Below are 57,671 nucleotides of genomic sequence, written 5' to 3' on the forward strand. Positions count from 1 at the left end.
AGAAGCGCAGCCATCCTTAAAGATGCTCTTGAAAAATACAGAGTGGAATTCAGTCTTTAATCATTTAAAAACAATATATGTCAGCAATAAAATATCCCGGTTTGAAAATATTCTCAATCCTTATTTTATTGCTGATTTTTATTTCCTGCAACCGAAAGGAATCCGGATCCGCCAATAAAGATCCCAATGAAATCATCCTGATCAGCTATTCGGAAATAGGAGGCCCCTTAGGTAACTACAGTATCATAAAAGTAACTGAAGATTCCATTCATGCAGAGCAGGGTGTTACCAAAAGCAAAACCCATAAAGAATGGAAGTCAGCCCTCAGTCCGCAAACTTGGAGAAGACTGATCTCCAATATCGACGTAAAAGCACTGGACAGGATCAAAAGTTCACCCAGCCAGCAGTCGGTCGACGGGTTTGATGAAACATTTCAGATCAGGACGTCGAAAAAATACCACGCTTATGTGAACGCTTTTGTAGACACTGCCCATTACGGACAATTGAAAAAACTGAAAGACCAGATGCGGGCCCTTCTTCCAACAGAATACAACTAAATCATGCAAGAAAATTTTTCACTAAAACCCTATAATACTTTCGGGGTAGATGCAAAAGCAAAATATTTTACCGAAATAAACACCGTTGAGGCATTAAAAGAAGCGCTGAGCTTTTCAAAAGACAACGGCCTTTCCCTGCTTTTCCTCGGAGGCGGAAGCAACATCCTGTTTACCCGCGATTTTGATGGTTTAGTGATTCAATTGAACCTGAAAGGAATTTCTTTACAGCCTTTGGATGAAAATGAGATGCTGGTCACTGCAAAATCAGGAGAAAACTGGCATGAATTGGTGATGTTCTGTCTGGATAAAAACCTGGGCGGGCTGGAAAATCTCTCGCTGATTCCAGGAAACGTAGGAACTTCCCCGATGCAGAACATCGGTGCCTACGGAACCGAAATCAAAGATATCTTCGTACGCTGTACCGTGCTTAATCTGGAAACACTCGAAACGGAAGTTTTTGATCTCGAAAAATGCAGATTCGGCTACAGGGATTCTATCTTCAAACAGGAAGGAAAGGGAAAATATGTGATTCTGGACGTTACTTTTAAACTGACCACCAGGAACCACCGGATCAAAACGGAATACGGCGCCATAAAAACCGAACTGGAAAAATCGGGGATTGAAAACCCGACTATTCAGGAAGTATCCCAGGCCGTCATCAGTATCAGGCAGAGCAAACTTCCCGATCCGAAAGAAACCGGAAATGCAGGAAGCTTTTTTAAAAATCCGACTATTTCTTTAACACAGTTTGAAGCTCTTCACGAACAATTCCAAATGATGCCGGGCTACCCGAACAATGATACCGTAAAGGTTCCGGCCGGATGGCTGATCGAGCAATGCGGATGGAAAGGAAAACAGATCGGCAATGTTGCTGCCCATAAATTGCAGGCACTGGTTATCGTCAATGCCACAGGAAACGCTTCCGGAAAAGAAATTTTTGATTTCTCAACAGAGATTATTAATTCCGTAAAAGAAAAATTCGGGATCGAGCTTGAAAGGGAGGTGAATATTATGTAATAAATCCTCGTAAATATTTTAATTTAAGCATTTTATATTTGCTTTGCATAGACATATACCGCTGGAACGTATTTATTCCCTACTGTAAAATACAAGTTGGTAAAACTGCCTGAATATAAACTTTAGCTTTTGTATTTACTTCTGAAATGATCAGGTATTTGAATGTTGATCTAACATTTATATAATCCACCTTTCCCATACAGATTCATATACTGCCAGATATGAAAATTCTACAATTAATTTTGATTCAGGCATACTTTTCCAATTAATCACCCTTTTCTGAATTCATCGTTGACAATCAGATATTCCTCCGTTCTCGCTGTAATAACCGCAGTTGAAAAACTATATTTTTTTGTTTTTAACAGCTGACATTTATCATTTTATTTTTATTTATTCTAAATAAAGTATATTTTCGCAGCTGGATTTAGAACAAAAAAAATGATAAGGTATTTATCCGTTGCTGTATTATTGGGAGGGACAACATGGCTGCATGCTCAGGAAAACAACCCGCAACTCAACATTAATGTTCAGGATGAAAATCACAGAGCGCTTAAAGGAGCAACTGTAATTATAGAGAACTCTACTGCAATAACTGACAATAACGGAAATGCAACTTTTTCCCTTCAGGAACGATCCGGGAAGTATTATGTAAAGATTATTCATCCGGATTATCAGGAGAAGGAAACCGATATTTCCTCATCATTGCAGAAAAATATAAGTTTTCATCTTCAACCTGCGGATAAACTTGAAGAAGTGGTGGTATTTTCCAGAGAAAGTAAAGGCCTTACTACAAAATCTGTTATCGACAGGCAGGCCATGCAGCATTTGCAGCCTTCAAGCTTTTCAGACCTGATGGAACTGATTCCCGGAGGATTGGCTAAAACCCCTGATTTAAGCTCGGTGAACAGGCCTTTTATCCGCGAAAATCCTAATAATTTTTCAGATTCCAAATATAAGACGTCATCGCTGGGCGTTCAGTTCATGATTGATGACAATATTATCAACTCAAATGCAGATATGCAGCTTTCCGTTGACAACTCACAGTTCAACTATGCCTTAAGGTCCAGGGAAACCGCTTTTTCGGGGATTGATATGAGAACAATATCTACGAATGATATTGAAAAAGTAGAGGTCATCCGCGGAATTCCTTCTGCTTCCTACGGAGACCTTACTTCAGGATTGATAAAAATCGAACGGAAAATCGGGCAGACTCCCCTTCAGGCAAGGTTTAAGACTGACGGCTTCAGCAAGCAGTATTATGTAGGCAAAGGTTTTAAAATAAATGAAAAGTGGCAGATCAGTGCCAGTGCCGATTTCTTAGACTCCAAAGCAACGCCTACCGACGATTTTGAAAATTACCAGAGAATAACTGCATCACTCCGATCAAAAAAAATATTTCGCCTCTGGTTAAAAACGCTGGATTGGAGATCAAATATTGATTTTTCCACCAATATCGACAGGAAAAAATATGACCCCGACAATGGAAATGCCGATACCGACCAATATGAAGCGAATAACAGGAAAATAAGTTTTGCCAATAACTTTACTTATTATCTGGACAAAAATTCATTTTTCAGCAAGGTTACCCTTAACACTTCCATCCGGGCAGGATTTGAGACGATCCGGCAGACAAAGCTGATCCAGTTATCCGGACCTAGGTCTTTTTCATTGGCTTATGAACAAGGTGAAAATGTTGGATTTTTCCCGGTTCTGCGGTATGTGACCGATTTTTCTACCGAGGGGAAACCTTTGGATATCACAGCACTTTTCCGTCTGAACGGTACAAAGAAAACGGCAGGAATTGTTAATAATTACGAGGCCGGACTGGACTGGCGGTATTCTAAAAATAACGGAGCCGGGCTTATCTATGATATGACAACCCCGCCATCCGCATCATCAGGAATTGTAAGACCGAGATCTTTCAATGATATTCCCGCTTCAAATTTACTGGCAGCGTTTGCAGGAAATCAGATGAGCTACGCTATCCGCCAGCATACATTTACTTTATATGCAGGGGTAAGGCTTTCACAAAATATGGGAATTGACCCTTTATATACCATCAGTAAAAAAGTTTTCACGGAACCCCGGGTAAATTTCCAGTATAGCCTGCCGCATCTGATGATCAATAATTACCCCGTGAAAACAGAGGTAACGTTAGGCTACGGGATGTTTTATAAACAGCCGACTTTACTGATGCTTTATCCTAATAAACAATACTGGGATTATACACAGCTGAATTACTATCATAACGATGCACAATACCGCTATGTAAACTTCATGACTTATGTACAGTCCAGAGAAAACAAAGAGATCGAAGCGGCAAAAAGCATAAAAAGGGAGATCCGTCTGGATGTAGGCTACCGGAATCACAACCTTTTCATTACCTACTTTAAGGAGGACATGACAAATGGCTTCCGTGAAATGCTTCATTCCGTAGTCCATACCTATAAACAGTACGATGCTTCACAGGTTGACCTTACCCAGTGGACGGCGGAAGGTCCGGACCTTACAAACGTTCCATATACTGTAAAAAATAATTTTACAGCTTATCCAGTTACCGAGAACGGGAGCGCGACGTTAAAACAGGGGATCGAATTCGGTTATTCATCTCCGAGGATCAAAGCCATCAACACAAGGTTTACCCTTACGGGAGCCTATTTTAAAACCCAGTACAGAAATTCTGTCCCTGTCATTGAAAAGCCTACAGCCTCCATTGGCACGGAACCTTATCCTTATTACGGAATTTACAGCAACGATCTCGGTTATGTGTATTCTAATATAAATTATAATTTACTGATCGACACTTATCTACCCAGCCTCGACCTTATTGTTTCTGCCTCCCTGCAGGGCAGCCTGTTTGATCATAGAAGGAATGACCTGAGGATTGCCGAGCCAATCTCCTATTATGGAACAGACGGAATAGTACATCCTTTTACGAACGCAGACCGGACCGATCTTTACAAACAATGGTTGGTGAGGAATGTCTCCACATCAGACAATCTTGCTACATTATACACTTTTACCCTGACTGGAAATATCAAAGTTACCAAGAGTATTTATAAGACACTAAGAGCTTCAATGTTTGTCAACAGGCTTTTTAATTACAGTGCGCCTTACACCTTCAATAACGTCACGGTATACAGAAAACGGATGAATACCCCGTATTTCGGAATGGAACTGAATTATAATTTTTAAATATAAAAGAAGAAAATAATATGAAAAAAAGAGTTTTAATGATAGGCCTTGCAGCCATGATGGCAACAACGTTCACCGTAACATCATGCTCGGATGATGATTTTGGGGTGCAGGCTTCACAAAACGGGGTTTTAACTTTATCCTTTTCCGGGGAGAATATTTCTTCCTACGATAGTCTGAATATAGAACTTAAAGAAGTAAATACAGGAGCGGCTATTACCAGAACCTCGCAGAAATTAAATTCCATATCCATTGAAGTCCCTTTCGGATCATACAAAATAACGGTAAACGGCCAGGTGATAACAACACAGATGGAAACCGTTTCTGCTGCAGGCCTGGGATCAACAGACATTACCACACTGGCTACTAACCTGAATATCCCTTTATACCTCAAGACGTTCCGTGAAGATTTTATTATTGAAGAAGTTTTCTTTACAGGAGTAAAGACTACAGATAACAAAAATTACAATTCGAGCCGTTACTTTAAGATTACCAACAATACTTCGAAAACCTTATATGCCGACGGATTGATCATCGGCCAGTCCGAATTTCTTACCACCGATGATAAGAATCCTACGCCGTATAATATCAATCAGAACTTTCCTGTAAAAGGGGTAATGGTGCTGCCAGGATCCGGACAGCAATATCCTGTACAGCCGGGAGATTTTATCGTGATTGCCGATAATGCCATCAATCATAAAGAAAATACAAGCACGGCTTACGACCTGCACAATGCTGATTTTGAATTCCCTTCTATCAACCCGTCCCTGGGACAGGTAGACAACCCTTCTGTTCCCAATGCAAAAATCATTTATACCCAAATGGCTTACAATATGTTCTTTCTGCACAACAGAGGTTTTGAAAGCTATGTTATCGCACGCTTTCCGACTGGGGAAAATGAAACTACCTTTCTCCAGAACAACAAGTACAATTATACTTATCAGAACAGCGCAGGAACGATAACATCCAAAAGCGCTTATGCAATCCCCAATTTCTGGATTATCGACGGCCAGAACAACAGCATTCCAACTAAATTTGTCCATACCCTCACCGCTCCGGGGATTGATGCAGGATGGGCGTCGGCAGGAACCGTGGATAACGATGCTACCCGGTATGGAAAGTCCGTAAGACGTAAAGTCTCAGGGAAAATGGCCGAAAACAAGAATCTTTATACTGATACAAACAATTCTTCGAACGATTTCGTGAAAGATGCCGAACCAAGTTTAAAAAACGGCATTTCACATTAAGGGATTACTACTGATCTTATAAATAATTATGCTGAATATAAAAACATCTGCCCTTCTACTGCTGATCATCCTGGGTTCATTCTCTGTGAGAGCCCAGGACAGCCTCAGCCTCTTCAAGACGATAGCCAATCAATATGATACAGAAAGGAACTTTAAAGGCACTTTATATAACAACCCCGCTTCTATGGCAAATCATAGTGATTATTCGTTTTCAGAGTTCGGAATCGGATATCGTCATGATCACAAAAAAGTATATCGCCAACAGCTGGGAAACGGAGACAGAGGCTTAACGGTAGAAGCAGGATCTTTTCAGAAACTAAAGCCCAACCGCTATGTCTGGGGCAAAGCAGGCTATCAGAATCTCAAAACAGATCAGGTAAAATGGAACGAAACACTGGATTATGAACGCATTTCCCCCTATATCGCAGCAGATTCTGTAGGAGGTCATTTAAAAACCGAACGTTACCATTTTGCAGGAGGATATCTTCAAAAAATAAACCATTGGTCGGTTGCAGGAGAAATCAGTTACCTGGCCCAGATGGGTTATAGAACAAGAGATCCCCGATTGAAAAGTACAACTTCGGATTTACGCATCAGAGCCGGTATCAATTATAATATTTTCAAAAAATACGAAGTGGGAATTTTTGGAGAATTCAGTAAATACACCCAAAACAGTTCCATCACCTTTCAAAGTGCATTAGGACGGGCGTATACATATCAGATGACAGGCCTTGGGGCATCCAATTACCTCTTTAACGGCGGCACTTATCCCAATTCAACTTATGAGGAATTTGCTTACAAAGGAGGCCTGCAGATTTTAGGTAACGGCGGAAAAGATTTTTATGTCTCTGCTGCTGCAGGAACCTCAAACAATATTAAAGCTTACATCAACAGTGCCTCATCCAATGTATTCAATGATCTTTCCGAATTAAAAAACGAAACGCTCGAATTGGAAGGGGCTAAATTTTTCAATCTGAGAGAAAAACACAGGGCGGGTATTTCAGCTAACTTTTTTTCGTCTGTAAAAATGGGTTCAGAATACGGATATTCGCTGAATACCGCCAGCCTAACGCAGATTTTTAAAAGAACAAGTTACCGGAAAGAAAATTATACTGCCGGCGTAAAAGGTTTTTATCAGTACACCGGTGGCGATTTTTCCGTTTCAGCTATTCCTTTTTTCGGATACGAAGAGATCAAGGAAAGAAGACTGTATCCTGATGCAGGGCAGAAATTCACCTATTCTTATATCGGGGTAACTATAGATTACAAACAACAGGTTAAAGAAAATCAGACCCTTACCCTTCAGCCCTGTTTTTCTAAGAGAAGTGTAAATAAATCGGTTAATGCATTGGTTGCTACGGGAAATGGTGCAGTGGACGATTGGGTATTGCAGGATTATACTTTTCAGACCAGCGATATGATCTTATTGGGAACTTCGCTCCGGTATGATTTTGCATTAAAGAAATTACCCTCATTTTTTGTAAGCACACAGTATCAGCTTCAGAAAATACAGAAAAAAAACAACAATTTCATCAGCGCAAGCATAGGGATAACATTTTAAAAAGATGAAAAAAGGAATATATTGGCTGAGTGGTGTTTTTCTATGTATCATGCTGAGCTTTGTGCCGAAAGTGAACCAGGATTTAATAGAAATTCCGGATCCCAGCCTTGAAGATATTGTAAAAAGCTATAAGAAAGCTCTTGCAGAATGGCCGAAACCTCAGATCGACTATGGCGTAAAATGGAAAGAGTTCGCCCCTATCAGGAGAGACTCCGCTTACTTCAGAGAACAGGAAAAGCCGACTGTCATTCTGGGCAAAATGCTGTTCTTCGACCCTAAGCTTTCAAAATCCAACCAGATTTCGTGCAGCTCCTGCCATGATCCTGAGATGGGATGGTCGGATTCGAGACGCGTGGCACTAGGAAATAATCACCTTTTGGGTGCCAGAAATACCATGTCATTATTCAATATCGAAACAAGAAAATCATTTTTCTGGGACGGGAGGGCAAAAACACTTGAAGAGCAGGCAGCCGGTCCGCTCGGTACCCATCACGAAATGGCAATGGATGTAACAGCTCTGCCTTCAAAGATTCAGGCAGTGAAGGGTTATCGGCAGCTTTTTAAAAATGCGTATGGTAACGAGACCGTAAGTTATGAAAAAATTGTAAAGGCACTCGCCGATTTCCAGAAAACAGTGAGAAGCCAGCCCAGCCGTTTCGACAGATTTTTGGAAGGCCGATACGATGCACTTTCAGACGAAGAAATTTACGGCATGCATATCTTCAGGACCAAGGCCCGCTGTATGAACTGCCATAGCGGGCAATACCTTACCGATGAGTCTTTTCATAATATTGGATTAACCTATTACAAAAGGAAATACGAGGATCTGGGCCTATACCAGGTTACGGGAAATAAAGAAGATGTGGGAAAATTCAAAACGCCTCAGTTAAGAGACCTTCTGCTTACCCGGCCATGGATGCATAACGGACTGTTCAATGATCTGGAAGGTGTTGTAAATATTTATAACAGCGGCATGCATATGAACGATCCTTCCGACGAAAAGAAAAAGCAGGATCCGCTCTATCCTTCCACTGACCCTCTGCTGAAACCTTTACAATTAACAAAAGAAGAAAAAAAAGCATTGGTTTCTTTTCTGGAAGCTCTTTCCGGGACAAAATATAAAATGAGAAGGCCTGAATTTCCGGTGGAATAAAATAAAAAATTCAATATTCATTGTAAAATTATTCAGCAAAAAGGCCAGCATGAAACAGCAATTTAAGATGCCGGAAATATAGGCCTTCTTTTTAAATCGTTTTAAAATATGAGCTGATCAAACCGCAAAACATTAGGAATCTTTTTGCAAATGAGACCGAAGTTTTGATGAAGTCAAAAGGCTCGACGGACCATTCATAAGTACACACATCTTCTCCTGAATGAATTCGTGTCCATAATAATTATATCAGGATCTGTGTCACTCACAAAAGTTTCAGCATGATCATCCGTGAAAATGTGTATAATCTGCAAAAGATTTCATTCAAAAATTCCGGCATTCTATCATTTCACAAAACGTTCAAACTTCTTTTCAATATTTTTTTTAATTAAAAATCCTAAAAAGACCCCAAAGGTATTCAGGATAATATCATCCACTTCAAAAATTCCCATCCTAGAAAAATATTGAAGCGCTTCCACGATAGTAATAGCGGAAACGAAAGCAGACAGCAGGCTTTTAAAGTGACTAAGTCCTGGAAACAGCCACCCTAAGAAACCGAAAGGCATGAACATGACAATATTTCCTACAACAATCCTGAAAGCATCCTTCCAGGAAACACAACCTTCTATAAAGTTGATCGTCGATACGATAGGTGCCATGGTCAGAAGATTATCATCCATCTGCTTCCGGCCCATTCCGAAGAACATCAGATACAGCAGGAACAAAGTATAAGGGAAAATAATAATTTTATACAATTTCTTTAACATCGTTTACAAATGTATTCATTTCAAAAACATTAAATTTGTATACTAAAACAAATTCATGAAATACGTTTTGCTTACGCTCATTTCGGCGATGCTGCTATCCATTTCCTGGCCTACCTACGGGGTCCCGTTTTTTATATTTTTTGCTCTGGTTCCTCTCCTGATGATGGAACACGGCGTGTCCAAATTTTCTGATTACAGCAGAAAAAGCTGGGTGGTTTTCGGACTATCCTATTTATGCTTTGTGATATGGAATGCCGTAACGACAGGCTGGCTGTACGGTTCCAAAAATCCTGACGGAAGCCACTCGATGATGGCAGTTTTATTTCCGGTGCTCGTCAATTCATTTTTGTATGCCCTGGTTTTCCAATGCTACCACTGGTATAAAAATGCACAGGGAACCTATTGGGGATTAGCCTTCCTGATTGCCATCTGGATGAGTTTTGAAAAATTCCACCTGGGCTGGGAACTTACCTGGCCATGGCTTAACCTGGGGAACGTTTTTTCGGATTATCCTAAGCTGATTCAATGGTACGATACCCTGGGCGCTACCGGCGGAAGTTTCTGGATCCTGCTGACGAATGTCCTGATCTTCTATACGGTAAGAATCTGGCAGGCGGGAAGAAAGAGAAAAGATTTAATTAAAAACATCTCCATCGTAGCCGTGTTAATTATCTTTCCGATGATCATTTCGGCAGTAAAATACAACAGCTTTGATGAAAAACCCATCGGCAGCGTAAATATTTTAATGCTTCAGCCGGACCTCGATCCTTATGCTGAAAAATATTCGCAGGACAGCCTGACGATCGAGAACGATCTGCTTAGCCTTGCCGAAAAAAATTCGAAAGGTAAAATAGATTATTACATTGCTCCTGAAACCGCACTTCCGGGGAACGGGTCCATTTCGGAAACCGCTTTTGAAAAAAGTATAATCATCAACAATGTGAAAGGATTTCTTTCAAAACATCCGGGTTCGGTCTTCACAACGGGAATCTCTTCCCATCATTTCTATACTTCGGAAAACAACCTGCCGAAGGAAGCTTATCAGATCAATCCGGGGCTTTGGGTAGAACGTTTTAATTCGGCCATTCAAGTGATCCCGAATCAGAAAGTGGAAGTTTACCATAAGGGAAAGCTGGTTCCGGGAGTTGAAATATTCCCGTATATGAGTTATCTGAAACCGCTTTTGGGTAATGCAATGATCAACTTAGGGGGTACCGTAGCTTCTTTGGGAACCGATGAAGAAAGGACTGCATTTTCAAATCCGTTCAATAAAGGAAAAATCGCTCCTATTATCTGCTATGAGAGTATTTACGGTGAATTTACAGGGGAGTATGTAAATAAAGGAGCCAATTTCCTGGCGATTATGACCAATGATTCATGGTGGGGGGTTACGGAAGGTCATAAACAGCTTTTATCCTACGCCAGGCTGAGAGCCATAGAAACAAGAAGGGAAATTGCCCGTGCTGCCAACAGTGGAATTTCTGCCCATATTGACGCAAAGGGAGAAATTATAGAAGATACTTTTTACGGCGATAAAACTGCATTGTATGCCAAAGTAAACCTCTATGAAGGGATGACTTTTTACACAAAAGCCGGTGATCTTCTTTCCAGGTTTTCCATTTTCGCCTTCGGATTTCTGCTGTTTTATTTTTTAATTAAATGGTTCCAGGAAAAAACAAAGAAATCTTAATCTTAAATCTTAAAGTATTGCAAAGAAGGAATCTGCACCTGAGGACTTTATCATTCTTAAACTCAGCATCTCCAACAGCCGGGAGGATATTAAAATCAGAGTGATGAACGGTAAGTTATTTATAAATAATTTTGTAAAAGATTTGCCTATCTGAAAAATTCTTCGTTATTTTGCACTCTCAAATATTATAGTACAAATAAGAACATCGAGATATGTCAAGAATTTGCCAAATAACAGGAAAGCGTGCAATGGTTGGTAACAACGTTTCTCACGCTAATAACAAAACGAAGCGTCGTTTTGAAATTAACTTATTAGAGAAGAAATTTTACCTTCCGGAGCAGGATAAGCACGTAACACTGAAAGTATCAGCTCATGGATTGAGAGTGATTAACAAGATTGGAATCGAGGAAGCTATTGAAAGAGCGACTAGAAACGGATTGATTAAAAAGAACTAAATCATGGCAAAAAAAGGAAACAGAGTTCAAGTAATCCTTGAATGTACAGAGCACAAAGAAAGTGGTATGCCAGGAATGTCAAGATACATTTCTACAAAAAATAAAAAGAACACGACAGAAAGATTGGAATTGAAAAAGTACAATCCTGTTCTTAAAAAGGTAACCGTACACAAAGAAATCAAGTAATTTATAAAATATAATTTACCATGGCAAAGAAAGTAGTAGCAACCCTACAGAGCGGACAGTCTAAAAAAATGACTAAAGTGGTGAAAATGGTGAAGTCTTCTAAATCAGGAGCTTACGTTTTCGAAGAAAAAGTAATGAATGCAGACGAAGTAGACGGTTATTTGAAAAAATAATCTCCGCTTTATTTACAATATAAAAAAACTACTCAGCTTTTGGGTAGTTTTTTTGTTATCTTTGCTTTAATCTAGCTGGAAGCCCAAGGCCAGGGGTTCAAGTCTCTATTATTTAGCTTCCATTATTAATTAAATTCCGTAATTCATAAGATGAGTTGGTTTAAAAATATTTTTAAAAAAGAAGAAAAAGAAACGTTAGATAAAGGATTGGAAAAGTCCAGCCAGGGTTTCTTTGAAAAAATGACGAAAGCCGTAGTCGGTAAAAGCAAAGTAGACGATGAAGTACTGGATAATCTGGAAGAAATACTTATTGCCTCCGACGTCGGTGCCTCTACCACCATCAAAATCATCGAACGAATTGAAGAACGTGTTGCCCGTGACAAATACGTGGGTGTAAACGAACTGGATAAAATCCTCCGGGAGGAAATTTCGGGATTGCTGCTTGAAAACCCGCACGCCGGAACAGGAAATATCGATGCTTCCAAAAAACCTTACGTCATCATGGTCGTTGGGGTAAATGGTGTGGGAAAAACCACCACCATCGGAAAGCTGGCCCATCAGTTTACCACGGAAGGAAAAAAGGTGGTCCTTGGAGCCGCCGACACTTTCAGAGCGGCAGCCGTTGACCAGTTGGTTATCTGGAGCGAGAGAGTGGGCGTACCGATCGTAAAACAGGAAATGGGCTCTGATCCGGCTTCCGTTGCTTTTGACACGGTACAGAGTGCTGTAGCACAAAATGCCGATATTGTCATTATTGATACTGCCGGAAGGCTTCATAATAAAATCAACCTGATGAATGAGCTTTCAAAAATCAAAAGGGTTATGCAGAAGGTGATTCCTGATGCCCCTCATGAAATCCTGCTGGTTCTTGACGGTTCTACCGGCCAGAATGCATTTGAGCAGGCCAAACAGTTTACAGCCGCTACGGAAGTGAATGCCTTAGCCGTAACAAAACTTGACGGAACAGCAAAAGGAGGTGTGGTTATCGGCATCTCAGACCAATTCCAAATCCCGGTGAAGTATATCGGCGTCGGAGAAAAGATGCAGGACCTGCAATTATTTAATGGTACAGAGTTTGTAGATTCATTTTTCAAGAAGAGATGATGTCTATCATGTTTTCCCAACATCAATAATAAACCAAATTAAATATTAACATTAAAAAATGCAGCTATGGGATTTATAACATGGATTATTTTCGGACTACTGGCCGGAGCAATTGCTAAAGCGATCATGCCTGGAAAACAGGGCGGTGGAATGCTTATCACAATGATTCTAGGAATTATAGGAGCCTTTATCGGAGGATCGATAGGGGTTTACTTACTACACTGGGGAGACGTAGATTCTTTCTGGAACTTCAGAAGCTGGATCCTGGCAATCGGGGGCGCTTTGATTGTTCTGTGGATTTACGGGATGCTTACTACCAGAAGAGCTTAACCTGTAGAATAAAAAATTAAAACGGCGGATTTGAAATTCAAATCCGCCGTTTTTATATAATATAATATAATTTAGTTTAGTTAATTTTAATCTGGTAAGGCATTTCCATTTTCACTTCAGACTGTAGCTTTCTTTCTTCCACAATTTGCTGCAAAAGTTCATAGTTGGCTTTTCCGATTTTGTTTTGTACAACCCTTGCAGAAATATCATCTTCGTTAAGATCTTTGAATATTTGCTCAAATGGGGTCATTCTTTTCGGATAAGAAGCCACATTGTACGATTTAAGTCCGGCTTTTTGAGCAGCAAATTTTATGGCATCATTCAAAGTTCCCAGTTCATCCACCAGGCCGATCTGCTTTGCTCTGGTTCCGCTCCAAACTCTTCCGCCACCCACATTGTCGATCTGCTCAAAGCTCTTCTTCCTGTTCTGTGTTACGAAGTGTACGAATCTTTTGTAGGTTCCTTCTACACTTCTGGTGATCATATTCACTCCGTAAGGTGTCACCCCGTTTAATGAAGAATAATACTGTGAATTGGCATTCGTTGAAACAATGTCTGAGCGAATCCCGTTTTTATTCGCGATATCCTTAAAGTAAGGAATCACTCCGAAAACGCCTATTGATCCCGTAAGGGTATTCGGCTCCGAATAAATTTTATCAGCGGCCATCGCAATATAATAGCCTCCGGAAGCGGCATAATCTCCGAAAGAAACAACGAGCGGCTTTTTCTTCTTAAGCTGCTGCAGCTCAAACAAAATCTCATCGGAAGCGTTGGCACTTCCCCCCGGGGAATTGATCCTGAAAACAACAGCTTTCACTTTATCATTTTCCTGAAGGTCTTTGATGTATTTAATATATTTTTCCGAATGAATATCATTATAATCATCGCCGCCGTTAATGGACCCGGAAGCATATAAAACCGCGACCCGGTCACCGGATTTCTCATCATCGGAATATGAAGCAACATATTTTCCTAAAGAAATCTTATTTAATTTATCATCTTCTTTCAAATTTAATTTTGAACGGATGATCCGATCATATTCTGTTTTCTGAATTAATTTATCGGCCAGCTTATATTTAAGTCCAAGATCCGGAATCATCCCATACAGACTGTCCACCACCGTTCTGAACTGTGCCGTATCGATTTTTCTGGAAGCAGCTATTCTTAAAGAAGTATTTTTCCAGATATCGTTCAGCAGCGTACTCAGCTGTTCCTTATTTTCAGGAGAAATATCATTTCTTAAAAAAGGTTCTACTGCAGATTTGAATTTCCCATGGCGGATCACTTCAATCCCGATTCCGTATTTGTCTGCAAAATCTTTGTAAAAGGCCACTTCGGTAGCCAGCCCTTTCAGCTCGATCATTCCTGCCGGATTCAGATAATACTGGTCTGCTACAGAACCTAAATAATAGGCAGCCTGAGAAACGGCATTGCCGTAAGCATAAACAAACTTCCCGCTTTTTTTAAAATCCTGGATTGCGTTCCTGAGATCATCAATCTGGGTAATTCCTGCATTCAGAAAATCAGCCTCGATGCTGATCCCTTTGATGTTATCGTCAGTCTTCGCTTTGGTGATTGCCTCAATCGCATCATAAATCAGGACATTTTTATTCTGGTCGCTGATCTCAAATATGCCTTTCTTTTCTTCTGTTGGGCTGTCCAGAATATTGGTTTTTAAATTAATGGTCAGAACAGAATTCTTCTTTACCATTACGGATTTCTCACTTCCCATCGCACTGAACACAAGCATTATGATAAAAAAGAAGAAAAACACGACACATAAGATGACTATAGCCACTATATTTGCCAGTACATTTTTAAAAAAACTTTTCATATAACAATCATTTTTCAATATGTCGCAGCATAGAGTCGTTTTGTTACTGGGCAGTAACCTCGGAGACCGAAAAAAAAATCTGGAAACCGCAATAAGAAAACTGGAGGAAGGCGGAAATCAAATATTAAAAATTAGTGAATTTTTAACATCTGAGCCCGTAGAATTTGCCAGTTCCAATATTTTTTGTAATATTGCATTGATAATATTTACAGGTCTTTCGCCCGTTCGGCTCCTTGAACACATCAAGAGCATTGAAACGGAGATGGGAAGGGTAAACGATTCTAAGGTATCAGGCGGATATACAGATAGATTAATCGACATAGATATCGTTACCTTCAACGGTTTAAAATTTAGCTCGGAAAGATTGGAAATCCCTCATGAGAAGCATATTTCTGAAAGAGAATTTTCCAGAATATTATTAAAAGATTTTATCTGACATAAAACATAAAACATATTGTATGAAATTAGGTTTATTATTATTGGCCACATTGCCTATTGCTACGTATGCACAGGATAGTATAGCTGTTACTTCAAATGACAAGTATCCAAATACATTCTCATCAGGTTCTGCCAATGTTCAACCTTTTAACAACAAAGCCAAAAGATTCAACGACTGGTCTGTATCAGTGGGGGGTGGTGCTGCCTTTATGGTGCATTCCGACCTTAAATCCATCTATGATAAAAAGATCAATTGGGGGTACAATTCGTATGTAAGTTTAGACAAACAGATTACGCACGTTTTTGGATTAAGCCTTATCTATCAGAGAGGTGAAACCAATCAGAAGGCTCAGTTGGAAGGTGCTGCCGGTGTCGCAGCCGGAGTTGCAACAGCAAATACCAAGTATAATCAGATTGCCTTAATGGGGGACATCAACTTCTCGAATCTTTTAAGAAGAGTCGACAACCATTCTCCATACAGATGGGCATTACACGGTTATGCAGGTGCTGGATTTATGGACTTCAAGACGTCTCTGCATGACAACAATGAATTCAGATGGAGCAACGATCCTAAAAGAATTCCGTTGTTTATCGAACAGAAACTGGCAATCAACTCTTTTTATTACCAATTTGGTGCGGGAGTGAAGTACAATGTTTCCAAACTGATCGACATCGAAGCCAGAACCATGTACATCATGAGTGGTGATGACGAGTTTGATGGTGGAGGATACGCAGGTCCCGCAGATTATGATCCTTCTTCAAAAGTATCAAAGTATAATATGATCAGCAAAGGAAGATCTGATAATGCCTGGACAGTGAACCTGGGAATTTCTTTCAAGCTGGGGAAACACGAAACCCATCTGGCTTGGCATGATCCGCTTCAGGAAGCTTACTACAAAACCAATGTTCTGGAGAACCAAAGTATGGAGCTTGTCGTGTGTGAAAAAGGTGACTTAGACAACGACGGAGTATGTGACGATTGGGACAGACAGCTCGATACTCCTGCAGGTGCAAGAGTAGATGGCGCGGGAGTTGCATTGGATATGGACCTGGATGGTGTGATCGACTTATACGATAAGTGTGTAACCGTTCCGGGACCGGTAGAAAACCAAGGTTGCCCTACCAGCACAACAAAATAACTAAATCATTTAATTAACTAAATAAAAAATACACTATGAAATTAAGTTTAGCAATTGTTGCATTGGCTTTAACTGTTCCTACAGTTGCTTTTGCACAAGACTCAACTGCAGTGTCATCATCAGGACAATATCCGAATACCTTTTCTTCGGGTTCTGCGAACGTTTCCCCGTTTACGAATAAATCAAAAAGATTTAACGATTGGGCAATTTCGATTGGTGCCGGTGTACCATTGATGCAATCTGCCGATTTAACATCGATAAAAAACGGTAACGGTAACAATCTTTTCGGATATTCTGCTTATGTAAGTATCGATAAAGCAATTACCCACGCTTTCGGTCTTAATTTACAGTATGACAGAGGTGAAACCAGACAAGGTTTTTTCAATACGAAAGACGCTGCCCCTGCAAATGCATCAGTAACACAACAGGTAGGAGCAAGAACACAGTATGATGCGATTTCTTTATTGGGAGACATCAACTTTTCAAACCTTTTAAGAAGAGTGGATAACCATTCACCTTTCAGATGGGCACTTCACGGATATGCGGGTGTGGGAGTTTTATCTTACAGAGCGTACCAGAAAGATGAAATGGGACAGAGAATGGTAACTGAAGTAAAGCCATTTGAATTGGGATCTATGTTTGCTCAGGCAGGTGCCGGTCTTAAATTCAAAGTAAACAGAAGACTTGATATCGAGGGTAGAGTAATGTATGTAGTAACCGGTGATGATGAATTCGACGGCGGAGGTGCTAAATACAGTGCCATCAACCAACGTGAAGAGCAGGTTTCCGATAACTTTGTAAACGCAACCTTAGGTATTTCCTTGAAACTTGGAAAGCACGAATCTCACTTAATGTGGCATGACCCACTTCAGGAAATCTATTACAAACTTGATGTATTGGCTAACAAAAACCAGGATATCGAAGTTTGTAAGAAAGGAGATCTTGATAACGACGGAGTTTGCGACGATTGGGACAGACAGCTTGATACTCCTGCAGGTGCAAGAGTTGACGGTGCTGGTGTAGCTTTAGATACTGACCTTGACGGTGTAATCGACCTTTACGACAAATGTGTAACGGTTCCGGGACCTGTTGAAAATCAGGGATGTCCTACTACTCCTGTAGGATTGGTAGATGAAAAAGAAACAAAACTGGAAGGAATTGAGTTTGATTTGAATTCAGACAGAATTTTACCATCTAACACTCCGATCCTTAACAACGCTGTTAACTATATCAACTCTTCAAACGGTACTTATACTGTAATCGGTGCGACCGATACAAGAGCTTCTGAAGCTTACAACCAAAGATTATCTGAAAGAAGAGCAAACAACGTTAAAGATTATTTAATTAAAAACGGAGTTCAGTCCGGTAAACTTGACGCAATCGGTAGAGGTAAAAAAGACCTTAAATACCCTGAATGTGACCCTGCTACTAAATGTCCTGAATGGAAAAACAGAGCAAACAGAAGAGTTTACTTTGAAGCTAAATAATAATTTTATTATTAAATTATAAAAAGCCATGCAATGCGTGGCTTTTTTTATTATATTACTTTTACTATTTTTATCAATGATTTCCCATCAAGATTTTCAGGAGTTAAAATTTAAGACGTTAAGGCATTTTTGGGGCTACGATCATTTCCGTGATGCCCAGGAAGCCATCATTGATTCGGTAATCAATGAAAAAGATACACTTGTCCTGCTGCCGACAGGTGCCGGAAAATCTTTGTGTTATCAACTGCCCGCCCTGCTCAGGGAAGGGACCTGTCTTGTTATTTCACCATTGCTGGCCCTGATGAAAGACCAGGTTGGCCAGTTAAAATCCCGGGGAATTGAAGCCGAGTATCTATCGTCAGAATTAGATGAATATGATGCAGAAGCCATTTATGACCGCTGTAAGGAAGGGTTAACAAAAATACTGTACGTTTCTCCGGAACGGATTACCAATAAACAGTTTCTCCAGCATATCGAGGAAATTACCTTATCATTTATTGCCGTAGATGAAGCGCACTGTATTTCGGAATGGGGACAGGATTTCCGTCCCAGCTATCAGAACATAAAAGAATTCAGGAAGAATAATCCTGAAATCCACTGTCTGGCGTTGACGGCCACGGCTACCCCGAAAGTACTTGACGAAATAAAACTGAAGCTGGGATTAAAAGATCCAAAGGTTTTTCAGAAAAGCTTCAAAAGAGATAATATTAAAATTTTCACAGAAGAAATTTCAGATAAATTCCAGAAGGTTTATGATATTTTAAAATTCATCCATGAATCCGGAATTGTTTACGTGAGAACCAGAAGAGAAGCTGAGCAGCTGAGTGAATTCCTGCGTAAAAATCAGTTAACCCATGTTGATTTTTTTCACGCAGGCTTATCCACAAAAGAAAAAAATGCCCGGCAGCATATCTGGAACACCAGCGATAATCATGTCCTGATTTCTACCAATGCTTTTGGAATGGGAATCGATAAAGACAATGTACGTTTCGTTATCCACTACTCTCCTGCTCCCTCGATTGAAAACTATTATCAGGAAATCGGGAGATCAGGAAGAGACGGCAAAGAGAGTTTTGCCTTCCTGTTGTGGAATAAACAGGAAATTGTCAATTTCGACCAGATCCTGAAAAACCAGATTCCCAATAAAGCGGAATTCCTGAAAATTGTTACTTACCTCTACTCTGTTTTCCAGGTGGCTGAATTTGAACTACCGGAAAAAGTTTTCCCGCTAAACCTCAACGGGATCCAGAATTTTACCCGGCTGTCAAATGCAAAAATCAGGAACGTCCTGGGCTTTCTGCACAATCAGGAAATTATTTATTTTAATGATCATAAAAGCCTCTCCTCTTTGCAGCTCCTGATGGAAGCGGATGAAATCGACCAGATTCCGAAAAAAGATGCCTACTTCCTGGAATTGATGCTCCGCACTATTTCAGGAGTAACCACTCATAAAGTAATGTTCAGTGAACAGCAGGTTAGCGGCAAAATCGGAGTAAGTGTGGAACTCATTAAAGAGAGGCTGAAAGAACTTCAGCAGAAAGGTTATGTGGAATATATCGATGGGGCATTATCCAGCATCAAATTTTTAAAACCGAGGGACGAGCGGTTAAACAATTCCATTTACTGGAAACTTTTCGAACATATCCAGAAAAACAAGATCCAAAAGTGGGAAGAAATGAAGTTTTTCCTGGAAGACAGCCAATACTGCAAAATGAAACTGATCCTGAGTTATTTTGGTGAGAAAAATGCAAAGAACTGTGGCCAGTGTTCAGTATGCGAAAAAAACAAGCAGTCGATTTTCGGAAAAAATATTTCTAATCAGATTCTCAATCTGTTGGTTAAAAGACCGGCGACCATTGAAGAACTTTCCATCCAGCTGAGCTATCATTCAAAAGAAAATATTCTCGAAAACCTGATTTTCCTTCTGGATACCGGGAAAATAAAGATGCTTAATTTCAGGACTTACGCTATTACATAAGTAATGAATAATCGTTAATAATAAATTTTTAATCTTTTTCTAAAGGGTTTATCTTTGCAGCATGAAATCATTGAAAGTCGTATTTTTAGGGACACCGGAGTTTGCGAAAACTTCTCTGGAAGCCATTCACCAGTCTCACCACGAAGTCGTAGGCGTTGTAACGGTTGCAGACAAAGCGAGCGGACGCGGACAGAAAATCAACCAGTCGCCGGTAAAAATTTTTGCCGCAGAAAACAACCTTCCGGTTTTTCAGCCTGAAAAACTGAGAAATTCCGAATTTCTGGAAGAACTGAGAAAGCTGGATGCTGATGTTTTCGTAGTGGTTGCTTTCCGGATGATGCCGAAAGTATTGTTTGAAATGCCTAAAATGGGAACCTTCAACCTTCACGCATCCCTCCTTCCCGACTATAGAGGGGCAGCCCCAATCAATTATGCAATTATCAACGGTGAAGAAAAATCAGGCGCTACGACTTTCTTTATCAATGAAAAAATTGATGAAGGAAATATTCTGTTGCAGGAGGAATTAAAGATTTTGCCTGATGAAAATGCGGGAAGCCTTCATGACCGATTAATGGAAATGGGTGCTAAACTGGTGGTGAAAACCCTTGACGGACTTGCAGAAAACGCAATCGTCGAAAAACCACAGCCACATGTGGAACATCCGAAAAATGCCTTTAAAATCTTTAAGGAAGATACCAGAATCAACTGGAGCAAAAGTTCAAAGGAAATCCATCAGTTTATTCTGGGAATGTCGCCCTATCCGGCTGCTTTTACCACCTTAAAAATCGGAGAGGACGAAAAAGGACTGAAAATTTTCGGCGGCAGATTTGAAATTTCAGTACATGAAAAACCAGCCGGAAGCCTGGACATTTCAAAAAATGAATTTAAAATCTATACCGCAGACGGGATTTATTTTCCTGAAGAATTGCAATTGGAAGGAAAAAAAAGAATGAATACCAGAGATTTCCTGAACGGATTCAGGAGCTTTGAACAAATAAAAATGGCTTGATGAAAATCAAGCCATTTTTATTTATAAGTCAATTGTGAATTTTACTTTGCAAATGATGGGTCAATTTTTAAACTAATGGAAAATTGACAGGCAATGCGGATTCACCATTCACCTTAAAGCTGTACCATTTCCGTCACCTCAACATCATATCCTCCAACCTGAGGCTTGATGCTCGGATTCTGGGTGATGACTTTAAATTTATTGATTCCTAAATTTTTCAGGATCTGCGTTCCTATTCCGTAATCCCTGTAATTGAACGCCAGGGTTGGATGCTGCTGCTGTCCGTCCTGATAGTTTATGAACTGTTGTAATTTTTTCAGCGTATTTTCAGAATTTGAAACATTATTGATAAAAATAATGGCTCCTTTCCCTGCTTCATTTACCATACCGGTTACTTTTTCCAGCAAGGGTTTTTCACCGTTGTTCAATCTCGTCAGTACATCAAAATACGAATCGGACGACTGTACCCTTACCAACACGGGTTCATTTACCGTCCAGCTTCCTTTTGTCAAAGCAAAATGGATCTGATCATTGGAAGTTTCCCGAAAAGCGTAGAAATCGAAATCACCGTAAGCGGTTTTCACTTTTCTTTCTTCAAGTCTGTCAATCAGGTTTCCTTTCTTAAGCTGATAATGAATCAGGTCTTCGATGGAAACGATTTTCATATCATGTTTCTGCGCAAAAGCATACAGTTCCGGCAAACGTGACATGGATCCGTCTTCATTCATGATTTCACAGATCACCCCTCCTTCTTTAAGACCTGCCAGACAGGTTAAATCGATGGCTGCCTCTGTATGGCCTGCTCTTTTCAGAACCCCTCCTTTTCTTGCTCGGAGCGGAAAGATATGTCCAGGTCTCATAAAATCGGTCGGCTTGGAATTTTCATCCATCAAAGCAAGAATGGTTTTCGCCCGGTCGGCTGCTGAAATTCCGGTAGAGGTTCCGTTGCCCAGTAAATCAACTGAAACGGTAAAAGCCGTTTCCTTCGGATCGCTGCTTCGGCTTACCATCACTTCAAGGCCCAGCTCGTCACATCTTTTTTCAGGAAGCGGCATACAGATCAGCCCTCTTCCGTGAAGCGCCATGAAATTGATAATTTCCGGAGTCGTCAGTTCGGCAGCACAAAGAAAATCACCTTCGTTTTCTCTGTCCTCATCATCTACTACTATGATTATTTTACCATTTTTAAGGTCTTCGATGGCCTCGGGAATAGTATTTAACTTAATATCAGACATTTTTACTTTTTAAATTTTCACAAAGATACTTATAAAAACAGGCATCTTCCAATTAATATAAACTCTTTATTATTCGCCAAATACGGCGTTTTTTGCTTTTCTGAAAATATGATAAGATGACAGCCTTTTCTGATGATCGTAGATATGGGAATTGATCATCAGCTCATCCACCTGAAACCTTTCCTGAAACTTTTTCAGCTGGTCCTCGATTTCAGACTGATCCCCGATAAAAGTATACTTAAGCTTCTGCAACACCATCGACCTCTCCATCGGCGACCAGATGTCATCCATATTGTCTACCGGCGGGGCAAACGGCTTTCTGTCATTACGGATGATATTGATAAACGCCTGGAATAAAGTCGTGGAAATTTTGTGCGCTTCTCCGGATGTTTCTGCGGCTACCCCGTTTACACAGGCAATAATGTAAGGCTGATTCAGATAATTTGACGGTTCAAAATGTTCCCTGTAAATATTAAATGCCATTTCCATCTGCTCAGGTGCAAAATGCCCGGCAAAAGCATATGGAAGACCTAATTCGGCAGCCAAAAAAGCACTGTCGGTACTCGACCCGAGAATGTACAAAGGAATATCCAGTCCTTCTCCGGGAATGGCCCGGACCAGTGCCGTTGAATTTTCTTTGGAGAAATATTTCTGCAGCTCCAGGATCTGTCTTGGAAACTGTTCATTGATAATCGCCGGATTTCTACCTAATGCCTGAGCCGTAAGACCATCCGTTCCGGGCGCCCTTCCCAAACCAAGATCAATTCTTCCCGGGAAAAGGGATTCCAAGGTTCCGAACTGTTCTGCAATAACCAGTGAGCTGTGATTCGGAAGCATAATCCCTCCCGATCCGACTCTTATTTTCTTTGTTCCGTTGGCAATGAAACCGATCAGAACCGAAGTTGCCGAACTGGCAATGCTTTCCATATTGTGATGTTCGGCAAGCCAGAACCTTTTATAATCTAAACTTTCAGCATGGTTGGCCAGAGACAGGCTGTCCTGAAATGTATCATGAACCGTTTTCCCCTGTTTTACCGGCGCAAGATCCAATACTGATATTTCGAAATTTTTCATAAATTTTATTTTAGTTCCAAAAACTGAACAAAGATAAGGCTAATAAAATTCATTAGTTACTTTTTGTAATTGATAGGATTGATGATTATGGAAAGGGAAAAGCTATTGGGAAATAGACTTAAGATTAACTTAAACTAGAAATGAAGTTAAAAGGCTGGAAGAGAGAGGCTGGATACCAGAAATTTATTCTGTAGAAATACCTGATGACAGTCTTTAAAATTCATATCTTCTTTTATTTAAACTAACCGGAAACAAATAGTGTAGAATTTACCTATTTGATTTAATCTATACATTTGCTCCGTATATTTACTTAAATAAAACAAACTGTGAAAAATAGTATTTCCGCCCTATCTCTTTTTGTGATTTTTAGTTGTGGACAAAAAGAAAATCATCAGATAAATTCTGAAAGAGATTCCACAATTGAGGGAAATGTTTTTGCACAAATTGCTGAAATTGAAAAAGTTCAGGCTTCAGATACTATACATTTAAAATATTATACCAATTCAAATACTGTGATTATAAAAACAGGAAACGGTATCGAAAGAAAATTCGATAAAAAAGAATTCAATAAAATAATTGATGCTCATCCTGAATTTTTCGATGAAGTAATCCAAAGTCCTGACATTCTATATCCTATGTACGGAAAAGGTTTTGGAAGTGAAGCTGGCCAGGATACTTACTGTCTTTTGTATACGCACTTTTTAAAACAAAGAAATACAGGAGCAGAAAAGTCGGAGCAGAGAAGAATACTTACGGACGTTTACCTAAATATAAATTCCATATTCAGCTATCTTTCTCAGGGAGGAACCTATTTTGGGCATCAGGAATCCCGCCTTCCGGCAGAGGCCGAGTATTCTATTTATATTAATTCAGATCAAGATAATTTTACAGATCAGTATGATATTTTAAAACAAAAAAAGCTTTATATCCAATCTTTAAGACAAAGAATTGAAGATGAAGTGAAAACTGACAAAGCTTTAACCGCTCAAGAGAAAATTGAGAGAATAAGGAAGCTTAATGAATTTGTTGATAAAATCAATCATTTAATCATTAATACCTTTTACCTCAGATGTACCCAGCATTTTCAATTTAAATATTATTAACCAGAAAATATGAAACCAAAAGTAATGTACATTGAAAACAAATTCCGTAATCACAGCGGTCCGGCCTGGATCGGGTCTGTGGAGTTTTCAAGATCCGGACAAACGGTGTATTTTAACAATAAAGCGTTGAAAAAACTTAAAGTTCCGGGCACTTCGGGAAATCATTTCGATATTGAAACCGGTGAAGAATATTGGGTTTCGGGCGTAAAGAAAAACGGACAGGACCGGCACTGGGCTGGCAGCGGAAAAATTATGCTTGATAAAAAATCCGTTTCTGAATATTTAAAACTTGTTGATTTTACCGTGCTGGATGAAAACCATTTTGAATTCGTTGATTTTGATAAAACCGACAAAGCAAGGTTTAATGAATTGGAAAATGAAGAAACTTTTTTAAGAAATGAAGCACGAGCTGTTACGTTTTACGACAACAACCGAAGAAAATTAATTTCAGACCTAAAACATCCCGGTTGAAAATCGCCACCTTAAACATCGACTGGGCCAGGAAAAAGAAACCCCAGAAATCCGCAGAAATCCTAAACCGGTTTGATTTCGATTTCCTTATTCTAACCGAAGTCGTTGATCTGGATCTTGACTGGTTTCCCTATAAATATCCCTGCTCGCCTATCCCGGAAAACACGGTGTATGAAAACCTCAACTACACAGAATATCTGAATGGGGAAAAAGCTTACCGGACGATTCTGTATTCTAAAACGCCCTGCTCAAAAAAATATCCGGTGACGGATGATAAAACCAACCTGGGCCTCGAGTTTGAAACGGCCTTAGGAAATATTGTTTTTTACTGCACCATCATCGGAACCTGGTTCAAGCGCCAGCCTTTTGCGGATAACGAATTGCGGAATACCATCTCGGATTGCAGACGAATTCATGCTCAAAATCCCAATCTTTTTATAATCGGTGATTTTAATACTTCCTTTAAAACAGGTGAAGAAAGATTATCGATCAGTTCCGAAATAACGGAATCTCTGAAAGATCTTTTCCGGGATTTAAGCTTGACGAATATCAGTTCGGAAATCGAGCAGAATATTGATCACATTGTGATTCCTGAAAATTTCGCCAATCTTACGATTGAAACAGGAGTTTTTGCAGAGAAAAACATGATCAGCGATCATCAGGGAATTTTTATATCATTTAAATAAATATCGAAATTAGTGGGACGAAATACTGAAATTTATACTTTTAACAAGGAAAAAGCAAAGCAAAATTTACTTCCTTTCATCAGTGATCAGGTTTTAACTAACCGATCCTTTATTCAGTTTTTAAATAAAAGAGAAAGAGAGTACGGATCAGTCCTTGGTACTTCAGCAGATCAGCTTGCCCATGTCATTTCTGAAAATATCAATTTCATCAGGCCTGACAATTTCCTGCAACTTATGTTCTTTCTCAATAACGAAATTATTTACCCCACTCCTGTTCCGGAAAAGAATATTGATGATTACGGAATAATGCTGCTGTACGAGCTTCCTACGACCACCGTATGTACGGGCTACATGTTCCAGTATGGAAATTATACCCATCATTATCCGGTTGAAGACCTCGGTGGGTCAGATTGCGGAGTCAATATCTCTGCAGAAGATTTTTCAGGGTTTAATGCTTATATGATCCTGCTTACCCGAAAGATATTAGACAGCAGAATTGACAGTAATGCATATACCGTGAATGATTTTACGGAACCCGAAAGAAAAATATATGAAAAGATCCGCCTGAAATTTTCAGAAAATGAAAAATTTCAAAATATTGTCCAAGAAGAGTTCCTGCATCTTAAAAAAAGTTTCATAAACGATAACAGCGGACAGGATGCACAGACAATTTATTATGCCTCAACCTTTTTTTCAACATCCATTATGATGCATCAAAAAATCACCCAGCAGAACAGGGTGGTAATCCTGGATTATTAACCTTTACGAATCCGGAAATAATCATTTAAAATTCAATGAGTCAATAAAGAAGCAGAGATGCTTTATTGATCCTTTTCCTTCAAATACGTAAAATGATTAATCAAGATCCTGATTTCGTTGAATTCAAAGTGGTTTGGGAGCGCATTTTTCCATTCCGTTAAGGTTTCCTTTGCATCTTTATAGAAAAGCTCTTCAAAAGCTTCGATCTTATCAGAGGTAATCACTCTGGAAATATCCAGCACCCCCTGTTCGGCAAATTTCGCCAGGTGCCCGATCACCGTTTCTTTAACCAGGCCTCTTTCCAAAGCAATCTCGGCGATGGTTTTTCCCTGCTCAAACAACTGGAATGTGAGAACCTGGGACGGAACTTTGGCAATCTTCATGCTTACTTCCTGGTTGTTCTTTTCATCCAGCAATCTGGTTTCCAGCAAATGAATATCTTTCAGGCTGTTCAGGTACTCTTCAATATCTTCCAGCCATATCCGGAATTCTTCATTATACTGCTTCAGCCCTTTGGTTCCTTTGATCTCCGCGTAAAAATCCTTCAGCGGATTAAAGACTTTATCCCGGATCCCGGTAAAGAAGAAATTAACCGCTCCTTTGGTTTTGCTTTCAATCTCCGACCATTCCTCTTTCTGTTCAATAAAATTATTGACCTTCTGCGAAATGACCCGTTGGAGTTTTTCGTAAATTTTTCCAAGGTTTACAATTTCATGCTTCAGCTGAAGATACAGCTGGTTGGTTTTTACATGGTCGATGCTTTTGGTAGCCACCGACAGCCTGTTCCACTCCTCCACTTCATTTAAAAACCATAAGCAATCCAACGTACGAAGGACTTTTTTGATGCTGTAATCGTATTTTTCGTTATTGAGGATGGCTTCCACTTTATCATTGGCCACTGTATCGCTATGGAATGACAGGATCCGGTTATCTTTGAAAATAACTTCCGGCGTGATTCTGGATTTTAAGACAATTCCTTCCAGGGTCCGGCAACGTGACAATGCCACGTACACCTGACCGGCCGTAAAACTTTTTCCGGCATCAATAATAACCCGGTCAAACGTAAGCCCCTGGCTTTTATGGATGGTTACCGCCCAGGCCAGCTTGATCGGAAACTGCTCGAAACTTCCCAGGACTTCTTCCTTAATATTCTTATCGGTATCCAGGAAATATTTTTTCTGTTCCCAGACCTCCCGTTTTACGGTAATTTCCCGTTCGCTTCCGTCGAGGATCACTTTAATTTCGTTTTCATCCAATGCGGAAATTTCCCCCAGCTTGCCGTTGAAATACCTTTTTTCCCCGGAAATATCGTTCCGGATGAACATGATCTGGGCGCCGATCTTCAGATCTAGGAACTGCTCGTTCGGAAACTGGTTTTCCCTGAATTCCCCGAACAGCTTGGCTTCATAGGTCTTGGCCGTTACTTTGATTTCTTCCAGTTTTTCCTGGTTGATGTCATCCGCCATTTTATTGTGCGAACACAGGTAAACATAAGGCTCATCTTCCGAACTGAAACCCGGATCGTATCTTTCATTCAGCTTTTCAAAATCGATATTGGCTACGTCGCCGTCACGGATGGCATTTAAGATCGCCAGGAAATCCTCATCGGACTGCCGGTAGACTTTGGTAAGCTCAATGGTGATCAACGGAATTTCCTTGATTGCGTGGCTGTCGAAAAAGAATGGGGAATGATAATACATTTTTAAGATATGCTCATCCCGAACCACCGGCGGAAGCTGATAAAGATCCCCGATAAACAGCATCTGTACGCCTCCGAAACGCTGGTTGTTTCTTCGGATAAACCTCAGGGAGAAATCCATCATATCCAATACATCGGCCCTCAGCATCGAAACCTCATCAATAATGATGATCTCCACTTCGCGGAGAAGCTTCAGTTTATCTTTCCGGTATTTAAAATGCGGCATCAGGTCAGCAATATTGTTGGCCATACTGGTGTCGATCCGCTCCGTGGTCGGCAAAAAGGTCCTTAAGGGAAGCCCGAACATCGAATGAATGGTAACGCCGCCTGCATTGATCGCTGCAATCCCGGTGGGAGCAACGACAATGTGTTTTTTTCTGGTGCGTTTTACAAAATCATTAAGGAAAGTCGTCTTTCCCGTTCCTGCTTTTCCCGTTAAAAATACGCTTCGGTTGGTATGTTCTATTAATTCAAAAAAATGATTGTTCATCGTCGTCAAAATTACGGAAATGAATCTTAAAAACCTTACCTTGGCATAAGTTTTGAGAATTTTGAAACAGATTAATTTATTATGTTAAAAACGATTCCGCACGTTTCCGCTGTCCTGTTGGGTTTTACTTTATTGTTGGCTTCCTGCGGCTCTACGAAAGAGGTGGATGCCAACCTGCCGAAAGATATATCGGAAAGACCTGTTGATGAAAGCAGCCAGAAATATGAGCAGGCCCAGCTGGACCAACTGAGGGCTTCCATCGAATCTGAAGTAACCAAAGAAAAATGTACCAACGCCGGCGAATGGGCTTTTGCACCAATGGGAGCGAAGGCATGCGGCGGTCCCCAAATGTATATTGCCTATCCGAAAAAGATCGAAACGGCTATTCTGGAAAGGATTAGCGACTACACGGCTAAAGTAAAAGCATTTAACCAAAAGTACGGCGTTATGTCTGACTGCATGATGGTAACTGAACCTAACGGAATCAGATGCAGTAACGGAAAAGCAGAACTGATCAACCCGTAACACATTAATTTATATAAAATTCCTACAGGATTTTTCACTAAGGAAAAAAAGCATTGCTCGAATAGCAATGCTTTTTTGTGAATAGTCAATTCCATTGAGTAATGGTGAATATTAATCTTAAGTAAAATTCACTTGTGAAGCAAAATTCACCATTCACTATTGTTCACCATTCACCTTAACGTTTTCCTTATACCAGGAAGAATATTTTACATAATTGTCTGCAATCCGGTTTACCTCTCCTTCAAGAAGCTGGGAATTGATATCTTTTATTTTCCGCGCCGGGACACCGCCCCACACTTCCCCTGATTTGATATGGGTTCCCTGGGTTACTACAGAACCGGCACCGACAATTGAATTTTCCTCCACCAGGCAGTCGTCCATGACAATGGAACCCATCCCGATCAGAACATTGTCCTTGATGGTACACCCGTGAACAATCGCATTATGGCCGATGGAAACATTATTCCCGATATTCAGCGGGTGCTTCTGATAGGTACAGTGCAGCATGGCGTTATCCTGAACATTCACTTTGTTTCCCATTTTGATGTAGTGAACATCGCCGCGGATGACCGCATTGTACCAGATGCTGCAGTCTCTTCCCATGGTCACGTCGCCGATAATGGTCGCCGTTTCTGCTAAAAATGTATTATCCCCTATCTGTGGCGATTTTCCTAAAAGTTCTTTGATCAGAGCCATATTTTTATTTGATATTTTGATAATTTATTAATTTGAAATCGGTTTGCAGGGCTTGCCTTAGTTTTCGACCTTTAAATGATGCCGATAGCAAAAATCTAACTTACGATGCCTGTCTTCTAATTTCTAATTGCGTATTTTTGTATCTCAAATTTAAAGAAAAAATGCGTACTATACTTATAGAGCCTACCGAAAACCCGAAAGTGATGAAATTTGTGGCGGATTATAACCTGATCCCGGGATCTCTGGAGCTCGACAGAAATTCAGATATTGCAGAAATTCCCCTGGCACAGGAACTTTTTAATTACCCTTTTGTTGAAAAGATATTTATTACCGCCAATTTTGTGGCTGTGGCCAAACAGGATACGGTAGAATGGGAACATGTAGCAGAAAGCCTGAAAAACGTTATTGAAGACGAATTGCTGGCCAACCCGAGAATCTATCTTCAGAAGAAAAAAGAGCTGTATCAGATCTATGCGGAAATGACGCCCAACCCGAATGTGATGAAGTTCGTTTCCAATAAATTACTGCTTGAAGGTTTTGTAGAGGTAAAATCAAGGGAAGGGGCGGATGGCGTACCTTTGGCGCAGGCTATCTTTAAGGAATTTGATTTTGCCAAAGAAGTTTTTATCTCTGATAATTTCGTGGCCGTAACCAGAGACAATTCTGTGGAATGGCATGAAGTAATGATGGCTGTTCGCGCACTGATCGCAGAATATCTGCAGAACGGTGGCGAAATTTCCAATGTCGAAGCCCAGAAGCATGAAAATCCGGTGGAGAAGATCATCAACAGGGATTATACCGATGATGAGCAGAAAATTTCAGATATCTTAAATGAATACGTAGCTCCTGCGGTAGAAAACGACGGTGGAAAAATTTCCTTAATGGAATATGATCAGGAAAGCAAAACTGCAAGGATGCTGTTACAGGGTGCGTGCTCAGGATGCCCAAGTTCTACAGCTACGCTGAAAAACGGAATTGAAAACATCTTAAAACAATTCGTGCCGGATCTTGTGGAAAGAGTGGAAGCCGTAAACGGATAAAAACACAGGCAACCGGATAGTAAGTAATTATTCATAATTACTTACTATCCGGTTGCTTACTACTTATATGTTATGAAAGGAATTTTATTAGTAAACCTGGGATCACCAAGGTCAACGGCAGTAGAGGATGTAAAGGAATATCTGGATGAATTCCTGATGGATGAGCGGGTAATCGATTACCGCTGGTTCTTCCGTGCGCTGCTGGTACAGGGAATTATTCTGAAAACGAGACCAAAAAAATCAGCCGAAGCCTATAAAACAGTGTGGACGGATGAAGGTTCGCCTTTGATCGTTATCACCCAGAAAATCCAAAAGAAGCTGCAGAAGGTGGTGGATGTTCCGGTGGAAATCGGGATGAGATACGCCCAGCCGAGCATTGAAGCAGGAATTCAGAAACTGGTGGATCAGGGTGTTTCGGAAATTGTCCTTTTTCCGCTGTATCCGCAGTACGCAATGAGTACGACAGAAACCGTTATTGAAAAAGCGGAGGAAGTAAGAAAAGAGAAATTTCCGAAAGTAAAGATCATTTACATTCAGCCTTTCTACGACAGGGATATTTATATCAATTGCCTTGCAGAAAGCATTAAAGAAAAGCTTCCCGAAAATTTCGACGCCTTACAGTTTTCTTATCATGGAGTTCCGGAAAGGCATATCTATAAAACCGATCCTACAAAAACCTGTAATCTTAACGACTGCTGTTCAAGAGAAAGTAATCCGAGCCATAAGTTCTGTTACCGTCACCAGTGTTTTACCACAACCAATAAAGTGATTGAAAAGCTCGGTATTCCTAAAGAAAAAACCATTGTATCATTTCAGTCGAGGTTAGGAAAAGACAAATGGATAGAACCGTACACCGACGAGACCCTGGAAACCATTCCGGGAAAAGGAGTGAAGAATTTAGCCATCGTCTGTCCGGCTTTCGTATCGGACTGCCTGGAAACACTGGAAGAGATTTCCGTGGAAGGAAAACATCAGTTTACCCATGCCGGAGGAGAAACCTTCCATTACATTCCTTGTCTGAATGATGAGGACCGATGGATCGGAGTGGTGAAAACGCTGTGTGAAGAAAAGCTTAGTGAATTTTATTTAGTATAAGAGCAGCCTCCGGAAACGGAGGCTTTTTTATTCTACCCCCACTTCAATCAACACTCTTTAGCTGAAAAATCGTTTTTTTTCAAACAAACCCCTTCTGTTTTAAAATAATTTTATAAAATTTAAATATTTTCATTATTTTTACCCCATCAAACAAGATCATCAACCTTAAAATCAGAAATGATGAATGCAACTGTCGAAATCCTGAAAAGTAAAATTGAAAATTTCAATCCTGAAATGCTGGAAGCTTTTGCACAAATGATGGAAAAATTTGAATCAAAAACACCTATCGCAATCTCTCCGTTTCATCTGGATGAAATTTTATACCGGATTCAGTTTCACAATGAAAATCCTGCCACCAAGCTGGATTTCTATGAGAACATAACAGAGCTTAAAAAATATTGTGCTTAGCATGAAGGTACTGCTCTCTTCCATTGCCAAGAACGATATCAGGCTTTTAATGCGGGTTTTTAATGCGGAGAAAGAAAAAAAGGGAAATGATTTCCCGGAAAGCCTGAAAGAATCCATTGACGGAATTCTGAAAAATCATCAGGCAAAAGGCAGCGAAATTTCAGTAATGCCTATGCAGGATTTTCCGGTAAACATCCACTACATTTTCGAGGATGAAGAAAACCTGCTGATCACTGCTGTTTTTAAAACCTAATCGGTTCTGACTATTATTATATTGAACCTCACAGGAAAATTCCTGTGAGGTTTTTAGTGTATGATATTAAAATAAGCTTCATAGATTTTAAAACCTATGAGGTTTGTATGAGTTTGGATTATAAGATTAGTATTACCTGACCGGCGTCCTGAATTCCCCGTAGCCCATCAGCCCGTCATAATTCCTGCCGAATGGCGCATAATATAAAAAGGCCTGATAAAGGTTCTCCGTTTGCCAGAAATTCCCGTTGACTTCACCGAAGTTCAAAGTTCCGTCCGGGTTTTTAGTTGCTAAAATATAGTTGTAAAACCCCTGTTTCAGATAAATCCTGGCAACATATTTTTTAGTGGCCTCATCATACTGCATCTGGTTTTCTCTGGCCGGCAAAAAATTATTAAATCCTCCCAGCACATAAATTTCTTTATCCACCGGCTCGGAATCCAGTGAGAAATGCACCCATGAATAATCGGCTTCCCGGGCAGCATCCCTTTCGCGGCCCAGATCGTTTCTCCGGTAATACCAGGCTCCGTTTACATCCGGCTGATACTGGTAATTCAGAGGGAAAGCCCAAACCGGATGAAGGTAGGTCTGGTTTACTCCGTCGATCTGCTCGGCTGCACGGACCATATCCGCAGCCATGTTCATGTTTTTATTGTCGAAATAGTAGAATTCGTTATTTCCCGGGAAAACCAGCGACATCTGCTGGAAAAGCAGCTGATTTCCCAAAGTAGCGCTCGGCCTTAAATTTCTTACCGTTATATTGGGATTGTTGTTCTGCATAACGTTCAGCGTCATGGAATTCACATTGGATGATAAATCCCCGCCTGCCGGGACGGCCTTTACTTCCACCCGTTGCTGCGCTTCGGGATTCCGTGCATCAGCAAACCGGGAAACCCCTACGGCCAGAGTAGCTCCGCTTTCCACCAGGTAAAACCTTTTTGTAAACAGGGGTTTCTCTGCAGAATCCTTATAGACAATCAGCTCAAAATTCCCGGAGATCTTCGGCTGGATCTTGTCATTCGGGAACGTCAGCGTATAATGGGTATAAGCCTGCAGCGTATTAAAGGAATACTGGAATTTATCCAGCAGTCCGTTCATGCTTCCGTTGGCAATTTCCGTAAAAAACAGATTATCGTCTTCCCAGTTGCGGTTGTAATGCTTAATGGTATAGCGGTAGATTTCACTTGCATTAGTAAGGTCGTCAAAACTCAAAACCAGCTGCTGCCCGAAATTAATGACAGGCGTTTCATCATTCGTCTGAGGATTAAAAAGCTGAATACTCTGGATGTTCTGCCCAAAGACCAGGCCGCTTACCGAAAGTAAAAGGATTCGCAATGTTTTCATTATGACGAAGATAAAGAAAAATCATTTAAACCGTGAAAAGAAGCCGTTTTTATTCATTAAAAGTTCATTAAAATTTTCAATCTGGACATTTGTACTTACCTTTGTTTCTAATAAAATATTCAGCGTATGCTTCAGATCCAAGGTTTCGTATTCAATTTTGCGAGCGAAAATACCTATGTCCTTTATAACGAAAATAAGAAAGCGTGGCTCTTCGATCCGGGAAACCGAAATGAAGAAGAAACAAAAGCCCTTGAAAATTTCATCCGGGAAAAAGAATTAACCATCGAGAAAATCCTTCTGACCCACGCCCATATTGATCATGTTCTGGGTCTGCAGTGGGCGTTTGACACGTATCAGGTTCCTGTAACCATGCATGAGGAAGATAAAGAAGTCCTGGATATGTTTCAGGTAAGCGGGATGAGGTTCGGGCTGCAGCTTGAGCATATTGATGTTGAAATCAGTTATGTAGCTGAAGGGGACGAACTGGATTTTAACGGGGAGATATTTAAAATCTATCACGTTCCGGGACATTCTCCGGGAAGCATAGTATATCATAACAAAAACCAGAAATTCATGATCTCGGGCGATGTTCTGTTTGAAGGCAGCATCGGCAGAACCGATCTTTACAAAGGAAACTACGAACAGCTGATCGACGGTATTAAAACCAAACTGCTTATTCTTGATGATGACACGAAGGTTTTTTCCGGACATGGAAATCCTACAACCATCGGCTTTGAAAAGGAACATAATCCGTTTTTAAAGTAAGAGGGAATTCGGCAGGATGAAACATCTGCTTTCATCAACAGGACATAGCCTATTCGATAACCAGCTGTATTAATCGATTGGATGGGGGAAGCTGGAGGTCGGAAGTTTTTCCGATCAATATTATAATCAACCGCCCTAATTTCCGAATCGTATTACCTATTAGCGATGATTTTTGTTTGAAATCTTTAGCCTTAGCGCTTATTATTTTATTAAACAATTGAAATTAATTAAATACCATTGCATTCATGTTATAAACAAGACCGCCGGATTTTTCTGGCGGTCTTTCAATGATATAAAATTTGTCTTAGAAATCCGAGGTAATAGAAGCCCTCACGGCAGCTCCCATAACCGGTCTTGCCATGCGGATATCTGCTCGGGTTAACAGAGGAGAACTCGGGTCGCCTTCTCTTAGCCCGGTCATGTTAAAAATAGTTATTCCGAGTTTATGAAAACTCTTTTGAACAATAAGGTAAATGCCGATCTGAGCCCTGAAAAGGAATAAAACCGAAGGTGAGTTTCTGATAATTCTTTTATAAACTATTGTGGATAAGTCTGAAGAAGTAATATAAAAAATCTAATATACAACAATTACTTATAAATTATTAATATCTGATTATCAATTAATTAAATCAATTTACCAACCTGATATTCTATCAATACTTACCCACAATACAGTGTGGATAAGTTTGTGGATAAGTTTTCAACATTCGGTAATTGTTAATAAAAAAAGCTGCTCCGAAGAACAGCTTTCTATATTTTAATTAGAAGATTAGAATTATTTCCATTTGATATTGCAGCCCATGCTCGGTTTCTGGATTTCTTCCTGCGGCTCACCCAATAAAAGATTTTCAAAAGCGATGATCAGGTCCTCACCGGTTACTTCCTTGTGGTTTCCGGGTCTCGAATCATCCATCTGCCCTCGGTAGATCAGGTCCAGTTTCTCATCGAAGAAGAAGAAATCCGGCGTACAGGCCGCGTCATAAGCTTTGGCGATCGCCTGGCTTTCATCGTACAGATAAGGAAAATCGAAATTTCTTTCAATCTGGAATTCGATCATTTTTTCCGGAGCATCGGCAGGATACTTTTCTACATCATTGGCGTTGATCGCAATAAACTCAATCCCTCTTTCATTATAATCTTCATACAGTTCGTTCAGCTTATCGATCACATGCAGAACAAACGGGCAATGGTTGCACATAAAGATCACCAAAGTTCCTTTTTCTCCTTTCAGATCATCCAATGACTGAATTTCATTGCTTTTAGACGGGTTCGGCAGCTCGAAAAAAGGAGCCTTGGTTCCCAGTTCAATCATATTTGAAGGCGTATTCATAACTTTTTTATTTAAGCACAAAGATAAAAATTTCTTTGATTATATGGTTAAGGAAGATGGATGCGGGAAGTTTCTCCTTATTATTATGATCAGGTATTAACTATCTGATGAAATCTATTTAAAATTCTGACTTATCAACCTGCAGTTAGCCTTATTCAATAATCAACTAAACAAATTGGATACGGTCAAAATTTCCAGCATCCATTCTTCCAGCGTCCACTCTATTTAAAAAGTTAAACTTTAAATTTTATTTGGAACTTATATTCAAAAGTTTGTAGTTTTGCTAACACTGTTAGACAAATAAAAAATCATGGGTTTACATGAACGCCGCCAGAGAGAGAAAGAAAATATCCGTACCAGTATTCTGGACGCGGCATTTTCCCTGGCTAAAACCGAAGGGTGGGCTTCACTTTCCATGAGGAAGATTGCCGATGCCATTGAATACAGCGCGCCGGTAGTCTATGATCATTTTGAAAACAAGGAAGCCATCCTTTATGAGATTTCGTTGAATGGGTTTCACTGCCTGCACATCGAACTTTTGAAGGCCCAGCAGGCTCACGACACACCTGAAGACAAACTGAAGGCGATTGTAGATGCTTACTGGCAGTTTGCTTTCAAAAACAAAGAATATTATCAGCTGATGTTCGGGCTGGGGATGCAGTGCAGCGGAAAAGGAATGATGAAACAGGAGTTTTCTTCATTTCAGGATATGCTATATGAAGGGACACTGGAAATCATTAAGAAGAAAGGATCAAACCCGGATAATGCCTGTCACTCTTCCCATGCGCTTTTTTCAGCAGTACACGGACTGATTTCCATTATGATGATGCGTAACGATGATATTCCTTCTACAATGAACAAAACCACTTTAGACGAAACGGTTTCGGCTTTTATTAAATCTTTGTAAATTTTTTTTAAATTAAAAATTAACACCGTTAGGAATATTAACGCCCAGTGATTAACAAGAGCTTTGATTATTTAAGAAAGCAAAATTTAATTTTTTTATCTTTATAATTAACACTGTTAGAAAATATAACACATTATAATTCATCTCTATCATAATTAAACTTATTAAAAATTTTTCATCATGAAACCAGTTATCTGAATCAGCATTTATTCTGTATATTTTTTAACTTATATATTAACACTGTTAGGAAATATAACATAAGTCAAATTAAAAACAATTGCATTAAATCTAACACAACATTAAAATTTAAACTCAACATGAAAATATTTGGAAAAACGAGGATGATCGTGCTCATCTCCAGCCTTATCCTTCTTCAGAACTGTACCCAGGCGGCAGAAAGTTCCAACGCTGCCTTACCTGCGCCGGAATTGCCTGTCTACTCCGTAATCACCTCCCCTGCCACGGTTTATCAGGAATTCCCGACGGCACTCGAAGGAAAAAACAATGTGGAAATCCGTTCGCAGGTTGACGGCTACCTGGATAAAATCTACGTGGAAGAAGGTGCTTATGTAAGAGCCGGACAACCTCTCTTTAAAATCGATTCCCGAAGCTATGGCGAACAGATGAATATGGCAAGCGCAAATCTGCAGGCTGCGAATGCAAATATCCAGAAAGCCAAAGTGGAAGTTGACCGGCTGGAGCCGCTGGTTGCTGCAAAAGTAGTTTCAGACGTACAACTGAGAACGGCAAAAGCCAATTACACAGCTGCTGTAGCGGCTGCATCACAGGCAAGGGCATCGGTGGGAAGCGCAAGGATCAATGTCGGATTCACCACCATTACCGCTCCGGTAAGCGGTTATATCGGAAGGATTCCCTATAAGAAAGGAAGCCTGATTTCAAGAACCGACCCTAGCCCATTGACTTTATTATCAGACACCAGTGAGATCTACGCTTATTTTTCTTTAAGCGAACTGGATTTTATTGCTTTTCAGAAGAAATATCCCGGAGCTACTTTAAATGAAAAGCTGAAAAATATGCCGATGGTGGAACTGGTAATCGCCGACAACAGCATTTATCCTGAAAAAGGAAAGATGAGTATCGTTGACGGACAATTCGACAAAACCACCGGAGCCATCAGTGTCCGGGCCGTATTCCCGAATACCGGGGGAATTTTAAGAACCGGAAATACCGGGAGGGTCCGTATGCCTCAGCTATTCGGTAAAACGCTGGTTATTCCACAGGAATCTACCTATGAGATTCAAGATAAGACCTATGTTTATGTACTTGGAAAAGGGAATAAAGTCACCGGAAAGCCTGTGAAAATTTCAGGGAAGACCGACAGCTATTACTTTATTTCCGAAGGGCTTGCTGCCGGAGATAAAATCGTATTCACCGGATTGGGCGTCCTGAAAGACGGGGTTTCCATAAAACCGAAAGCCATTTCATCCGACAGTCTTCTGAGAGCAAGACCTTTATAACCGTTTAAATATCCCTGTCATAAAAGTTTCCAATCCATCACTTGCTTTAAAGCTTTGTGCCTTTGGTGGCAGGAACAGGATTTAAACCACATTAAAAAATAAACTTCTTATGTTAAAACAATTTATAGAAAGGCCGGTACTTTCAACGGTCATTTCCATTATTCTTTTATTATTGGGTGCCCTGTCGCTCTTTAATTTACCGATTGCCCTCTTTCCGGATATTGCACCGCCAAGCGTCCAAGTAACCGCTTTTTACCCAGGGGCGAATGCGGAAGTGGTTGCCCGTTCGGTAGCTACCCCGATTGAGGAAGCCGTAAACGGTGTGGAAAACATGACGTATATGACCTCCAACTCCAGCAACGACGGTACAATGACCTTAAGTGTGTTCTTCAAGCAGGGTTCCGATCCGGACAATGCAGCCGTGAATGTCCAGAACCGGGTGTCCAAAGCGATGAGCCAGCTTCCCCAGGAAGTGGTGCAGGCCGGAATATCTACCCAGAAAGTCCAGAACAGCATGATCATGTTTATGGGATTAACGAGTAATAATCCTAAGGAATATGATGAGCTTTTCCTTCAGAATTATTTAAAAATAAACATCATTCCTCAGATCCAGCGTATTCCGGGTGTAGCTCAGGCACAGGTTTTCGGAACCCGGGATTATTCCATGCGGCTGTGGCTGAAACCGGACCGGCTGGCAGCCAACAATCTCTCTCCACAGGAAGTCCTGAATGCGGTAAAAGACCATAACCTGGAAGCGGCACCGGGACGTCTCGGACAGGGAAGCAAGGAAACTTATGAATATATCCTTAAATACAAAGGAAAACTGAACAAGAATGAAGATTACGAAAACATTGCCATCAAAGCCAACAGCGACGGTTCTTTCCTGAGACTGAAGGATGTGGCGCGGGTAGAATTCGGATCGTATACCTATACTGCCGCTAACCGGGTAGATGGAAAACCAGTAGCCGGATTTGCCATTATGCAGACTGCCGGTTCCAATGCCAACGAGATCTTAACGGAAATTGAGAAACAGATTGATCAGTTAAAAACTACCCTTCCCCAAGGTGTTGAACCGATCGTGATGTACAATTCCAAGGACTTCCTGGATGCTTCCATCCATCAGGTAGTGGAGACGCTTGTGATTGCCTTTATCCTGGTATTTATCGTGGTGTATATTTTCCTTCAGGATTTCAGGTCGACTTTGATTCCGGCGATTGCGGTTCCGGTGGCCATCATCGGTACTTTCTTTTTCCTGAATCTATTCGGATTCAGCATCAATATGCTTACGCTGTTTGCCCTGGTTCTTGCCATCGGTATTGTGGTGGATGATGCAATCGTGGTGGTAGAAGCCGTCCACTCCAAAATGGAACATACGGGAATGCCGGTGGAACAGGCTACAATGAATTCAATGAGTGAAATTTCCGGAGCCATTATTTCCATTACTTTAGTCATGTGTGCCGTATTCATTCCGGTAGGCTTTATGCAGGGTCCGGCAGGGGTATTTTACAGACAGTTTGCTTTTACGCTGGCAATTGCCATCCTGATTTCAGCAGTCAATGCTCTGACGTTGAGTCCGGCTTTATGTGCGCTGCTTTTAAATGACCCGCAGGGAGAACATGGCGAGCATGGTAAAAAGACCGGATTCGGGGCAAGGTTCTTTAATGCTTTTAATACAAGCTTTAATAACCTGACTAAAAAATACATTTACAGCCTGAAGTTTTTAATTAAAAATAAATGGGTAGCCGTCGGAGGCCTGGCCCTTCTGGTTGCCGCCAGTATTTTCTTAATTAAAAAAGCACCGTCAGGATTTATTCCTACCGAGGACCAGGGTTTCATTCTATATGCCGTGAACACGCCTCCGGGAAGCTCACTGGACAGGACCCAACGGGCCACCGAGCAGATCGATAAGATCATCAATGGTGAAAAAGCAAAAAACCACCTTTGGGTTTCCGACGGTTTGAACTTCATCAGCAATGCCAATGCCTCTCCGTATTCTGCCGGGTTTATCAAGCTGAAAGACCACGATCAGCGCGGTGCCGTTACCGATCCGGATGAGATCGCAGCGGGACTGACGGGTAAAGTATCCCAGGTGAAAGATGCCAGTGCCTTCTTCTTCAATTTCCCTACCGTTCAGGGATTCGGGAATGTTTCCGGTTTTGAATTTATGCTTCAGGATAAAACCAACGGTTCTCTGGAACAGCTGGGAACGACAACGCAGGCTTTCATCGGGGAACTGATGAAACGTCCCGAAATTGCGTTCGCCTTCACTACCTATGCCGCCGGAAATCCCCAGTTCACGATTGAGGTGGATAACGATAAAGCCAATCAGTTAGGCATCTCCATTACCGAACTGATGCAGACGATGCAGATCTATTACGGAAGCAGCTTCGTTTCGGATTTCAACCGGTTCGGAAAATATTACCGGGTAATGGCGCAGGCTGATATCCCTTACCGTACCGATGCCAATTCGCTGGAAGGTATTTATGTGAAAAACAAATCGGGCGAAATGGTTCCTGTTAAAACATTAGTGACCTTAAAAAGAGCTTTCGGACCTGAAACGGTGACCAGAAACAACCTGTTCAATGCCGTTACCATTAACGGAACACCGAAGCCGGGTTACAGCACCGGAGACGCCATCAAAGCGGTGGAAGAAGTTGCACAGAAGTCGCTGCCGAGAGGCTATGGCTACGAATGGACCGGAATTACGCGTGAAGAAATTAAAACCAGCGGACAGACCGCCTTCATCTTTATGCTGAGCATCCTCTTTGTGTACTTTTTGCTGGCAGCACAGTATGAAAGCTACATTCTTCCGTTTGCGGTGATCCTGACGATTCCGACAGGGATTTTTGGAGTGTTTGCTTTTACAGGGCTGGCCGGAATCGATAACAACATCTACGTTCAGGTCGGCCTCATCATGCTGGTCGGATTGCTTGCTAAGAATGCGATCCTGATTGTGGAATTTGCTGTACAGCGAAGGAATGCAGGAAGAACCCTGCTGGAATCTGCACTTCAGGCATCTAGATTGCGTCTGCGCCCTATCTTAATGACCTCTTTTGCCTTTATTGTCGGGATGCTGCCGCTTGTCTTCACCCAGGGTGCTTCCGCAAAAGGAAATCATTCCATCGGTTTCAGTACCGTGGGAGGCATGCTGACGGGGGTTGTATTCGGAATCTTCATTATCCCGGTAATGTTTGTGATCTTCCAGTATCTGCATGAAAAAATGCCGAGCCGGAAAAAGAAAAGACTCCAGAGGCAAAAACTGGAAACGGAACTTTTAGCTTCGGCACATTAATTAAAAAATAGAACTTTGACCCATATGATTTTAACCATTTAAGATTTTAATTTGGAAATTAAGAATAGTAAGTCAGACTGCGCTTTCAGCGCCATACTTCACAAAATCTGTCTTATTTTTCTTAACTAAAACTTAATCATTCATCTTCTCAACGGTTCAGATTAATGGCAAAACAGATTTCTCACAAAAGGATCCTTCAAAGTTTTGTTATCAATAAAATTTTAAAACTATGAAAAGAATAAAAAATATCATCATCACTTTTGCAGTAGCCTTAGGTTCGGTTTCCTGTGTGTCGAAACTGGCTTACCAGGAACCGAAACCTGAGCTGCCTGAAAAATTCACCTATACTGCCACTGCCGATACCGCCAGCGTAGCTGACCTGGAATGGAAACAGTTTTTCAGCGATCCTATTTTACAGGGTTTAATTGAAAAAGGGATCAAAAACAACTACGACCTTCAGATTGCCCTGAAACAGGTGGCTGCCTCACAGGAAAGACTGAAGCAGGCAAAATACCTGCAATACCCGGATATCGGATTCGGTGTTTCCGCACAGATTTCAAAGCCGTCGAAAAACAGCATGAACGGGCAGAGCTTAAATTTATTTTTAGGCCAGAGCCATGTGGAAGATTATAACGCCGCATTCAATTTATCCTGGGAAGCAGATATCTGGGGGAAAATAAAAAACCAACAGGAAGTTTCGAGAATGCAGTACCTGCAGACCTATGAAGCCACAAAAGCCATTCAGACCCAGGTAGTGGCTGCCATCGCACAGGGTTATTACAATCTGTTGATGCTGGACAGACAGTTGCAGATTGCGCAATCAAACCTGGAACTAAGTACCAATACCCTTTCCATTACAGAAAAGATGTGGCAGAGCGGCGATACGACTTCTTTAGGCGTACAGCAGGCCACTGCCCAAAAGCAATCCACCGAACTTCTGATTACCCAACTCGAGCAGAATATGGCTATCCAGGAGAATGCTTTAAGTATTCTGGTGGGCGAAAATCCGGGTAAGATCAGCAGGACAATTGAAATGTCAGAAACCTCTTTGCCTCAGGATATTTCGGCAGGGCTTCCTGCAGCGATGGTGAGCCGGCGTCCGGATGTCCGCCAACAGGAACTGGTCTTGCTGGAATCGAATGCATTGGTGGGCATTGCTCAGGCCAATATGTATCCTGCCTTGCGGATTACAGCTAATGGCGGAGTCAATTCATTTAAAATCGACAACTGGTTCCAGATTCCGGCCTCGCTGTTCGGTTCCGTTTTAGGCGGTCTGACCCAGCCTGTTTTTCAGAAAAGACAATTGAAAACGGATCTGAATGTTGCTAAAATCCAGCGGGAGAAAAACGTACTGGCTTTCCGGCAGGCTGTTTTGAATGCCGTCGGTGAAGTTTCTGATGCCCTGGTTTCCAATGAAAGCCTAAAAGTCCAGGAACAAAAAGCATCCGAGCAGGTAAACACGTTAAAAAACGGAATTAAAAGCGCCGAAATGCTGTACAAAGGCGGAATGGCGAATTACTTAGAAGTCATAACAGCCCAGGGAAATTCCTTACAGGCTGAGCTGAATCTGGCGTCCGTCAAAAGACAAAGGCTAAGCAGTATTGTAGACTTATACCGCGCTTTGGGCGGCGGCTGGAAGTAGTAAATTAAATTATATTTGTTTTAAATGCGGCCTTTCGGGGCTGCATTTTTTGTTTAACAATTAAGATTTATTAAGTAGTTAAGTTTCATTAAGAAAAATCTGATAAATTTTAATCATTATGCTTAAAGCAAAGCTCAACTTAATATTTTTTCATGTCTTGACCTATATCTTAATGGTTCAAATCAATCTGCTCATTAATATATTCAATCAAACTATTGAAATCCTCCTGCGAATACCCCAACGGCAGATAATGAATATCATCCGCTTTCCGGTACCAGGTCAGCTGGCGCTTGGCGTACCGGCGGCTGTTTTTCTTGATCTCGGAAACGGCAAAATCCAGATCCCATTCTCCTTCAAAATATTTGAATAATTCGGAGTAACCTACAGTATTTAAAGCGGTCAGATGTTTGAACGGTTCAAGGCTTCTGGCTTCCTCCAGCAATCCGTTTTCCATCATCAGGTCTACCCTTCTGTTGATCCGGCCGTACAGTTCTTCCCTCGGTGCTTCGATCCCGATGCGGATGGTTTTAAAATCCCGGGAATCCTGTGAAACGGCAATCTGCTCGGAATACTTTTTACCAGTCTGCCAGATGACATCAATGGCACGCAGCAGCCTTCGGTGGTTATGAAAATCAACAACGGCAAAATATTCCGGGTCGAGTTCCTTCAATAGTTCCTGAAGCTTTGCGATGCCTTGATTTTCAAAAATAGCCTGTAATTTTTTCTGGTTGTCTTCATCAGCTTCCGGCAGGTCGTTTAATCCTTCGATCACTGCTTTTTCATACATCATGCTTCCACCTACAAGAATCACCGTTTCATAATTTTCGAAAAGTCCGTTGAGCTTTTTCAGGGCATCTTCTTCATACTGCCCGATGGAATAATAGTCCTCCACGGAAAGGCTGCCGATAAAATGATGCGGAGCTTCTGCCAGTTCTCCAGATGAGGGGGAAGCCGTTCCGATTTTCATTTCCCTGAAAAACTGTCTTGAATCGCAGGAAACAATTTCGGTACTGAAATGTTTGGCCAGATCAATGGCCAGTCTTGTTTTCCCGATTCCGGTAGGCCCTACAACAGAAATTAAATTTTTCTTTTTCACAGGGCAAATTTACGAAAATGCTGTTTATTCCAATTTCCGCAAAAGAAACGAAAGATTTCTTTATTTTTCAGATATTTAAAAGTTTACAAAATAATCCTTGAACCTTTGGCCATTAATGAACTATTAAGAAAGTGAAATGGTCAAGTTTTATTAAGAAAAATCAATTAGACTTTATAAGCATTACGCTCAAGGCAATGCTCAACTTAATATTTCTTAGCGCCTTCATCAGAATCTTAAAGGTTTAAATATTCACAACTGTTTATCTCCGGTCTCAAGCTTCCGGCGCATGGACTTTAGCAAACTATAGACTTAAATGTTTATCTTTGTACAACAATAAAAAACTATGATTTTATCAATGACCGGCTTTGGTAGAGCCGAAGGTGTTTTTGAAGGAAAAAAGATCACGATCGATATTAAATCGCTGAACAGTAAAAGCTTTGATTTGAATATCAAAATTCCGCTCCGGTACAAAGAGAAGGAATTCGAGATCCGAAAGATTCTTAACGACCGGATCATCCGTGGAAAGGTAGACTGCTACCTCAACCTGGAGAATCTGGAAGAATCTACCGATGTAAAAATCAACAAAAGCCTTATTGATTCCTATATCAGCGAACTTAAAAGTGTAGCCTCCGACGGTCCCGATTTTGAATACCTGAAAATGGCGGTCCGGTTTCCGGATGCGATTACATCGAGACCCGACGAACTTTCTGAAGGCGAATGGGAAGCGCTGGCCAAAATCGTACAGGCAGCAGTTGACCGTTTTGAAGAATTCAGAAAGACCGAAGGCAATATTCTTCATGAAGAATTGGAGAGAAACCTTCTCAATATTGAAAAAAATCTTGCCGAGGTGGTTCCTTTTGAGGAAGAACGGATCATTGCCGTAAAGGAGCGTTACCAGAAATCACTGAAAGAATTTGAAAATGTGGACGAAACCCGTTTTTATCAGGAAATGGCTTATTTCACGGAGAAACTGGATATTTCGGAAGAGAAGGTAAGGCTTTCGCAACATCTGAAATATTATAAGGAAGTAATGGACAATGAAGATTTCAACGGGAAAAAGCTTGGGTTTATCTCCCAGGAAATCGGCCGCGAGATCAACACTTTGGGTTCAAAAGCCAACCATGCCGCCATCCAGAAGCTGGTGGTAATGATGAAGGATGATCTGGAAAAGATCAAAGAACAAACGTTAAACGTTCTTTAGATTCAGAGTTCAATGTTTAAAATTCAAGGCTGCAGGCTTTGAAAAACAAATGATCTTTAAATGACGAACTTAACTTTAAACCAAAAACTTTGAACAATAAAGTAATCATCTTTTCCGCACCGTCGGGAAGCGGAAAGACAACATTGGTAAAACACGCTCTGGAAGTATTCGGTGAACTGCAGTTCTCGATTTCCTGTACGACCAGGCAACCGAGAGGCAGTGAAGTGCATGCAGTGGATTATCATTTTTTAACCCCTGATGAATTCAGGCAGAAAATTTCGGAAGATGCCTTTGTGGAATTTGAAGAAGTATATACCGATAAATATTACGGGACGCTGAAATCTGAAGTGGAAAAAATCTGGAGTCAGGGCAAAGTGGTCATCTTTGACGTCGACGTAAAAGGCGGAATCTCTTTAAAAAAATATTTTGGAGAACAGGCTTTATCCATTTTTATCGAACCTCCTTCAATTGAAGAACTGGAACGGCGACTGATTTCCAGAGCAACCGATGATGCAGAAACCATCAAAATCCGTGTTGCCAAGGCAGAAGAAGAAATGTCTTATGCCGGAGCATTTGATAAAATCGTGATCAATTCCGATCTGAACAAAGCAAAAAAAGAAATAGAAAGTTTAATACAATATTTTATCGGAAGCTGAAGTTTAATTTTTGACTTTTGATTTTCCGATAAACCAAAACATTAAGGTGGATATGAGTACCGAAACATTAGAAAAAGCTAAATCTGCAATTCCGGTAAGGGGATTCTTAGATATCAAAGACCTGATTATTCCTGAAGGCGAGGAACTCGTAAAAGCGATTCTTAAGCTGAAAGAAGAAAAAAATGCGGTGATTTTAGCCCATTATTATCAGCCCGGAGAAATCCAGGATATTGCCGATTTCCTTGGAGATTCCCTTCAGCTGGCAAGACAGGCAAAGGATACCGATGCCGATATGATTGTATTCTGCGGAGTGCATTTCATGGCCGAAGCGGCAAAAATTTTAAATCCGACCAAAAAAGTAGTCCTTCCTGACACGATGGCAGGATGCTCGTTAGCAGACGGCTGCTCAGGAGAAGGCCTGCGGAAAATGCGCGAGCAGCATCCGAATGCTTTGGTTGCCACTTACATCAACTGTAATGCGGAAACAAAGGCGGAGAGTGACATCATTGTGACGAGCTCAAATGCTGAAACCGTAATCGAAGCACTACCGAAAGACCGCCCGATTATTTTCGCCCCGGATAAAAACCTGGGAAGGTACCTTTCTCAGAAAACAGGCCGTGACATGATCCTCTGGGATGGCAGCTGCATCGTTCACGAAGCTTTTTCCATGGAGAGAATCGCCAAACAGCTGGCTGATAATCCTGATGCGAAGTTAATTGCCCACCCGGAAAGTGAAGAAGCAGTTCTGAAGCTGGCCCATTTCATTGGTTCCACTTCTGCCCTGCTGAATTTTGTGGAACAGGACGATTGCCAGAAATTCATCATTGCCACGGAAGAAGGCATCCTGCATGAGATGAAGAAGCGTGCCCCTCATAAGGAATTGGTTCCGGCTTTGGTTTTCGATGAAACCTGCAACTGTTCCGAATGTTTCTATATGAAACGGAATACGATGGAAAAGCTGTATCTGTGCATGAAATACGAACTTCCCGAGATCCTGATGGATGAAGAGTTAAGATTAAAAGCTTTAAAGCCGATTGAAGCGATGCTGGATCTTTCGAAAAGCATTAAGTAATTTTTCACTTTTGTGTTGAATATTTTCTATTGAAAGGACTAAAATATTCAATATGAAAAATCTCAAAAAAATTAGACCGGAAAAGTCTTAAAAGAGTAAACGGAGGAAATGAAACCTGTCACCTCAATGGTGAAATTCACGAAACCTGCGGGTTGGGTTGCAACGGAGACCTGATTCGTATTCCGAGAGGACATTATATTCCGGATAATTGCTAATAAACAAAGGCTGCTTGTCATCAAGCAGCCTTTCTCTTATCTATTATTCATAACAATCCGTGCTCACATCTATACATCTTTGGCAGTTCTAAGAAGGTAAGAATATTGAGTGTAGGTGTTGAAATTTTATAGCATCTGTGATAAATCAATCATTAATCAAGAGCACATTCGTAGCTTAGCAATACCTTAGATTTGCAGCATGCGGGAAGCGCATCATAATCTGCACATGATTTAGGAAAGCCAGGTCCGTATGGTCCTGGAGGGCAGACATAATTACAGGTAGCACCTCCATTGATTGATTTTAAATTTTCTCTGCCAATTCTTTTTAAGTTTTTCATAATAGGTTAAATTAAAATTTCATAGATATACAAACTATTGTGGAGTGGAATTAAAACACTCAGAACTTACCAATACACATGGTTTACACCGGCTTGGCAATACATTATAATCTTCACAGGAATAGGTATAACCGTTGGATGCTCCGCCCGGGCCATATCCGCCTTTAGGACATCCGGTGCAGTTAGCCGCCCCACTGATTTTATAAAGATCTTTTCTTGTTAATTTTTTTAAATTTTTCATAGTCCAATTTTTGATTTGATGATTTTTCAATTAAGGATTCGGATCCAAACATAAAGGATAATCATATGAATACAGGCACACTTTACGACCTCTAAGTTCTGTACACCACGCACAGCCTTTTGGTCCGCAATCCAAGTCTACACTGCATTCATCTCCTGCCCCGCCGGCAATTGTCTTTAGGTTCTCTCTGTTCAGTTTTTTTAGATTTTTCATAATAATTTAATTTTTTTGTTTGACATTTAAATATATTACTTTTGCTACAGATAACAAAGCTATGAGTAAAATATTTCTCGAAAACGTGAAAATATATGCCTGCCACGGGGTTTTGCCGGAAGAAAATATTATCGGAACGTATTATATTCTAAATGTGGAACTTCACACCGACTTATGGAAAGCGGCAGCGTCTGACGCCCTGAATGATACGATAAGCTATGCGGATATCAATGACATCATCCATAATGAAATGGAAATCAAGTCTAAACTGCTGGAACATGTCGCAGGAAGAATTATTTCCAGAATCCATGAGGAGTTTCCGCAGGTTGATTACATTAAACTAAAAATTACCAAAACGGCCCCGCCGATGAAGGGAGAAATGCAGGGAGCCAGTATTGAATTGGAACGAAGTTTTAAACCCGGAAATTAAAGCAAGCTTTAATTCCTTTAAAAATTACACTATTGAAAATTTTCAAACTGCTATTTTTAATTTTATCTGTTGTCACTTTCGGGCAGACTATAGTCGATAATCAGCCCGCCAACTATAATTTTCCTAAACTGAAATCCAGCATCACTATGCCGGTAACGATTCCCTTAGCGGAAATCAGCAATATGATCAATGCCTCGGTAAAGGATCTTATTTATCAGGATGACTCCTATACCGATAACAACAATGACCAGTTCAAGGTAAAAGTCTGGAAAACACGTCCGATCCGTCTGGTCGGCGGGACCGATCAGAATATACTGATTGAGGTACCTTTGAAAATCTGGGCGGAAAAAGGCATTGGAACATTAGGCATTTACACCTATCAGAATACGACCTTTGAAACGGTAATGTCTTTCAGTACCACTCTTAATTTTCAGAACAACTGGACCATAAAGACTACTACCGAACCCAATGGCTTCCGGTGGGTGGTAAAACCCGTTCTCGATTTTGGCAGGCTCCAGATTCCGATTACCGGCCTGGTGGAAAAGAGCCTGATCGAGCAACAGCAGAAGTTCAGCAAAACAATCGACCAGCAGCTGGCCACGCAACTTAATTTCCAGCAATATGTGGTAACCGCCTGGAATGTTTTCTCAAATCCATTCAATATTTCGGAGGAATACAAGACGTGGCTGAAAGTAACCCCGATCAGCGTCAATGTTACGCCGCTGAAATTTTACGGCAATCAGATCAATACCAATCTGGGAATCGACATATATTCGGAAACTTTTACCGGAAACAAACCGGCTTCTTCTCCACCTGTAAAAACCGCTGCAGATTTCAGCTTTACATCGGCTTTGAATGGTAAGTTCCTGATTCAGACCACAGCAAATATTCCTTTTACCCAAGCAACGGAAATTGCCCGGAACCTGTTTTTAAATAAAGAATACGATGTCGGAGGATCTTCCGTAAAAATTAAAGACATTAAGGTATATGGTGTAAAAGACAAAGTAATGATTGAAGCGGATACGGAAGGCTATGTAAATGGGAAAGCTTTCATTTCCGGAATTCCCGTTTATGATGAAGCCAAGAAGAAAATCGTACTGTCGGATACAAAATTTAATCTAAGGACGGCCAATATTCTCCAAAAGACGGCGACCCTGCTTTTCCGGGGCAGGATTGTAAAGATGATCGAAGAAGAATACGGAATTCCAACGCAGGACATTGAAAGCAGTTCAAAAAAAAGTATAGAAGAAGCTTTTAACAAAGAATATTACAAAGGTCTGAAAATGAACGGAAAAGTCTTTAATCTGAAGCCCGGCCGGATCCTGATGAATCCGTACGGTATCACCGCGGTTATTGATACGAACGCTTCTTTGAAACTGGTGTTAAACGGAATGTAAAATAATTAAAAATTATGAGGCTGAAAGACAGGCAAAAAGCAATATATAAAGCACCAACACAAAAGAATTTGCTTAAAAACTTTTGTTGAAAACTAAATTTTAGTATATTTGCACACCTCAAAATGGTAAATGGTACTTTGGCCGAGCGGCTAGGCAGTGGTCTGCAACACCATCTACAGCGGTTCGAATCCGCTAGGTACCTCCATATAAACCCTAATTTACTTTAAAATAGTATTTTAGGGTTTTTTTATTTGTGGGAAATTCCAACCATATTCCAACGAAATAAAATGGTGCATGCACAAAATGGATCAAACAGAGAAGTTGAGGATTATTGAAAAAGTTTTATTAATTTGAATGGTAAAAGTGATTTGCCTTTTACTCCACTAAGCTATAGTGTCATTTCTAAATATTTTTAAGTTGAAATTATCCGAAATAAAATATGCAGAATATATAATTTCTGAAATATGATAATATTCAAAATTATCAATTGCTGAATGTAATGTGTCATGCTAAACTAGTCCAAGTACCTTTGCGAACGAAAAATCTATAGCTGTAATGTAATCTATTCTATTTTTAACCTCGATAGCGTTTGAAATTTTCTCCCTAACTTTTATAGCTGATCCAGTAAAAACCAGGTTGGCCCAATTCTTCTTGTTTCTAAAATAAAATTAGATATTATGCAACATACGAATCCAAAAAATCAGGAAGAACCTTTAACGATTATAATGAACTGGCTAAAAGCAAAGATGAAAGAACGTTTTGAGAGAGACTTCAATTTGGATCATGAAGTAGTAATAGCTTCCGGCAATGCGTTTAAAGCGGCCCTTACTCCTGAGACCTCGAAATTATCTCAGCAGGAGTCTCTAGGGCTTTCATTTTACGTCAAACATATCAACAGCGGAGATCTTACTATAGATCAGATGATGGAAGAAATTAACGCACTAAAATAAAATTCCCCGGCCGGAACCAGGGAGTAATTTGAAAGATATAGTGGTGATTAAATGTATTTTTAAATTCAAAGAACGTACCAACGCTTTAAATTTTTTATTTAACTAGTTAAAATAATTATTTTTTTAACCTGACGATTTCTGATTAAATCTGATCTTAATTTTAATAATCATTCTTATTTTATAAATTAAATATTCTTTCCTTTAATGTCTTGTATTCTGCTTTAGAAATTGCAATGCTATTTCTGAGTCTGGCCATGTTCTCAAGCTCATCGACGTTATTATAGGAATTAAATGATATCTGTTTTACATATCCTTTATTGCATTTTACATTGAAAACAGTTTCGTCCATTGCTAAATAAACAATTCCTTCAATAAAAGCAATAAAGCGCCGGAATAAATATCCAGAAAAGCAGAAGATAAATAACTTCCTGAACCGGTCTGTTCAGATAAAATTTATGAATTCCGAATCCTTCTAGAAATAAAGCAAAAGTGCTGCCGGCATTTTTTCTTTCACTGTTGATTATTTTTCATAAAGAAAGTGACTTTTTAAATTTGCCAGGTTCTGCAGCTATTCAAAAAAAACTTCTCACAATTATGAGAAGCTTAGGACTGTTTAAAAACGAATGGAAATTATTTCTATAAAACTATCATAAAATAAGCTATGATATCTATGATCCGGATTATAAAAAAACCTCTCCTAAAGAGAGGCAAACTTACTGAGAATAAATATTGTGTTATTGCTCCTGTAAAAATATAAATGATTCCAAAAAGATGTTTATGACCGAAATCACAACCAAAAAAAATCCTCATATTTCTATGAAGATTAAACTAATAACCATGAAAACTCAATAAACATGAGAATCGCCGTAAAGGTATTGATTTAATTTTATCGAAGGTATGATTACAATCTAAAAAAATATTCTATTTTTCACACAATATTGATTAAATTTGCAGAATTAATTCTATACCATGACGTTCAACGAAGCACTTAAACAGAAAAAAAATATTTTGAGAAATACCAGTGAGTTTACAAAAACTCTTTATGAATATGTAATCATTCCCGCATTAGAGGAAGAAGGCAAAAAATATATGAAAGATTTTAAAAAATCTCCTTCTCTTTTCGTTGATGGAAGTTGTAAAAATTACAGCAGCAATGCAAGATTTAAAGTATTTCTTTTCCCGAAAAATAAGATCTGATCGATCAAGCATATTATCATTTATAAGATTTTCAAGAAGTTATTCGAATAAAAAAATCCCCGTATTGCTACAGGGATTAAAAAACTAATAACCATGAAAACTCAAATTAAACATGAGTGACTGCAAATGTATGAAATGTTCACTTTAAATGCATCTATCAGTACTATAAATTTTATCCGTTAACATATTTTATTATAGATTAAAAAATAGTTTAAAGTATGATAAGTCCGAATAACCTTGTTTTTATAGCCGGTTTAACTAATTTTCAGGATATCTTTTTATACATTTTTACAGCATAAAAATTTAAATATTCATTTAAAAAATGTTAAAAAAATAAGCTCTCACACTGAGAGCTTATTGATTTATTGTTATCAACAAATTTTATTCCTTGATAAACTTTTTCTGGGCAGTACCCTGTACATCATCGATATCAATTACATAAATCCCGTTGATTAAGGCATGAACATCAATTTTGTTATTCAGAATAATTCCTGATGATATCATCTGTCCTGTCGTATTATAAATTTTATAATTTGCTCGTGGACTGATATTTTTCACATTCAATATTGTTTTTACCGGATTAGGATAAATTAAAATATCTGTCTGGTTTACCGGATTAGGTACCGGAAGTTTAGAAATTCTTACGGTATAATCCTCTACTTCACCTGCCGGGAAGTTGGTGCAGTTTACAGGAATAGCATCTTTTGATATAGCTACTCTCATCACGACATACTTAAAGTCCGTTAAGCTGATAAAGGCATCGGCAGGTACTGTAAATGTTCCGCTTACTGTCTGATCTGTATTGGGCCCGGAAACAAGAATCCTTTCATCAATATCAAAGTATCCGTTTCTGTTGAAGTCTATCCATACAGCAACGCCGGCCGTTGCATTTCCTGCAAGTTTCTTGTCAATCGTAATTTTGTTGTTTACAGATCCCTGGATCAATTGGATAAACTTGTTGGTAACCCCGGTATAATCGGTATAATTGGATGCTACTGATTCATTTTTCATTTCCGGCTTACCATCAGGTGTAACAGTAACTTTCGAGATATAGTTCCCACTGGTCGCAGTAGCCTGCATCTGGCAGTACACTACTGTTGGTGTCGTAAACAGATATGGAAGGGTATAATTCCCCGGTGTTCCACTGCAAATATTTGCTACCTGCATCTCATATTGAGTAAGTTCCAGCAAGCCGGTTAAGGTAATGCTGTTGGTATTGGAAGCCACCGTTGTCCAGCTCGGAATTCCTACTTTTCTATATCGCAGGATATATGTTGCACCCGGGAAAGGGGCCCATGTTACCTGTGCTGTCGTTGTCGTAAGATTTGTAATCGTTAATCCCGGCGGCGGAATTTCGCATGTCCTTTCTGTTGTAAACACCTTAGGATTGGACCATGGGTTTAATGTATTTTCGTTATCGCACATATTGGCGATCTGTACTTCATAAGTAGTAAATACACTTAGCCCTGAAAGCGGGTAAGTATTGGCAGGAGCAAGCGGTAACGGAATATTTGCACTCCATCCCGTATTTCCGCTTCCTACAATCCGGTATCTCAGGAAATAATGGGAACTTGCTGCAAGCGGGGACCAGGTAATCAATGCCGATGTTGTTGTGATATTGGTAACTGTTACATTCGGAGGCGTTGGATCACACCTTGTCGTAAATGTACTGTGTGAATATACCCCTGTATTGGTATTACAGATCGCAGCAACTTCCACTTCATACGGGGTAGCCGATAAAAGGTTTGTTAGTGTGGTTGTATTTGTAGTTGCCGGAGAAGCAGCTGCTGCCACATTTACTGTCTGCCAGGCTGAAGCCGGGGAAGTAATCGGCCTGTATCTTACCGTATAGGTAGCGCCGCCGATATCCTGATTCCAGTTTAACACAATCGAGTTATGCGTTGGTGTACCTAATGTTACAGTAGGCGTTGCATTATTACAGATTCGTAAATTAATATTATCAATTGCAATAGGGGGTTGCGTACCACCCGTACTATCATTTCTCCATTCGAATACCAGGCGCATAGTCGTTCCTGCAAAGCTTGAGATATTCAGCGTAGGATTAAAGACATTCTGCCAGGTTGTCTGCTGGTTATAATTCGCACCAATCTGTATTCTTCCTGTACCTGCAGTGATCTGAGCCCCGGAAACAGGCATAAAGTTTGCCGGCACCAGCCATACTCTTAAATAATCCCAACTCGATTCCCCAACTCCTTTCCAGTCGAATGAGAAAATAGCTGTAGTCGTTCCTGCCGGTACGGTAATATCGCGGTAAGCATGAACAACACTTGTTGATGAAGTATTATAGACGTTGGTGGTTCCGCTGGTATTGGAAATATACAGTGAATTTCCGGTATTTCCGGTAGCACTTCCGTAAGTCCATTTGTTTACCTGAGTACCATTTGTATATCCCAGATCACTTCCTGTTGTAAAAGGCTGAATATAAGGAATAGTAGCTGGAATCTGGGTAGTTGTAAAGGTAGGTCCAGCCATCCAGAAGCTTCTGTCTGACCCGACACATACGGAACGGATCCAGATATAATAAGTGGTATTAGGTGTCAAAGATGCTAAATTAAGCGTTGTTCCTGCAGATGATCCCGTAGGTACGGTTGCGGAAGTAGGCGCAACGTTGGCTGTAGACAAATAATATTGATAACCGCCTGCCGGTGCCGGTACCGCAGCAGTCCAGGTAACAGTAGCTGTACTGCTTCCTACAGTATTGATAGCAATATTGGTAGGAACCTGACAGGTAGGAATGCTTAAATTGATATTATCGATAGCTCCCGCAGGTTGTGTTCCTATAACCGTATCATTTCTCCATTCGAAAACAAGACGTACCTGCTGACCCGCAAAAGTGCTCAAGTTCACCAGTGTATTGAAATAATTCTGCCAAGTGCTCTGCTGATTGAAATCGCCTCCGAGCTGGATTCTTCCGCCTCCTGTCGTAATCTGTGTCCCGGCAACCGGTACAAACGACATTGGAACAAGCCATACTCTTAAATAATCAAAACCATTTTCCCCCACACCTCTCCAATCGAATGACAAAGTAGCATTGGTAGTTCCTGCAGGAACAATAATATCCCTGAAGGCATGCACTACACTCGAAGCCGACGTATTGTAACCATTGGTAACCCCATTGTCATTGGTGATGTACAATGAGTTGGCAGGGTTTCCTGCTGCAGAACCGTAAAACCAGATATTTGGCTGTCCGGAACCTGTCAGCTGAAGATCGTTTCCTGTAGAGAAGTTCTGTACATAAGGAATCGTCGTAGGGACCTGAAGTGTTGAAAAACTTGATGCCGCTATCCAGACACTTTTATTGGTTACCCCGCATACGGAACGTACCCACCAATAATACGTAGTACTCGGAGCCAGGGCAACGGTGACACTGGTTCCGGCATTGGCTACTCCGGTAGTCGCTGCTGTTAGCGCCGTAGGATTGGTGCTCAGGTAATATTCATACCCGTTGGCAGGAACCGTACCGGGTGCTGTCCATGAAAGAACTGCACTGTTAGTGGTTATTGTCCCTGTTGTTGGTGCAGAAGGCGGGAAACAGCTTGGCACACTCATATTGATATTATCAATGGCAATAGGCGGCTGTGATCCGAAGAGATCATCATTTCGCCATTCGAATACCAGACGCATGGTATTTCCGGCAAAAGAACTGATATTCAAACTGATCGTGCTGTACGTCTGCCAGGTGGATTGGTCTGTGAATTCCGTTCCGATTTGGATTCTTCCTCCGCCGGCAGTAATCTGCGTTCCCGGTGTCGGTGTGAAGCTCGCAGGTACCATCCATACTCTGAGGTAATCCCATCCGGATTCCCCTATTCCTTTCCAATCGAATGAAAAGTTGGCTACTGAAGCTCCCGTCGGAATGGCAATATCCCGGTATGCCTGTACAACACTGGTATCGCTGGTTGAATAAGCATTGGAAGTCCCGTTTGTGTTTGAAATGTAAAGGGAGCCGGCCGGATTTCCCGTTACAGTACCGTAGGACCACTTATTGGTCTGACCTGTGTTGAGTAACGTAAGGTCATTAGCTGTAGTAAAATTCTGTGAATACGGTAACGGAGCAGGAGTCTGTCCATAGACATCCGGTAGGGCGCCTAGATTTAGCAAACACAGAAGAAGTACTAAAAAAGTAGAAATTTTCTTCATAAGTTATCATTTAATATTAATCATTACAAATCTAATCTGTTTTTTGATAATTTATAGCATAAATCCCTGTATTTTTTAAATAAATTACATTAAAATCAACTAGGCATCTATTGAAAAAGAAACAAATAGGGTCATTTATAAGTTAAACGTGCAATTGGTTTTTTTATTGTTTTCCGAATTATTCGGAAAGAGATCAGTTATCAGCAGGCTTATTTGATAAGGAAGCCACCGATGAAATTAAGGAAAACCATTATTTATCGGTCGGTTAAAAAAATAAGGTCTCCTTTTTACAAAGGAGACCAAAAAAAACACAAATGATGAAAAAAATTTTATTGAATCAATTATTATTAATCCATGTTGTAAAAGTAATAAGGTAAGGTATGATTTAGGTATGATTGAAATCATAACAATGAATTTTTCAATAAAAATCATAGAAATTTTTCTAGCAAATATTTAAGATTATTTTGAAATTTTAAACAGGCTTTTATAAGGTGCTACTGTCAAGTGTAAAAAAACCAATCTAATAAACTATCAAACCGCATTGTAGAAATAATTCTATAAAATACAAATTTTATTTATCAAAAAGTCTTGATTTAAGTCATGTTATTAAAATATTATGTTAAGTAATTTTGCATCGGATGATAAATCAAATGAACGTGAATAAAATATCTATACTTATTGCCAATTATAACAATGGAAGATATTTCAAAGATTGTTATGATTCCATTATTTCGCAGAGCTATGAAAATTGGGAAGTTATTATTGTAGATGACAGCTCAACGGATAATTCTGTCGACCTTATTAAAGTACTTATCGAAGGAGATAACCGTTTTAAGTTCTATCAGAACAAAACCAATAAAGGATGCGGTTATACCAAAAGAAGATGTCTGGATCT

General features: G+C 40.3%; 54 protein-coding genes and 1 tRNA gene (2 of these 55 only partly in view). 41 read left to right on the forward strand and 14 right to left on the reverse strand.

Features of this window, described 5'->3' with window-relative positions; all coding sequences use genetic code 11:
* The 7 genes from FY557_RS01660 to FY557_RS01690 all read left to right on the forward strand — a co-directional run.
* Nucleotides 1-60, forward strand: the 3' portion of a protein-coding gene (locus tag FY557_RS01660; protein ID WP_149245553.1) for a pyridoxal phosphate-dependent aminotransferase. The gene continues 1,146 nt to the left of window position 1, outside the view; only the last 60 of its 1,206 coding nucleotides appear in the window; its start codon lies off the left edge, out of view; the stop codon is at nt 58-60.
* Between the two features lie 17 nt (nt 61-77).
* Nucleotides 78-557 carry a hypothetical protein gene (locus tag FY557_RS01665; RefSeq protein ID WP_149245554.1) on the forward strand — a complete coding sequence of 160 codons (480 nt, stop codon included), beginning with the start codon at nt 78-80 and terminating at the stop codon, nt 555-557.
* A gap of 3 nt (nt 558-560) precedes the next feature.
* Entirely contained in the window at nt 561-1,574 is a 1,014-nt protein-coding gene (gene murB / locus FY557_RS01670; RefSeq protein ID WP_149245555.1) for a UDP-N-acetylmuramate dehydrogenase, read from the forward strand.
* Nucleotides 1,575-2,012: 438 nt separating this feature from the next.
* Nucleotides 2,013-4,769: a TonB-dependent receptor plug domain-containing protein gene (locus tag FY557_RS01675; protein WP_149245556.1), complete on the forward strand. Its 2,757-nt coding sequence runs from the start codon at nt 2,013-2,015 to the stop codon at nt 4,767-4,769.
* Nucleotides 4,770-4,789: 20 nt separating this feature from the next.
* Nucleotides 4,790-6,016 (forward strand): DUF4876 domain-containing protein, encoded by a 1,227-nt coding sequence (locus FY557_RS01680; RefSeq protein WP_149245557.1) that lies wholly within the window; start codon nt 4,790-4,792, stop codon nt 6,014-6,016.
* Nucleotides 6,017-6,044: 28 nt separating this feature from the next.
* Nucleotides 6,045-7,577 carry a DUF6850 family outer membrane beta-barrel protein gene (locus tag FY557_RS01685; RefSeq protein ID WP_149245558.1) on the forward strand — a complete coding sequence of 511 codons (1,533 nt, stop codon included), beginning with the start codon at nt 6,045-6,047 and terminating at the stop codon, nt 7,575-7,577.
* 4 nt (nt 7,578-7,581) lie between these two features.
* Nucleotides 7,582-8,730, forward strand: coding sequence for a cytochrome c peroxidase (locus tag FY557_RS01690; protein ID WP_185151625.1), 1,149 nt, complete (start codon nt 7,582-7,584; stop codon nt 8,728-8,730).
* Between the two features lie 341 nt (nt 8,731-9,071).
* On the opposite strand, the gene FY557_RS01695 is transcribed toward FY557_RS01690, so the two are convergent.
* The gene (locus tag FY557_RS01695) at nt 9,072-9,494 is read right to left on the reverse strand and encodes a VanZ family protein (protein WP_149245559.1); all 423 of its coding nucleotides are present in this window, start codon (nt 9,492-9,494) and stop codon (nt 9,072-9,074) included.
* Between the two features lie 55 nt (nt 9,495-9,549).
* On the opposite strand from FY557_RS01695, the gene lnt reads away from it, so the two are divergent.
* The 6 genes from lnt (at nt 9,550) to FY557_RS01725 (ending at nt 13,432) form a co-directional block, all read left to right on the forward strand.
* Nucleotides 9,550-11,184 (forward strand): apolipoprotein N-acyltransferase, encoded by a 1,635-nt coding sequence (gene lnt, locus FY557_RS01700; protein WP_149245560.1) that lies wholly within the window; start codon nt 9,550-9,552, stop codon nt 11,182-11,184.
* Between the two features lie 212 nt (nt 11,185-11,396).
* On the forward strand, nt 11,397-11,639 hold the full coding sequence (gene rpmB / locus FY557_RS01705) for a 50S ribosomal protein L28 (protein ID WP_002976757.1): 243 nt from the start codon (nt 11,397-11,399) through the stop codon (nt 11,637-11,639).
* 3 nt (nt 11,640-11,642) lie between these two features.
* Nucleotides 11,643-11,825 (forward strand): 50S ribosomal protein L33, encoded by a 183-nt coding sequence (gene rpmG / locus FY557_RS01710; RefSeq protein WP_027379950.1) that lies wholly within the window; start codon nt 11,643-11,645, stop codon nt 11,823-11,825.
* Between the two features lie 20 nt (nt 11,826-11,845).
* Entirely contained in the window at nt 11,846-11,998 is a 153-nt protein-coding gene (locus tag FY557_RS01715; RefSeq protein WP_002976755.1) for a DUF4295 domain-containing protein, read from the forward strand.
* Between the two features lie 150 nt (nt 11,999-12,148).
* On the forward strand, nt 12,149-13,102 hold the full coding sequence (gene ftsY, locus FY557_RS01720) for a signal recognition particle-docking protein FtsY (protein ID WP_149245561.1): 954 nt from the start codon (nt 12,149-12,151) through the stop codon (nt 13,100-13,102).
* A 66-nt stretch (nt 13,103-13,168) separates the two neighbouring features.
* Nucleotides 13,169-13,432 carry a GlsB/YeaQ/YmgE family stress response membrane protein gene (locus FY557_RS01725; protein ID WP_149245562.1) on the forward strand — a complete coding sequence of 88 codons (264 nt, stop codon included), beginning with the start codon at nt 13,169-13,171 and terminating at the stop codon, nt 13,430-13,432.
* 76 nt (nt 13,433-13,508) lie between these two features.
* Here FY557_RS01725 and sppA read toward each other — a convergent pair whose 3' ends face one another.
* Entirely contained in the window at nt 13,509-15,266 is a 1,758-nt protein-coding gene (gene sppA, locus FY557_RS01730; RefSeq protein ID WP_149245563.1) for a signal peptide peptidase SppA, read from the reverse strand.
* 19 nt (nt 15,267-15,285) lie between these two features.
* Here sppA and folK point away from each other — a divergent pair, with 19 nt between their 5' ends.
* The 5 genes from folK (at nt 15,286) to fmt (ending at nt 21,317) form a co-directional block, all read left to right on the forward strand.
* Complete coding sequence (folK, locus tag FY557_RS01735; protein ID WP_149245564.1) at nt 15,286-15,702, forward strand: 2-amino-4-hydroxy-6-hydroxymethyldihydropteridine diphosphokinase; 417 nt, start codon at nt 15,286-15,288, stop codon at nt 15,700-15,702.
* Nucleotides 15,703-15,724: 22 nt separating this feature from the next.
* Nucleotides 15,725-16,843, forward strand: coding sequence for an outer membrane beta-barrel protein (locus FY557_RS01740; RefSeq protein WP_149245565.1), 1,119 nt, complete (start codon nt 15,725-15,727; stop codon nt 16,841-16,843).
* A gap of 35 nt (nt 16,844-16,878) precedes the next feature.
* Nucleotides 16,879-18,330: an OmpA family protein gene (locus FY557_RS01745; protein ID WP_149245566.1), complete on the forward strand. Its 1,452-nt coding sequence runs from the start codon at nt 16,879-16,881 to the stop codon at nt 18,328-18,330.
* Nucleotides 18,331-18,406: 76 nt separating this feature from the next.
* Entirely contained in the window at nt 18,407-20,308 is a 1,902-nt protein-coding gene (locus FY557_RS01750; RefSeq protein WP_149245567.1) for an ATP-dependent DNA helicase RecQ, read from the forward strand.
* 61 nt (nt 20,309-20,369) lie between these two features.
* Entirely contained in the window at nt 20,370-21,317 is a 948-nt protein-coding gene (fmt, locus tag FY557_RS01755) for a methionyl-tRNA formyltransferase (RefSeq protein ID WP_149245568.1), read from the forward strand.
* A 113-nt stretch (nt 21,318-21,430) separates the two neighbouring features.
* Here fmt and ribB read toward each other — a convergent pair whose 3' ends face one another.
* Complete coding sequence (ribB, locus tag FY557_RS01760) at nt 21,431-22,552, reverse strand: 3,4-dihydroxy-2-butanone-4-phosphate synthase (protein ID WP_149245569.1); 1,122 nt, start codon at nt 22,550-22,552, stop codon at nt 21,431-21,433.
* Between the two features lie 69 nt (nt 22,553-22,621).
* Nucleotides 22,622-23,626, reverse strand: a complete 1,005-nt coding sequence (locus tag FY557_RS01765; RefSeq protein WP_149245570.1) for an LLM class flavin-dependent oxidoreductase — start codon at nt 23,624-23,626, stop codon at nt 22,622-22,624.
* Nucleotides 23,627-23,952: 326 nt separating this feature from the next.
* Between FY557_RS01765 and FY557_RS01770 the strand changes: the two genes are divergently transcribed.
* From FY557_RS01770 to FY557_RS01785, 4 genes are read left to right on the forward strand one after another with little or no spacing between them, the layout of a single operon-like run.
* Complete coding sequence (locus FY557_RS01770; RefSeq protein ID WP_149245571.1) at nt 23,953-24,729, forward strand: hypothetical protein; 777 nt, start codon at nt 23,953-23,955, stop codon at nt 24,727-24,729.
* A 9-nt stretch (nt 24,730-24,738) separates the two neighbouring features.
* Nucleotides 24,739-25,200: a hypothetical protein gene (locus FY557_RS01775; RefSeq protein WP_185151626.1), complete on the forward strand. Its 462-nt coding sequence runs from the start codon at nt 24,739-24,741 to the stop codon at nt 25,198-25,200.
* The gene (locus FY557_RS01780) at nt 25,197-25,886 is read left to right on the forward strand and encodes an endonuclease/exonuclease/phosphatase family protein (RefSeq protein ID WP_185151627.1); all 690 of its coding nucleotides are present in this window, start codon (nt 25,197-25,199) and stop codon (nt 25,884-25,886) included. The genes FY557_RS01775 and FY557_RS01780 overlap by 4 nt, the downstream gene beginning before the upstream one ends.
* Nucleotides 25,887-25,898: 12 nt before the next feature.
* On the forward strand, nt 25,899-26,645 hold the full coding sequence (locus FY557_RS01785; RefSeq protein ID WP_149245573.1) for a hypothetical protein: 747 nt from the start codon (nt 25,899-25,901) through the stop codon (nt 26,643-26,645).
* A gap of 62 nt (nt 26,646-26,707) precedes the next feature.
* Here the strand turns inward: FY557_RS01785 and FY557_RS01790 are convergent, their stop codons facing one another.
* Nucleotides 26,708-28,834, reverse strand: coding sequence for a helix-turn-helix domain-containing protein (locus tag FY557_RS01790; RefSeq protein ID WP_149245574.1), 2,127 nt, complete (start codon nt 28,832-28,834; stop codon nt 26,708-26,710).
* 81 nt (nt 28,835-28,915) lie between these two features.
* On the opposite strand from FY557_RS01790, the gene FY557_RS01795 reads away from it, so the two are divergent.
* Nucleotides 28,916-29,359 (forward strand): hypothetical protein, encoded by a 444-nt coding sequence (locus tag FY557_RS01795; RefSeq protein ID WP_149245575.1) that lies wholly within the window; start codon nt 28,916-28,918, stop codon nt 29,357-29,359.
* Between the two features lie 156 nt (nt 29,360-29,515).
* Here FY557_RS01795 and FY557_RS01800 read toward each other — a convergent pair whose 3' ends face one another.
* On the reverse strand, nt 29,516-30,055 hold the full coding sequence (locus FY557_RS01800) for a gamma carbonic anhydrase family protein (protein WP_149245576.1): 540 nt from the start codon (nt 30,053-30,055) through the stop codon (nt 29,516-29,518).
* Nucleotides 30,056-30,216: 161 nt separating this feature from the next.
* Between FY557_RS01800 and FY557_RS01805 the strand changes: the two genes are divergently transcribed.
* The 4 genes from FY557_RS01805 (at nt 30,217) to FY557_RS01820 (ending at nt 32,851) form a co-directional block, all read left to right on the forward strand.
* A complete protein-coding gene (locus tag FY557_RS01805; protein ID WP_149245577.1) occupies nt 30,217-31,095 on the forward strand; it encodes a NifU family protein in 879 nt (292 codons plus the stop codon).
* Nucleotides 31,096-31,167: 72 nt separating this feature from the next.
* Nucleotides 31,168-32,190 carry a ferrochelatase gene (hemH, locus tag FY557_RS01810; protein WP_149245578.1) on the forward strand — a complete coding sequence of 341 codons (1,023 nt, stop codon included), beginning with the start codon at nt 31,168-31,170 and terminating at the stop codon, nt 32,188-32,190.
* Between the two features lie 177 nt (nt 32,191-32,367).
* Nucleotides 32,368-32,598, forward strand: coding sequence for a hypothetical protein (locus FY557_RS01815; RefSeq protein WP_149245579.1), 231 nt, complete (start codon nt 32,368-32,370; stop codon nt 32,596-32,598).
* 1 nt (nt 32,599) lies between these two features.
* The gene (locus FY557_RS01820; protein WP_149245580.1) at nt 32,600-32,851 is read left to right on the forward strand and encodes a hypothetical protein; all 252 of its coding nucleotides are present in this window, start codon (nt 32,600-32,602) and stop codon (nt 32,849-32,851) included.
* 132 nt (nt 32,852-32,983) lie between these two features.
* Here the strand turns inward: FY557_RS01820 and FY557_RS01825 are convergent, their stop codons facing one another.
* Nucleotides 32,984-34,195, reverse strand: a complete 1,212-nt coding sequence (locus FY557_RS01825) for a type IX secretion system plug protein domain-containing protein (RefSeq protein WP_149245581.1) — start codon at nt 34,193-34,195, stop codon at nt 32,984-32,986.
* 126 nt (nt 34,196-34,321) lie between these two features.
* On the opposite strand from FY557_RS01825, the gene FY557_RS01830 reads away from it, so the two are divergent.
* Nucleotides 34,322-34,960, forward strand: coding sequence for an MBL fold metallo-hydrolase (locus FY557_RS01830; RefSeq protein WP_149245582.1), 639 nt, complete (start codon nt 34,322-34,324; stop codon nt 34,958-34,960).
* 775 nt (nt 34,961-35,735) lie between these two features.
* Here the strand turns inward: FY557_RS01830 and FY557_RS01835 are convergent.
* Complete coding sequence (locus FY557_RS01835) at nt 35,736-36,290, reverse strand: thioredoxin family protein (protein ID WP_149245583.1); 555 nt, start codon at nt 36,288-36,290, stop codon at nt 35,736-35,738.
* 310 nt (nt 36,291-36,600) lie between these two features.
* Between FY557_RS01835 and FY557_RS01840 the strand changes: the two genes are divergently transcribed.
* From FY557_RS01840 to FY557_RS01855, 4 genes are all read left to right on the forward strand, one after another.
* The gene (locus FY557_RS01840; protein WP_149245584.1) at nt 36,601-37,197 is read left to right on the forward strand and encodes a TetR/AcrR family transcriptional regulator; all 597 of its coding nucleotides are present in this window, start codon (nt 36,601-36,603) and stop codon (nt 37,195-37,197) included.
* A gap of 317 nt (nt 37,198-37,514) precedes the next feature.
* Nucleotides 37,515-38,675 carry an efflux RND transporter periplasmic adaptor subunit gene (locus tag FY557_RS01845; RefSeq protein ID WP_149245585.1) on the forward strand — a complete coding sequence of 387 codons (1,161 nt, stop codon included), beginning with the start codon at nt 37,515-37,517 and terminating at the stop codon, nt 38,673-38,675.
* A gap of 109 nt (nt 38,676-38,784) precedes the next feature.
* Nucleotides 38,785-41,967 (forward strand): efflux RND transporter permease subunit, encoded by a 3,183-nt coding sequence (locus FY557_RS01850; protein ID WP_149245586.1) that lies wholly within the window; start codon nt 38,785-38,787, stop codon nt 41,965-41,967.
* A gap of 229 nt (nt 41,968-42,196) precedes the next feature.
* On the forward strand, nt 42,197-43,609 hold the full coding sequence (locus FY557_RS01855; RefSeq protein WP_149245587.1) for an efflux transporter outer membrane subunit: 1,413 nt from the start codon (nt 42,197-42,199) through the stop codon (nt 43,607-43,609).
* 169 nt (nt 43,610-43,778) lie between these two features.
* Here the strand turns inward: FY557_RS01855 and miaA are convergent, their stop codons facing one another.
* A complete protein-coding gene (gene miaA, locus FY557_RS01860) occupies nt 43,779-44,705 on the reverse strand; it encodes a tRNA (adenosine(37)-N6)-dimethylallyltransferase MiaA (protein ID WP_149245588.1) in 927 nt (308 codons plus the stop codon).
* Between the two features lie 343 nt (nt 44,706-45,048).
* Here miaA and FY557_RS01865 point away from each other — a divergent pair, with 343 nt between their 5' ends.
* The 3 genes from FY557_RS01865 (at nt 45,049) to nadA (ending at nt 47,634) form a co-directional block, all read left to right on the forward strand.
* Nucleotides 45,049-45,906 (forward strand): YicC family protein, encoded by an 858-nt coding sequence (locus FY557_RS01865; RefSeq protein WP_149245589.1) that lies wholly within the window; start codon nt 45,049-45,051, stop codon nt 45,904-45,906.
* Nucleotides 45,907-45,995: 89 nt separating this feature from the next.
* Nucleotides 45,996-46,562 carry a guanylate kinase gene (gene gmk, locus FY557_RS01870; protein WP_149245590.1) on the forward strand — a complete coding sequence of 189 codons (567 nt, stop codon included), beginning with the start codon at nt 45,996-45,998 and terminating at the stop codon, nt 46,560-46,562.
* Nucleotides 46,563-46,614: 52 nt separating this feature from the next.
* Entirely contained in the window at nt 46,615-47,634 is a 1,020-nt protein-coding gene (nadA, locus tag FY557_RS01875) for a quinolinate synthase NadA (protein ID WP_149245591.1), read from the forward strand.
* 367 nt (nt 47,635-48,001) lie between these two features.
* On the opposite strand, the gene FY557_RS20560 is transcribed toward nadA, so the two are convergent.
* Genes FY557_RS20560 through FY557_RS20565 form a run of 3 tightly spaced genes read right to left on the reverse strand, consistent with a single transcriptional unit; the run spans nt 48,002 to nt 48,641 of the window.
* Nucleotides 48,002-48,187, reverse strand: coding sequence for a bacteriocin-like protein (locus FY557_RS20560; protein WP_410495574.1), 186 nt, complete (start codon nt 48,185-48,187; stop codon nt 48,002-48,004).
* Between the two features lie 34 nt (nt 48,188-48,221).
* The gene (locus tag FY557_RS01880) at nt 48,222-48,428 is read right to left on the reverse strand and encodes a bacteriocin-like protein (protein WP_149245592.1); all 207 of its coding nucleotides are present in this window, start codon (nt 48,426-48,428) and stop codon (nt 48,222-48,224) included.
* 30 nt (nt 48,429-48,458) lie between these two features.
* The gene (locus FY557_RS20565) at nt 48,459-48,641 is read right to left on the reverse strand and encodes a bacteriocin-like protein (protein WP_410495576.1); all 183 of its coding nucleotides are present in this window, start codon (nt 48,639-48,641) and stop codon (nt 48,459-48,461) included.
* A gap of 61 nt (nt 48,642-48,702) precedes the next feature.
* Here FY557_RS20565 and folB point away from each other — a divergent pair, with 61 nt between their 5' ends.
* From folB to FY557_RS01900, 4 genes are all read left to right on the forward strand, one after another.
* Nucleotides 48,703-49,071 carry a dihydroneopterin aldolase gene (gene folB, locus FY557_RS01885; RefSeq protein ID WP_149245593.1) on the forward strand — a complete coding sequence of 123 codons (369 nt, stop codon included), beginning with the start codon at nt 48,703-48,705 and terminating at the stop codon, nt 49,069-49,071.
* A gap of 32 nt (nt 49,072-49,103) precedes the next feature.
* Nucleotides 49,104-50,468 carry a DUF4403 family protein gene (locus tag FY557_RS01890; protein WP_149245594.1) on the forward strand — a complete coding sequence of 455 codons (1,365 nt, stop codon included), beginning with the start codon at nt 49,104-49,106 and terminating at the stop codon, nt 50,466-50,468.
* A 131-nt stretch (nt 50,469-50,599) separates the two neighbouring features.
* Nucleotides 50,600-50,673: transfer RNA gene (locus FY557_RS01895), tRNA-Cys, on the forward strand.
* Nucleotides 50,674-51,145: 472 nt separating this feature from the next.
* Complete coding sequence (locus tag FY557_RS01900; protein WP_149245595.1) at nt 51,146-51,418, forward strand: hypothetical protein; 273 nt, start codon at nt 51,146-51,148, stop codon at nt 51,416-51,418.
* Nucleotides 51,419-51,786: 368 nt separating this feature from the next.
* Here the strand turns inward: FY557_RS01900 and FY557_RS20570 are convergent, their stop codons facing one another.
* Entirely contained in the window at nt 51,787-51,942 is a 156-nt protein-coding gene (locus tag FY557_RS20570) for a TM2 domain-containing protein (protein WP_410495590.1), read from the reverse strand.
* A gap of 445 nt (nt 51,943-52,387) precedes the next feature.
* On the opposite strand from FY557_RS20570, the gene FY557_RS01910 reads away from it, so the two are divergent.
* Entirely contained in the window at nt 52,388-52,615 is a 228-nt protein-coding gene (locus FY557_RS01910) for a hypothetical protein (RefSeq protein WP_149245596.1), read from the forward strand.
* A 381-nt stretch (nt 52,616-52,996) separates the two neighbouring features.
* Here FY557_RS01910 and FY557_RS01915 read toward each other — a convergent pair whose 3' ends face one another.
* Complete coding sequence (locus tag FY557_RS01915) at nt 52,997-56,776, reverse strand: fibronectin type III domain-containing protein (protein ID WP_149245597.1); 3,780 nt, start codon at nt 56,774-56,776, stop codon at nt 52,997-52,999.
* A gap of 638 nt (nt 56,777-57,414) precedes the next feature.
* On the opposite strand from FY557_RS01915, the gene FY557_RS01920 reads away from it, so the two are divergent.
* Nucleotides 57,415-57,671, forward strand: partial view of a glycosyltransferase family 2 protein gene (locus tag FY557_RS01920; protein ID WP_228451668.1) — the start only. The gene runs 595 nt beyond the window's last position; the window shows 257 of its 852 coding nt (coding positions 1-257); the start codon lies at nt 57,415-57,417; its stop codon lies off the right edge, out of view.

The organism is Chryseobacterium sp. SN22 (assembly GCF_008329705.1).
Classification (GTDB): domain Bacteria; phylum Bacteroidota; class Bacteroidia; order Flavobacteriales; family Weeksellaceae; genus Chryseobacterium.

Excerpts from the sequence above, each read along its gene's own strand:
- FY557_RS01665 (WP_149245554.1), top strand. The coding sequence starts at position 78 with ATGTCAGCAATAAAATATCCCGGTTTGAAAATATTCTCAATCCTTATT.
- murB (WP_149245555.1), top strand. The coding sequence starts at position 561 with ATGCAAGAAAATTTTTCACTAAAACCCTATAATACTTTCGGGGTAGAT.
- FY557_RS01675 (WP_149245556.1), top strand. The coding sequence starts at position 2,013 with ATGATAAGGTATTTATCCGTTGCTGTATTATTGGGAGGGACAACATGG.
- FY557_RS01680 (WP_149245557.1), top strand. The coding sequence starts at position 4,790 with ATGAAAAAAAGAGTTTTAATGATAGGCCTTGCAGCCATGATGGCAACA.
- FY557_RS01685 (WP_149245558.1), top strand. The coding sequence starts at position 6,045 with ATGCTGAATATAAAAACATCTGCCCTTCTACTGCTGATCATCCTGGGT.
- FY557_RS01690 (WP_185151625.1), top strand. The coding sequence starts at position 7,582 with ATGAAAAAAGGAATATATTGGCTGAGTGGTGTTTTTCTATGTATCATG.
- FY557_RS01695 (WP_149245559.1), bottom strand. The coding sequence starts at position 9,494 with ATGTTAAAGAAATTGTATAAAATTATTATTTTCCCTTATACTTTGTTC.
- lnt (WP_149245560.1), top strand. The coding sequence starts at position 9,550 with ATGAAATACGTTTTGCTTACGCTCATTTCGGCGATGCTGCTATCCATT.
- rpmB (WP_002976757.1), top strand. The coding sequence starts at position 11,397 with ATGTCAAGAATTTGCCAAATAACAGGAAAGCGTGCAATGGTTGGTAAC.
- rpmG (WP_027379950.1), top strand. The coding sequence starts at position 11,643 with ATGGCAAAAAAAGGAAACAGAGTTCAAGTAATCCTTGAATGTACAGAG.
- FY557_RS01715 (WP_002976755.1), top strand. The coding sequence starts at position 11,846 with ATGGCAAAGAAAGTAGTAGCAACCCTACAGAGCGGACAGTCTAAAAAA.
- ftsY (WP_149245561.1), top strand. The coding sequence starts at position 12,149 with ATGAGTTGGTTTAAAAATATTTTTAAAAAAGAAGAAAAAGAAACGTTA.
- FY557_RS01725 (WP_149245562.1), top strand. The coding sequence starts at position 13,169 with ATGGGATTTATAACATGGATTATTTTCGGACTACTGGCCGGAGCAATT.
- sppA (WP_149245563.1), bottom strand. The coding sequence starts at position 15,266 with ATGAAAAGTTTTTTTAAAAATGTACTGGCAAATATAGTGGCTATAGTC.
- folK (WP_149245564.1), top strand. The coding sequence starts at position 15,286 with ATGTCGCAGCATAGAGTCGTTTTGTTACTGGGCAGTAACCTCGGAGAC.
- FY557_RS01740 (WP_149245565.1), top strand. The coding sequence starts at position 15,725 with ATGAAATTAGGTTTATTATTATTGGCCACATTGCCTATTGCTACGTAT.
- FY557_RS01745 (WP_149245566.1), top strand. The coding sequence starts at position 16,879 with ATGAAATTAAGTTTAGCAATTGTTGCATTGGCTTTAACTGTTCCTACA.
- FY557_RS01750 (WP_149245567.1), top strand. The coding sequence starts at position 18,407 with ATGATTTCCCATCAAGATTTTCAGGAGTTAAAATTTAAGACGTTAAGG.
- fmt (WP_149245568.1), top strand. The coding sequence starts at position 20,370 with ATGAAATCATTGAAAGTCGTATTTTTAGGGACACCGGAGTTTGCGAAA.
- ribB (WP_149245569.1), bottom strand. The coding sequence starts at position 22,552 with ATGTCTGATATTAAGTTAAATACTATTCCCGAGGCCATCGAAGACCTT.
- FY557_RS01765 (WP_149245570.1), bottom strand. The coding sequence starts at position 23,626 with ATGAAAAATTTCGAAATATCAGTATTGGATCTTGCGCCGGTAAAACAG.
- FY557_RS01775 (WP_185151626.1), top strand. The coding sequence starts at position 24,739 with ATGAAACCAAAAGTAATGTACATTGAAAACAAATTCCGTAATCACAGC.
- FY557_RS01790 (WP_149245574.1), bottom strand. The coding sequence starts at position 28,834 with ATGAACAATCATTTTTTTGAATTAATAGAACATACCAACCGAAGCGTA.
- FY557_RS01795 (WP_149245575.1), top strand. The coding sequence starts at position 28,916 with ATGTTAAAAACGATTCCGCACGTTTCCGCTGTCCTGTTGGGTTTTACT.
- FY557_RS01800 (WP_149245576.1), bottom strand. The coding sequence starts at position 30,055 with ATGGCTCTGATCAAAGAACTTTTAGGAAAATCGCCACAGATAGGGGAT.
- FY557_RS01805 (WP_149245577.1), top strand. The coding sequence starts at position 30,217 with ATGCGTACTATACTTATAGAGCCTACCGAAAACCCGAAAGTGATGAAA.
- hemH (WP_149245578.1), top strand. The coding sequence starts at position 31,168 with ATGAAAGGAATTTTATTAGTAAACCTGGGATCACCAAGGTCAACGGCA.
- FY557_RS01815 (WP_149245579.1), top strand. The coding sequence starts at position 32,368 with ATGATGAATGCAACTGTCGAAATCCTGAAAAGTAAAATTGAAAATTTC.
- FY557_RS01820 (WP_149245580.1), top strand. The coding sequence starts at position 32,600 with ATGAAGGTACTGCTCTCTTCCATTGCCAAGAACGATATCAGGCTTTTA.
- FY557_RS01825 (WP_149245581.1), bottom strand. The coding sequence starts at position 34,195 with ATGAAAACATTGCGAATCCTTTTACTTTCGGTAAGCGGCCTGGTCTTT.
- FY557_RS01830 (WP_149245582.1), top strand. The coding sequence starts at position 34,322 with ATGCTTCAGATCCAAGGTTTCGTATTCAATTTTGCGAGCGAAAATACC.
- FY557_RS01835 (WP_149245583.1), bottom strand. The coding sequence starts at position 36,290 with ATGAATACGCCTTCAAATATGATTGAACTGGGAACCAAGGCTCCTTTT.
- FY557_RS01840 (WP_149245584.1), top strand. The coding sequence starts at position 36,601 with ATGGGTTTACATGAACGCCGCCAGAGAGAGAAAGAAAATATCCGTACC.
- FY557_RS01845 (WP_149245585.1), top strand. The coding sequence starts at position 37,515 with ATGAAAATATTTGGAAAAACGAGGATGATCGTGCTCATCTCCAGCCTT.
- FY557_RS01850 (WP_149245586.1), top strand. The coding sequence starts at position 38,785 with ATGTTAAAACAATTTATAGAAAGGCCGGTACTTTCAACGGTCATTTCC.
- FY557_RS01855 (WP_149245587.1), top strand. The coding sequence starts at position 42,197 with ATGAAAAGAATAAAAAATATCATCATCACTTTTGCAGTAGCCTTAGGT.
- FY557_RS01865 (WP_149245589.1), top strand. The coding sequence starts at position 45,049 with ATGATTTTATCAATGACCGGCTTTGGTAGAGCCGAAGGTGTTTTTGAA.
- nadA (WP_149245591.1), top strand. The coding sequence starts at position 46,615 with ATGAGTACCGAAACATTAGAAAAAGCTAAATCTGCAATTCCGGTAAGG.
- FY557_RS20560 (WP_410495574.1), bottom strand. The coding sequence starts at position 48,187 with ATGAAAAACTTAAAAAGAATTGGCAGAGAAAATTTAAAATCAATCAAT.
- FY557_RS01880 (WP_149245592.1), bottom strand. The coding sequence starts at position 48,428 with ATGAAAAATTTAAAAAAATTAACAAGAAAAGATCTTTATAAAATCAGT.
- FY557_RS20565 (WP_410495576.1), bottom strand. The coding sequence starts at position 48,641 with ATGAAAAATCTAAAAAAACTGAACAGAGAGAACCTAAAGACAATTGCC.
- folB (WP_149245593.1), top strand. The coding sequence starts at position 48,703 with ATGAGTAAAATATTTCTCGAAAACGTGAAAATATATGCCTGCCACGGG.
- FY557_RS01900 (WP_149245595.1), top strand. The coding sequence starts at position 51,146 with ATGCAACATACGAATCCAAAAAATCAGGAAGAACCTTTAACGATTATA.
- FY557_RS01910 (WP_149245596.1), top strand. The coding sequence starts at position 52,388 with ATGACGTTCAACGAAGCACTTAAACAGAAAAAAAATATTTTGAGAAAT.
- FY557_RS01915 (WP_149245597.1), bottom strand. The coding sequence starts at position 56,776 with ATGAAGAAAATTTCTACTTTTTTAGTACTTCTTCTGTGTTTGCTAAAT.